General features: G+C 66.2%; 55 protein-coding genes (1 of these 55 only partly in view). 26 read left to right on the top strand and 29 right to left on the bottom strand.

The annotated features are described in order from the left end of the window. Positions 1–535, top strand: the 3' portion of a protein-coding gene (locus DKT77_RS19610) for a helix-turn-helix domain-containing protein (RefSeq protein ID WP_238548049.1). It extends 509 nt beyond the left edge of the window; 535 of the gene's 1,044 nt are visible here — the last part of the coding sequence; its start codon lies beyond the left edge, outside the window; the stop codon is at positions 533–535. Positions 536–566: 31 nt separating this feature from the next. Here the strand turns inward: DKT77_RS19610 and DKT77_RS19605 are convergent, their stop codons facing one another. From DKT77_RS19605 to DKT77_RS19580, 6 genes are all read right to left on the bottom strand, one after another. Then, positions 567–1,571, bottom strand: a complete 1,005-nt coding sequence (locus tag DKT77_RS19605; protein WP_109813332.1) for an ABC transporter ATP-binding protein — start codon at positions 1,569–1,571, stop codon at positions 567–569. Then, positions 1,568–2,602, bottom strand: coding sequence for a Gfo/Idh/MocA family protein (locus DKT77_RS19600; RefSeq protein ID WP_109813331.1), 1,035 nt, complete (start codon positions 2,600–2,602; stop codon positions 1,568–1,570). Before DKT77_RS19600 ends, DKT77_RS19605 begins: the two co-directional genes overlap by 4 nt. Further along, positions 2,599–3,438: a carbohydrate ABC transporter permease gene (locus DKT77_RS19595; RefSeq protein ID WP_109813330.1), complete on the bottom strand. Its 840-nt coding sequence runs from the start codon at positions 3,436–3,438 to the stop codon at positions 2,599–2,601. The genes DKT77_RS19600 and DKT77_RS19595 overlap by 4 nt, the downstream gene beginning before the upstream one ends. 8 nt (positions 3,439–3,446) lie before the next feature. Continuing rightward, positions 3,447–4,364, bottom strand: coding sequence for a carbohydrate ABC transporter permease (locus DKT77_RS19590; protein WP_238548048.1), 918 nt, complete (start codon positions 4,362–4,364; stop codon positions 3,447–3,449). 299 nt (positions 4,365–4,663) lie between these two features. Continuing rightward, positions 4,664–5,917 carry an ABC transporter substrate-binding protein gene (locus tag DKT77_RS19585; RefSeq protein WP_109813329.1) on the bottom strand — a complete coding sequence of 418 codons (1,254 nt, stop codon included), beginning with the start codon at positions 5,915–5,917 and terminating at the stop codon, positions 4,664–4,666. Next, positions 5,914–6,825, bottom strand: coding sequence for an N-acetylmuramic acid 6-phosphate etherase (locus tag DKT77_RS19580; RefSeq protein ID WP_109813328.1), 912 nt, complete (start codon positions 6,823–6,825; stop codon positions 5,914–5,916). The genes DKT77_RS19585 and DKT77_RS19580 overlap by 4 nt, the downstream gene beginning before the upstream one ends. A gap of 151 nt (positions 6,826–6,976) precedes the next feature. Between DKT77_RS19580 and DKT77_RS19575 the strand changes: the two genes are divergently transcribed. From DKT77_RS19575 to nagA, 4 genes are read left to right on the top strand one after another with little or no spacing between them, the layout of a single operon-like run. Then, a complete protein-coding gene (locus tag DKT77_RS19575) occupies positions 6,977–7,864 on the top strand; it encodes a glucosamine kinase nucleotide-binding domain-containing protein (RefSeq protein WP_238548047.1) in 888 nt (295 codons plus the stop codon). Then, positions 7,861–8,628, top strand: coding sequence for a GntR family transcriptional regulator (locus DKT77_RS19570; protein ID WP_109813327.1), 768 nt, complete (start codon positions 7,861–7,863; stop codon positions 8,626–8,628). The genes DKT77_RS19575 and DKT77_RS19570 overlap by 4 nt, the downstream gene beginning before the upstream one ends. Next, positions 8,625–9,656, top strand: a complete 1,032-nt coding sequence (locus DKT77_RS19565) for an SIS domain-containing protein (RefSeq protein ID WP_109813326.1) — start codon at positions 8,625–8,627, stop codon at positions 9,654–9,656. Before DKT77_RS19570 ends, DKT77_RS19565 begins: the two co-directional genes overlap by 4 nt. Next, positions 9,653–10,831, top strand: a complete 1,179-nt coding sequence (nagA, locus tag DKT77_RS19560) for an N-acetylglucosamine-6-phosphate deacetylase (protein ID WP_109813325.1) — start codon at positions 9,653–9,655, stop codon at positions 10,829–10,831. The genes DKT77_RS19565 and nagA overlap by 4 nt, the downstream gene beginning before the upstream one ends. A gap of 3 nt (positions 10,832–10,834) precedes the next feature. Here the strand turns inward: nagA and DKT77_RS19555 are convergent, their stop codons facing one another. From DKT77_RS19555 to DKT77_RS19525, 7 genes are all read right to left on the bottom strand, one after another. Next, entirely contained in the window at positions 10,835–12,046 is a 1,212-nt protein-coding gene (locus tag DKT77_RS19555) for an NAD(P)/FAD-dependent oxidoreductase (RefSeq protein ID WP_109813324.1), read from the bottom strand. Between the two features lie 119 nt (positions 12,047–12,165). After that, the gene (locus tag DKT77_RS19550) at positions 12,166–13,020 is read right to left on the bottom strand and encodes a sulfurtransferase (protein WP_109813323.1); all 855 of its coding nucleotides are present in this window, start codon (positions 13,018–13,020) and stop codon (positions 12,166–12,168) included. A 16-nt stretch (positions 13,021–13,036) separates the two neighbouring features. Continuing rightward, positions 13,037–14,143 (bottom strand): acyl-CoA dehydrogenase family protein, encoded by a 1,107-nt coding sequence (locus DKT77_RS19545; RefSeq protein ID WP_109813322.1) that lies wholly within the window; start codon positions 14,141–14,143, stop codon positions 13,037–13,039. Positions 14,144–14,207: 64 nt separating this feature from the next. Next, a complete protein-coding gene (locus DKT77_RS19540) occupies positions 14,208–14,744 on the bottom strand; it encodes an OsmC family protein (protein WP_109813321.1) in 537 nt (178 codons plus the stop codon). A gap of 33 nt (positions 14,745–14,777) precedes the next feature. Continuing rightward, positions 14,778–15,593, bottom strand: a complete 816-nt coding sequence (locus tag DKT77_RS19535) for an ABC transporter permease (protein ID WP_109813320.1) — start codon at positions 15,591–15,593, stop codon at positions 14,778–14,780. Continuing rightward, positions 15,590–16,852 (bottom strand): ABC transporter substrate-binding protein, encoded by a 1,263-nt coding sequence (locus tag DKT77_RS19530; protein ID WP_146205054.1) that lies wholly within the window; start codon positions 16,850–16,852, stop codon positions 15,590–15,592. Before DKT77_RS19530 ends, DKT77_RS19535 begins: the two co-directional genes overlap by 4 nt. A gap of 40 nt (positions 16,853–16,892) precedes the next feature. Next, positions 16,893–17,732, bottom strand: coding sequence for an ABC transporter ATP-binding protein (locus DKT77_RS19525; RefSeq protein ID WP_238548046.1), 840 nt, complete (start codon positions 17,730–17,732; stop codon positions 16,893–16,895). Positions 17,733–18,032: 300 nt separating this feature from the next. Between DKT77_RS19525 and DKT77_RS19520 the strand changes: the two genes are divergently transcribed. Further along, positions 18,033–18,683, top strand: coding sequence for a TetR/AcrR family transcriptional regulator (locus DKT77_RS19520; protein ID WP_109813319.1), 651 nt, complete (start codon positions 18,033–18,035; stop codon positions 18,681–18,683). A 131-nt stretch (positions 18,684–18,814) separates the two neighbouring features. On the opposite strand, the gene DKT77_RS21270 is transcribed toward DKT77_RS19520, so the two are convergent. After that, positions 18,815–18,958 (bottom strand): hypothetical protein, encoded by a 144-nt coding sequence (locus tag DKT77_RS21270; protein ID WP_238548045.1) that lies wholly within the window; start codon positions 18,956–18,958, stop codon positions 18,815–18,817. A gap of 469 nt (positions 18,959–19,427) precedes the next feature. On the opposite strand from DKT77_RS21270, the gene DKT77_RS19515 reads away from it, so the two are divergent. The 10 genes from DKT77_RS19515 (at position 19,428) to DKT77_RS19475 (ending at position 28,452) form a co-directional block, all read left to right on the top strand. Next, positions 19,428–20,411 (top strand): lysylphosphatidylglycerol synthase transmembrane domain-containing protein, encoded by a 984-nt coding sequence (locus DKT77_RS19515; protein ID WP_238548044.1) that lies wholly within the window; start codon positions 19,428–19,430, stop codon positions 20,409–20,411. Positions 20,412–20,675: 264 nt separating this feature from the next. Next, a complete protein-coding gene (locus tag DKT77_RS19510; protein ID WP_109813317.1) occupies positions 20,676–21,620 on the top strand; it encodes a sulfurtransferase in 945 nt (314 codons plus the stop codon). A 10-nt stretch (positions 21,621–21,630) separates the two neighbouring features. Beyond that, the gene (locus DKT77_RS19505) at positions 21,631–22,749 is read left to right on the top strand and encodes a YeeE/YedE thiosulfate transporter family protein (RefSeq protein ID WP_109813316.1); all 1,119 of its coding nucleotides are present in this window, start codon (positions 21,631–21,633) and stop codon (positions 22,747–22,749) included. Beyond that, positions 22,749–22,925, top strand: a complete 177-nt coding sequence (locus DKT77_RS21265; RefSeq protein WP_238548043.1) for a hypothetical protein — start codon at positions 22,749–22,751, stop codon at positions 22,923–22,925. The genes DKT77_RS19505 and DKT77_RS21265 overlap by 1 nt, the downstream gene beginning before the upstream one ends. A 110-nt stretch (positions 22,926–23,035) precedes the next feature. Next, positions 23,036–23,788 (top strand): SDR family oxidoreductase, encoded by a 753-nt coding sequence (locus DKT77_RS19500; protein ID WP_109813315.1) that lies wholly within the window; start codon positions 23,036–23,038, stop codon positions 23,786–23,788. Positions 23,789–23,865: 77 nt separating this feature from the next. Further along, positions 23,866–25,017 (top strand): ABC transporter substrate-binding protein, encoded by a 1,152-nt coding sequence (locus tag DKT77_RS19495; RefSeq protein ID WP_420798334.1) that lies wholly within the window; start codon positions 23,866–23,868, stop codon positions 25,015–25,017. An 86-nt stretch (positions 25,018–25,103) separates the two neighbouring features. Further along, complete coding sequence (locus tag DKT77_RS19490; protein WP_109813314.1) at positions 25,104–26,021, top strand: branched-chain amino acid ABC transporter permease; 918 nt, start codon at positions 25,104–25,106, stop codon at positions 26,019–26,021. A 1-nt stretch (position 26,022) separates the two neighbouring features. After that, a complete protein-coding gene (locus tag DKT77_RS19485; protein ID WP_109813313.1) occupies positions 26,023–27,006 on the top strand; it encodes a branched-chain amino acid ABC transporter permease in 984 nt (327 codons plus the stop codon). Continuing rightward, positions 26,999–27,748, top strand: a complete 750-nt coding sequence (locus DKT77_RS19480) for an ABC transporter ATP-binding protein (protein ID WP_109813312.1) — start codon at positions 26,999–27,001, stop codon at positions 27,746–27,748. The genes DKT77_RS19485 and DKT77_RS19480 overlap by 8 nt, the downstream gene beginning before the upstream one ends. Continuing rightward, positions 27,745–28,452, top strand: coding sequence for an ABC transporter ATP-binding protein (locus tag DKT77_RS19475; protein ID WP_109813311.1), 708 nt, complete (start codon positions 27,745–27,747; stop codon positions 28,450–28,452). Before DKT77_RS19480 ends, DKT77_RS19475 begins: the two co-directional genes overlap by 4 nt. A 4-nt stretch (positions 28,453–28,456) precedes the next feature. Here DKT77_RS19475 and pqqE read toward each other — a convergent pair whose 3' ends face one another. The 6 genes from pqqE to DKT77_RS19445 all read right to left on the bottom strand — a co-directional run bounded on the left by pqqE (position 28,457) and on the right by DKT77_RS19445 (position 32,582). Continuing rightward, entirely contained in the window at positions 28,457–29,563 is a 1,107-nt protein-coding gene (gene pqqE, locus DKT77_RS19470) for a pyrroloquinoline quinone biosynthesis protein PqqE (protein ID WP_109813310.1), read from the bottom strand. Further along, on the bottom strand, positions 29,556–29,846 hold the full coding sequence (gene pqqD / locus DKT77_RS19465) for a pyrroloquinoline quinone biosynthesis peptide chaperone PqqD (RefSeq protein WP_109813309.1): 291 nt from the start codon (positions 29,844–29,846) through the stop codon (positions 29,556–29,558). Before pqqD ends, pqqE begins: the two co-directional genes overlap by 8 nt. Continuing rightward, positions 29,843–30,601, bottom strand: a complete 759-nt coding sequence (gene pqqC / locus DKT77_RS19460) for a pyrroloquinoline-quinone synthase PqqC (RefSeq protein ID WP_109813308.1) — start codon at positions 30,599–30,601, stop codon at positions 29,843–29,845. The genes pqqD and pqqC overlap by 4 nt, the downstream gene beginning before the upstream one ends. Then, positions 30,598–31,485, bottom strand: a complete 888-nt coding sequence (gene pqqB / locus DKT77_RS19455) for a pyrroloquinoline quinone biosynthesis protein PqqB (protein WP_109813307.1) — start codon at positions 31,483–31,485, stop codon at positions 30,598–30,600. Before pqqB ends, pqqC begins: the two co-directional genes overlap by 4 nt. A 10-nt stretch (positions 31,486–31,495) precedes the next feature. Next, entirely contained in the window at positions 31,496–31,600 is a 105-nt protein-coding gene (pqqA, locus tag DKT77_RS19450) for a pyrroloquinoline quinone precursor peptide PqqA (protein WP_109813306.1), read from the bottom strand. Positions 31,601–31,667: 67 nt separating this feature from the next. Then, complete coding sequence (locus tag DKT77_RS19445) at positions 31,668–32,582, bottom strand: LysR family transcriptional regulator (RefSeq protein ID WP_109813305.1); 915 nt, start codon at positions 32,580–32,582, stop codon at positions 31,668–31,670. A 104-nt stretch (positions 32,583–32,686) separates the two neighbouring features. On the opposite strand from DKT77_RS19445, the gene DKT77_RS19440 reads away from it, so the two are divergent. Both DKT77_RS19440 and DKT77_RS19435 read left to right on the top strand, forming a co-directional pair. Beyond that, a complete protein-coding gene (locus DKT77_RS19440; protein ID WP_109813304.1) occupies positions 32,687–34,189 on the top strand; it encodes a CoA-acylating methylmalonate-semialdehyde dehydrogenase in 1,503 nt (500 codons plus the stop codon). Positions 34,190–34,443: 254 nt separating this feature from the next. Next, positions 34,444–35,892: a methyl-accepting chemotaxis protein gene (locus tag DKT77_RS19435; RefSeq protein ID WP_146205053.1), complete on the top strand. Its 1,449-nt coding sequence runs from the start codon at positions 34,444–34,446 to the stop codon at positions 35,890–35,892. 45 nt (positions 35,893–35,937) lie between these two features. Here the strand turns inward: DKT77_RS19435 and DKT77_RS19430 are convergent, their stop codons facing one another. The 8 genes from DKT77_RS19430 to DKT77_RS19395 form a co-directional block, all read right to left on the bottom strand. Beyond that, on the bottom strand, positions 35,938–36,846 hold the full coding sequence (locus DKT77_RS19430) for a 2-oxo acid dehydrogenase subunit E2 (RefSeq protein ID WP_109813302.1): 909 nt from the start codon (positions 36,844–36,846) through the stop codon (positions 35,938–35,940). A 10-nt stretch (positions 36,847–36,856) separates the two neighbouring features. Beyond that, complete coding sequence (locus DKT77_RS19425; RefSeq protein WP_109813301.1) at positions 36,857–38,287, bottom strand: NAD-dependent succinate-semialdehyde dehydrogenase; 1,431 nt, start codon at positions 38,285–38,287, stop codon at positions 36,857–36,859. Positions 38,288–38,306: 19 nt separating this feature from the next. Next, a complete protein-coding gene (locus DKT77_RS19420) occupies positions 38,307–39,671 on the bottom strand; it encodes a biotin/lipoyl-containing protein (protein ID WP_109813300.1) in 1,365 nt (454 codons plus the stop codon). Beyond that, positions 39,661–40,656, bottom strand: a complete 996-nt coding sequence (locus DKT77_RS19415) for an alpha-ketoacid dehydrogenase subunit beta (RefSeq protein WP_109813299.1) — start codon at positions 40,654–40,656, stop codon at positions 39,661–39,663. Before DKT77_RS19415 ends, DKT77_RS19420 begins: the two co-directional genes overlap by 11 nt. A gap of 10 nt (positions 40,657–40,666) precedes the next feature. Further along, on the bottom strand, positions 40,667–41,710 hold the full coding sequence (locus DKT77_RS19410; RefSeq protein WP_109813337.1) for a thiamine pyrophosphate-dependent dehydrogenase E1 component subunit alpha: 1,044 nt from the start codon (positions 41,708–41,710) through the stop codon (positions 40,667–40,669). A gap of 91 nt (positions 41,711–41,801) precedes the next feature. Next, positions 41,802–43,100: a M24 family metallopeptidase gene (locus tag DKT77_RS19405; RefSeq protein ID WP_109813298.1), complete on the bottom strand. Its 1,299-nt coding sequence runs from the start codon at positions 43,098–43,100 to the stop codon at positions 41,802–41,804. A gap of 73 nt (positions 43,101–43,173) precedes the next feature. Next, positions 43,174–43,980 carry an SDR family NAD(P)-dependent oxidoreductase gene (locus DKT77_RS19400; protein WP_109813297.1) on the bottom strand — a complete coding sequence of 269 codons (807 nt, stop codon included), beginning with the start codon at positions 43,978–43,980 and terminating at the stop codon, positions 43,174–43,176. Between the two features lie 46 nt (positions 43,981–44,026). Further along, a complete protein-coding gene (locus DKT77_RS19395) occupies positions 44,027–45,838 on the bottom strand; it encodes an ABC transporter substrate-binding protein (RefSeq protein ID WP_109813296.1) in 1,812 nt (603 codons plus the stop codon). 220 nt (positions 45,839–46,058) lie between these two features. Here DKT77_RS19395 and DKT77_RS19390 point away from each other — a divergent pair, with 220 nt between their 5' ends. From DKT77_RS19390 to DKT77_RS19355, 8 genes are all read left to right on the top strand, one after another. Continuing rightward, complete coding sequence (locus tag DKT77_RS19390; RefSeq protein ID WP_109813295.1) at positions 46,059–47,006, top strand: sugar ABC transporter substrate-binding protein; 948 nt, start codon at positions 46,059–46,061, stop codon at positions 47,004–47,006. Positions 47,007–47,101: 95 nt separating this feature from the next. Next, positions 47,102–47,896 carry an SDR family NAD(P)-dependent oxidoreductase gene (locus tag DKT77_RS19385; RefSeq protein ID WP_109813294.1) on the top strand — a complete coding sequence of 265 codons (795 nt, stop codon included), beginning with the start codon at positions 47,102–47,104 and terminating at the stop codon, positions 47,894–47,896. 64 nt (positions 47,897–47,960) lie between these two features. Then, positions 47,961–48,935 (top strand): ABC transporter permease, encoded by a 975-nt coding sequence (locus DKT77_RS19380; RefSeq protein ID WP_109813293.1) that lies wholly within the window; start codon positions 47,961–47,963, stop codon positions 48,933–48,935. An 11-nt stretch (positions 48,936–48,946) separates the two neighbouring features. Then, the gene (locus DKT77_RS19375) at positions 48,947–49,936 is read left to right on the top strand and encodes an ABC transporter permease (protein ID WP_109813292.1); all 990 of its coding nucleotides are present in this window, start codon (positions 48,947–48,949) and stop codon (positions 49,934–49,936) included. Continuing rightward, positions 49,933–51,450: a sugar ABC transporter ATP-binding protein gene (locus DKT77_RS19370; RefSeq protein WP_109813291.1), complete on the top strand. Its 1,518-nt coding sequence runs from the start codon at positions 49,933–49,935 to the stop codon at positions 51,448–51,450. Before DKT77_RS19375 ends, DKT77_RS19370 begins: the two co-directional genes overlap by 4 nt. Further along, complete coding sequence (locus tag DKT77_RS19365; RefSeq protein WP_109813290.1) at positions 51,450–52,325, top strand: NAD(P)-dependent oxidoreductase; 876 nt, start codon at positions 51,450–51,452, stop codon at positions 52,323–52,325. The genes DKT77_RS19370 and DKT77_RS19365 overlap by 1 nt, the downstream gene beginning before the upstream one ends. Next, complete coding sequence (locus tag DKT77_RS19360; RefSeq protein ID WP_109813289.1) at positions 52,322–53,053, top strand: ThuA domain-containing protein; 732 nt, start codon at positions 52,322–52,324, stop codon at positions 53,051–53,053. The genes DKT77_RS19365 and DKT77_RS19360 overlap by 4 nt, the downstream gene beginning before the upstream one ends. A gap of 145 nt (positions 53,054–53,198) precedes the next feature. Further along, positions 53,199–53,567, top strand: coding sequence for a hypothetical protein (locus DKT77_RS19355; RefSeq protein WP_146205052.1), 369 nt, complete (start codon positions 53,199–53,201; stop codon positions 53,565–53,567). A gap of 249 nt (positions 53,568–53,816) precedes the next feature. Here the strand turns inward: DKT77_RS19355 and DKT77_RS19350 are convergent, their stop codons facing one another. Then, complete coding sequence (locus DKT77_RS19350; protein WP_109809696.1) at positions 53,817–55,013, bottom strand: IS256 family transposase; 1,197 nt, start codon at positions 55,011–55,013, stop codon at positions 53,817–53,819. Between the last annotated feature and the right edge of the window lie 94 nt (positions 55,014–55,107).

The raw sequence follows: 55,107 nt of genomic DNA, 5'->3' as shown, positions 1-55,107 counted from the left end.
GCTGCCCTTGCGGGTGCGCATGAACTATCCCGATCCGGGGGACAGCGCCCGGCGCAGCGCGCTTCTGGCGTTGAATTGGTCGTTCGACGGGCCGGGCGTGTCGCTGACCTTTCCCGCCGCGCTTCTCGCAACGCCGCGGCCCTTCGCGGTCGCCCGGGAGGCGCAGTTTTCGACCAGCGTCGATCTGGCCGCACAGTTGGCCGGACGGACCACCCAGACGCTGGAAGAGGCTGTCGAGGCCATTGTGACGCTGCGCCTTCTCGACGGCCGCGCGGATATCGACGGGGTTGCACGGCTGGCGGGCACGAGCGTGAGGTCGCTGCAACGGCGGCTGTCGGAGTCGGGGACCAGTTACAGCGCGCTGCTGGACCGGGTGCGCGAGCGCAAGGCGCGCGCCCTTCTGCGCGAAACCGACCTTTCGGTGACCGGCATCGCGCTGTCGCTCGGGTACAGTGACCCGGCGAACTTCACCCGCGCCTTCGTGCGCAGGACGGGCACCGCCCCGAAGCAATTCCGCGCGTCGCAGCGCGGATGATCGGCCGGTGCGTCGTCCTGCCGTGCCGGGATCAACGGTTGGAGAGCCGACTGCCGTCCTGTGCGAAGAGGAACGCGTGCCGTTCGTCGTAGCCAAGGCGCAAAGCGGCCCCCACCGCCACGTCGTACTGTCCGAAGACCCGCACGGTCAGCGTCTCGTCGCCCTCGGTCCGCACGAGGATGTTGGTATCACCGCCCAGCTTTTCCACATGGGTGACCTCGCCTCGCAGTGGTCCGTCCGCGCCGACGGTCAGGTGTTCGGGCCGGATTCCCAGCGTGGCGCCGGGCGGCCCGCCCAGAGGTTCGGCGCGCAGGAAGTTCATCGAAGGCGCCCCGAGGAATCCGGCCACGAAGCGGTTGGCGGGATTGTTGTAAAGCTCCATCGGCGTACCGATCTGTTCCACCCGTCCGTCGCGCAGCACCACGATCCGGTCGGCCAGGGTCATCGCCTCGGTCTGGTCATGGGTGACATAGATCATCGCGGCGGACAGCGACCGGTGCAGCGCCGCGATCTCGATCCGGGTGTTCATCCGCAGGCTGGCGTCGAGATTGCTGAGCGGTTCGTCGAACAGGAACAGCCGGGGCTGGCGTACGATCGCCCGCCCGATTGCGACGCGCTGGCGCTGGCCGCCCGACAGTTCCGCCGGGCGCCGGTCGAGATAGGCCCCCAGTTCCAGCATCCGGCTGGCTTCGGCCACCCGTTCGGCGATCAGGGTCCGGGGGGCACCCTCCTGTTTCAGGCCAAGCGCCATATTGTCCCGCACGTTCAGATGCGGGTACAGCGCGTAGGACTGGAACACCATCGCGATGCCGCGTTTCGCTGGCGGCACGCCGTTCACCGGCTGCCCGCCGATGGCGATCCGGCCCGAGGTCGCGTCCTCCAGCCCGGCGATGACTCGCAACAAGGTGGACTTGCCGCAGCCCGACGGGCCGACGAAGACTACGAATTCGCCGTCCTCGACCGCGAGGTCGATGTTGCGCAGAACCTCCACCTTGCCGAAGGCCTTGCACACGTCGTCCAGCACCAACGCGGTCATTCGGCGCCCTCCTGCAGCGTGACGACCCGGCCGCTGCGGATGCTTTCGTCGGCGGCAAGACAGATGGCGAGGCTTGCGACCGCGTCCTCCATGTGCCGCGTCAGGTCCAGATCCTCGGCGATGGCGCGCAGCATGTGCGCCTGTTCCGCGTCGCACAATTGTTGGTGCCCCGGCTCGTCCGGAAGGTCGATCAGCCGGTCACCCTCAGGGCGGTGCACCAGCATCCCGCCGACCCTCGTGTGCCCGTCCACGTCGGCCGATGCGCCCTTGTTGCCGTCGGTGATGGAAACCGCGCCGTTGGGGCTGACGATGTCCTTCACGAAGAACGCGGTCTCCGACATCATTGGCCCCCAGCCCGCCTCGTACCAGCCGACCGACCCGTCGTCGAAGATCACCTGGAACTGACCGTAATTGTACATGTCAGGCGCGATCTCGTCCGACAGGCGCAGGCCCATGCCGTGCACCCGCACCGGCGCGGCGTCGGTTATCTGGCACATGACGTCCACGTAGTGAACGCCGCAATCCACGATCGGCGAGGTGGTTTCCATCAACGCCTTGTGCGTGGCCCACTCGGCGCCCCGGCTCTGCTGGTTCAGGTTCAGCCGGAAGACGAATGGCCCGCCAAGCGCGCGCGCCTCGGCGATCAGCCGCTGCCAGCTTGGGTGGTGGCGCAGGATGTAACCCACGGCCAGCTTGCGCCCCTGCTCCCGCGCGCAATCGACGACGCGGCGCGCATCAGCCACGGTGGTCGCCAGCGGCTTCTCCACGAAGACATGCGCGCCCGCCTGCATTGCGGCGATGGCGTAATCCGCGTGGCTGTCTGAATAGGTGGCGATCACCACCAGGTCGGGCCGGGTCGCCGCCAGCGCAGTTTCATAGTCGTTGAACAGCGGATAGTCCTGAAGCGCCGCGGGCAGGTCCACGGGCGAGCGGTTGACCAGCCCGACAATCTCGGCCCTGTCATGGGCATGGTGGGCCAGCGCATGGGACCGGCCCATGTTGCCGAGCCCGGCGATCAGAACGCGGGTCATTTGACGGCTCCGGATGTGATGCCGCGGATCAATTGCCGCGAGAAGATGACGTAAAGGCCCATCACCGGCAGGATCGCCATGCTGAGCGCGGACAGTACCGCGTTCCAGTCGGTGACGAACTGGCCGATGAAGACCTGGCTTCCCAGCGTGAGTGTCTTGGTTTCCTCGGCCGGAGCGAGGATCAGGGGGAACCACAGGTCGTTCCAGATCGGGATCATGTTGAACACCGCTACGGTGGCCAGCGCGGGGCGCACCAGCGGCACGACAAGCTGCGCGAAGATGCGGTATTCGGACAGCCCATCAATGCGCCCCGCGTTCTTCAGGTCGTCGGACACCTGGCGCATGAACTCCGACAGGATGAAAACCGCCAGCGGCAGGCCCTGCGCCGTGTAGACGAGGATCAGCGCCCAGAGCGTGTTCACGAGGCCGGTCGCGACCATCATCTCAAGGATCGCGACGGTGCCGATACGGATCGGGATCATGATCCCGAGCGCGAGGTAGAGCCCCATCAGCAGGTTGCCGCGAAACCGGTATTCGGCCAGGGCAAATGCGGCCATCGCCCCGAACAGCAGGATGAAGAACAGCGACGCCACGGTGACGATCATCGAGTTCTGGAAGTAAAGGAAGAAATCCCCCTGCTTCAGTACGGTCTGGTAGCCGATCAGCGAAAAGCTGTCGGCGTCGGGCAGGGCCAATGGTTCGCGAAAGATCGATCTGCGGTCCTTGAAGCTGTTGATCACGATCACGAAGACCGGGAACAGCGCCACGATCACGTAGGCGATGAGCGCCGCATGGGCGGCCAGCGAATTGAGCGGGCTGTGGCGGGCTGTTGTCATCGTGGCCCCTAGAACTGGTAGCGGCGCAGCCGCGTCTGGATGCCGAACAGGTAGATGCACACGCCGATCAGGATGATCCCGAACATCGCCGTTGCGATGGCCGACCCCATGTGCGGATCGCCCAGTTGCAACTGGAACCCGAAGAAGGTCCGGTACATGAATGTGCCGAGGATGTCGGTGGCGAAATTCGGGCCCGCCAGTGCGCCCTGTGCCGAATAGATCAGGTCGAACGCGTTAAAATTGCCCACGAAGGTCAGGATCGAGATGATCCCGATGGATGGCAGGATCAGCGGCAGCTTGATCTTCCAGAAGGCGGACAGGCCGGTGATGCCGTCGCACTCGCCCGCTTCGAGGATTTCATCCGGGATCGAGAGAAGCGCGGCGTAGATCAGCATCATCGGAATGCCGACGAACTGCCAGACCGAGATCAGCGCCAGCGTGGTCAGCGACGTGCTTTCCAGGCCGAGCCACGGGGCATAAAGCTTTTGCAGCCCGATCGCGTCGAGCATGTTCGGTGCGATGCCCCAGATCGGCGAAAGGATCAGCTTCCACGCGAAGCCGACGATCACGAAGGAGAGGATCGTCGGCACGAAGATGGCCGAGCGGTAGAGATGAGCGAAGCGCAGGCGCGGACTGGACAGGATCGCTGCCAGCGCGATCCCGATCGGGTTCTGCACAGCCATGTGGATCGCGAAGAACCAGAAATTGTTGCCAAGCGCGTTCCAGAAGCTTGCCGACCAGCGCGGATCTCCGAAAAGCGTGCGGAAATTGTCCAGCCCGACAAAGACGCGCGTCTGCTCTACCTCGGCAAAAAGAGCCAGTCGCAAAGTGGCGAAGAGCGGCAGGATCATGACGGCGGTGTAGACTATCACCGCGGGCGCAAGAAACACCACGATGTGCCATCGAACCGGGCGGCGCTCAGACAAGGCGCGCCCACCCGCGGCTGTTGCCGCCCGTTGCCGTCAGCACGGCCGACAGCGGGCCACCCGCCGTCAAGTTCAATGGCGGTTTTGCCCCTGCCGCGCTCCTTTGGCTGGCTTGTCCGTGTGCACTAAACATGAATGTCGTTCCTCTGGCCGCTTCGGGGTCCGGCAGCGAACGGCCCCGGCGAAAGGCGGCGGGGCCTCGTCCCGGCAGCTTCTGACCGCAACGTGCCGCGCCGGTGGCGTACGGCCCCTTCGCCGCGCTGCGAAGGGGCCGATCTGGCGCGGCATCACGGGCCGCTTTACTGCTGCGGCTCGTACCAGCTGGCGAGGCCGTCTTGCAGGCGCGCCGCCGCGTCTTCGGGACTTTCGGCACCGCGGATCACCTGGGCCGAGGCGTTCCAGGTCTCGTTCTCGAGGTTCGGCGTGCCGCGGGACAGGATCTGGTATGTGGACCGGATGGTGGAGGCGCATTCCTGCCGCCACGAGACAAATTCCTGTGCCAGCGGGTCTTCGAGTTGGACGTCATGGGACGACAGCGGGAAGAAGCCCGGCAGCGCGTTGGCGTAAAGGCTGGCGAACTCGGCGGAACCGACCCAGTTCAGGAAGGTGCGCGCGGCTTCCGCGTTCGGCGATGCCGCGTTCAGCCCCAGCGCGATGTCGGTATGATCCGAGATATGGCACTCCTGCCCGGCCTCGGGGACCGGCGGCGGGAAGGCGCCCATCGCGAAATCGGCCTGGGTATTGAAGCCGGAGATTTCCCATGATCCGGCGGGATAGATCGCGGCGCGGCCCAATGTGAACAGGTTCTGGCTGTCCGGGTAGGTCTGGGCTTCATAGCCGAACCCGAGATATTCGTTCCACCGGGCCAGTTGGCGGAACGGCGCGACCCAGGGCTCGTCGGTCAGCGACTGCTCACCTGCGATGAGCGCTTTGCGACCCTCCTCGCCCTTCCAGTAGTTCGGACCGATATTGTTGTAGCCCATAGTGGCTGCTTCCCACTGGTCGTTGGTGCCCATCGCCATCGGGATGTAGCCGCCATCTTCCTTGATCGCATCCAGCACGGCGAAGAATTCGTCGACCGTTTCGGGTTCTTCCAAGCCGAGTTCGGCGAAGGCGTCGGCGTTGTAGATGAAGCCGTGGATCACCGATGCCATCGGCACGCAGAAGGTCGCGCTGCCATCATCCGTCTGCCAGGCCGACTTGGCCACATCCGGGAAGTCGCCCATCGCGGACAGGTCCGAAAGGTCGGCCAGATGACCGGCCTCGTAAAGCGCCAGCGAGGCGTCGAACGGGCGGCAGGTGATCAGGTCGCCGGCAGAACCCGCGTCCAGCTTTGAATTGAGCACCGCGTTGTACTCGGCCGGAGCGGATGGCGTGAAGCGCAGCTTGATGCCGGGATTGTCCGCTTCGAAGGCCGGGATGATCTGGTCCTGCCAGATCGCAAGATCGTCGTTGCGCCAGCTTTCGATGGTCAGTGTTACGTCCTGCGCGGTCGCGCCGGTTGCTGCCAGCGTCGTGCCCAGCAGAGCTGCGCCAAGGGTGTTCGGTTTCATGTCGGTCTCCCCGTTTGTCTTTGTGGTTGTCTGTTCAACTCGGCGAGCGCGGCGCGCAGATGCCCCTGCGCGTCGGCGATGATGCGCCGCGCCGTGCCCGGATCGGGCGCGCCGGATGCCAGTGCGATCGCCGGTTTCACCTCGCCTCCGGTGGCGTCCAGCAGAGCGGCGGCGCGCTCTTCACCGACGCCGCCTATCCGTGCGACCATGGCGCGGGCGCGATCCCGCAGCTTGATGTTGTCTGCGCGCAGGTTGACCATCTGCCCGTCATGGACGTGGCCAAGCGCGACGCCCGCGAGCGTGGACATCATGTTCAGCGCCGCTTTCTGCGCCGTTCCAGCCCCCATCCGTGTGGACCCGGCCAGCGGCTCGGGCGGGGTACGCAGGCACACGGCCACATCTGCATGGGCAAAAAGTACGGCATCGGGCGGACCCGCCAGCCCGATCACCGTCGCGCCGTGCATACGCGCGGTGCGCGCGAAGGCCAGCGCGAAGGGCGTGCTGCCGCTTGCAGTGACCACGATCGCCGTGTCATGCGGGCCAAGCAGGGCGGCTTCCCTTGCCGCATCCTCTGTCTCGTCCTCGGTGCCGCCAGGCATATGGGCATCGCGTGGCAATCCGCCTGCCATGCAGATTCCGATCTGCGCCACCTGAATGCCGAACGTGCCGGGCAGTTCCATCGCATCGGCCATTGCCATCAGGCCCGACGACCCGGCCCCCGCATAGACGACCTTCCCGCCGCTACGCAGGCTGCGCGCCATCAGCGCCGCCCCGTCCTGCAATGCGGGCAGCGCGCCGCGGACCGCCGCCAGCGCGGCCTGCTGTCGGCCCAGCAGCAGATCAAGGGCCGCCGTGGGCGGCAGAGCGTCCAGCGCTTCCGAATCCGGTTCAGAGGGGGGCGAATCCATCACATCTCCTGCAATCTCGCAAAAGATACCGATAGAATACCTGTTGTCCAACGAAAACTCTATTTGGGCTGTTATTGCGGTCAAGTGGTCCGGTTTGGAGCTTTATTGATGCAAGAATCGCTTTTCGCAGCCTGAAAGGTATTATAGTGGTATGCATATGTTGCGGCATAACCCTTCCTGTCTGATCGGCGTCGACGGCGGCGGCACATCGTGCCGGATCGCGCTTTTGAAGGGCGACGAGAGGACCGAACTTCATGTCGCCTCGGCCAATGTCCATTCGGACCCTGATGGCGCAGTCGCCACGCTTCGCGCGGGGTTGCACGAGGCCGCGCGCCTTGCCGGGCTGGAGGGGGACGGGCTGGAGCGCGCCTGTGGCGTGCTGGGGCTGGCCGGGGTGACCGGCCCGCGTGTCGCCGCCGCCATAGCCGCGCGGCTGCCGCTCGGCCGGGCCAAGGTTGTCGAGGACTGCGTGCCCGCGGTCGTGGGTGCGCTCGGTGACGGGGACGGGGCAGTGGCGGGGCTGGGCACCGGATCGTTCTTCGCACGACAGGCGGGCGGCGCGGTGGACCTGCGCGGCGGATGGGGTTTCGTGCTGGGCGACGAGGCGTCGGGCGCGTGGCTGGGGCGCGGGCTGCTCGCACGGGTGCTGCATGTGGAAGACGGCTTGGTTCCCGCAACGGCGCTTAGCCGGGCCACCCGCGACGGGTATGACGGCGGTCCTGAGGGTATTCTGGCCTTCGTGGCAGGGGCGCGTCCGGCGGATTACGCCGCGCTGGCGCCGCGCGTTGTCGCGGCGGCGCGGGACGGGGACGCTGCAGGGCTGTTCCTGATGCGCGCGGGCGCGGCACATGTGCAGGCCGCGCTGGAGGCGCTGGGATGGCGTCCACCGGACCCACTTTGCCTGACCGGGGGGCTTGCGCCGCACTACGTGCCCTACCTGCCCGCGCCGACCGCCGCCGCCATCGTCCCGGCAAAGGCAACGGCGCTGGACGGGGCGCTGCGGATGGCCGCCCGGCTGGCGGACGGGGCCGCCGCATGAGCATCGGGGATTTCCTTGCACCCGAAGGTTGGGTCGATGCCGGGGGCGGGCCGCGCTATGCACGCCTGCGTCAGCGGCTGGAGGCGGCCATGGACGAGGGCTTGCTCCCTCCGGGCGCGCCGCTTCCGCCCGAGCGCGAGATCGCCGCGCTGACTGGCCTGTCACGGGTCACTGTGCGCCGGGCGATCCATGCGCTGGTGGAACGCGGGCTGGTGGAACAGAAGCAGGGGTCCGGATCTTTCGTCACCCCGCGCCCCAAGGTGCTGCAGTCGCTGACGCGGTTGACATCCTTCAGCGAGGACATGGCTCAGCGTGGGCTGGTAACCCGATCGATCTGGCTGGAACGGGGGTTGTTCCTGCCAGGGGCCGACGAGGCGCAGGCGCTGTCTCTGGCGCCCGAGGCGCAGGTGGCGCGGATCGCGCGGCTTCGGCTTTCGGGCGGGCAGCCGATGGCCCTCGAACGCGCTTCGTTGCCGCCGGACCTGCTTCCGGTGCCGACCGCCGTGACCACATCGCTTTACGAGGTGCTGGACGCCCAGGGCAACCGACCGGTGCGCGCCACGCAGAAGATCTCGGCGGTCAATCTCGGCCGGGCCGATGCCGACCGACTGGGCGTCGCCGAACATGCGGCCGGGCTTCGGATCGAACGGGTGTCCTACCTCGCGACCGGACGGGTGGTGGAATTCACCCGTTCGCTCTATCGCGGAGACGCCTACGACTTCGTCGCCGAACTCCAGATCGCCACACCGCAGGAGACGCCATGACCCCGACCCCCAGCCTGATGCGTCAGGAGATCGACGAGATCCCGCAGGCGGTCGACCGGCTGCTGACCGACGGCGCGGCGGCCATCGATGGCGCCGCAGCCGATCTGCGGGTGCTTGACCCGGCGGTTCTGGTAACAGTGGCACGGGGGTCGTCCGACCACGTCTGCAGCTTCCTGAAATACGCTGCCGAACTGGAACTGGGTGTTCCGGTCGCCTCCGTCGGCCCGTCGGTGGCGTCGGTCTACAAGCGGCGTATGAAGCTCGACCGCGCCGCCTGCCTTTCGGTGTCGCAGTCGGGGCAGAGTCCCGACATCGTAGAAATGGCGCGCGCGGCACGGCGCGATGGCGCGCTCAGCCTTGCGATCACGAATGACCCGGACTCGCCGCTTGCCGCGGCATGTGACCGGACGCTGGCGCTGCATGCCGGGCCCGAACGCAGCGTGGCGGCCACAAAGACCTTTGTTTGCTCCGCCGTGGCCGGGCTTCGGATGCTGGCGGCCTGGCGCGGGGACGCGGCGCTGCTGAACGCGGTCCATGCGCTGCCCGAGGCGCTGGCGGATGCCGTCGCGCTTGACTGGCCGGAACTGCGCGCCGCCATCGGCCCGCGCACGTCGCTTTATACGCTTGGTCGCGGCCCGTCCTGGGCGATGTCGAACGAGGCGGCGCTGAAGTTCAAGGAAACCTGCCTGCTGCACGCGGAAAGCTATTCCTCGGCCGAGGTGCTGCATGGCCCGGTGTCCATCGTGGACGCGGGGTTCCCGGTGCTGTGCCTTGCGGCGGCCGATGCGGCCGAACCCATGGTCGCCGACATCGCTGCGCAGATCGCGGCCAAGGGCGCAGCGGCCTTCATCACCGGGCCTGCGCGGGGCGGGGCGGCGTCGCTGGCGCACGTGCGCACCGGGCATCCGCTGACCGACCCTCTGGCGCTGATTGCAACCTTCTACGCGGTGGTAGAACGGCTTGCGGTGGAACGCGGAATCGACCCCGACACGCCGCGCCACCTGAAGAAAGTGACCCAGACGGTATGACCGGCCCGCTGTCCGCCCTGCGCGCGCCGCTGATCCACGACGGCGCGGAATGGCACCGCGACGCGGCAGTGGTGATGCAGGGTGGCACGATCCGTGCGGTTGCCAGCCCTTCCGATATCCCCGCCGGAACCGCGGTGCAGGATCTTGGCGGCGGGATGCTCGTGCCGGGTTATGTGGACTTGCAGGTCAATGGCGGGGACGGGCTGATGCTGAACGACGCGCCGGAGCCCAAAACCCTGCGGCGCATGGCGCAGGCGCACGCCCGGCTTGGCGCGACCAGCATCCTGCCGACGCTGATCACCGATACGCCCGAGGTAACGGCCGCGGCAGTCGCAGCGGTGTGCGCAGCGGTGGCGGAAAGTGTTCCTGGCATCATCGGCTTGCATCTCGAAGGTCCGCATCTCGACCCGCGGCGCAAGGGCGCGCATGATCCGGCCCTTATCCGCCCGATGCAGAGGCAGGATCTCGACGCCCTGCTGGCGGCAGCTCATGCGCTGCCGGTACTGATGGTCACGCTGGCCCCCGAAGCGGCTGACCACGGCCAGATCGCCGCGCTGACGCGGGCCGGAGCGGTGGTGTCTCTGGGCCACACCGATGCCGATTTCGCCACCTGCCGCGCGGCCTTTGATGCGGGCGCGCGCTGTGTGACGCATCTGTTCAACGCAATGCGCCAGCTGGGCAATCGCGAGCCGGGCGTGGTCGGCGCCGCGCTGGCGGACGGGCGGGTCAGCGCCGGTCTGATTGCGGACGGCATCCACGTGCATCCGGCCGCGATGGGTGCCGGGCTGCGCGCAAAGGCCGGTCCGGGCGACGTGTTCCTAGTCAGCGACGCGATGGCGGTCGCCGGCACGGATCTGGACGGCTTCACGTTGAACGGCCGCCGAATCGGGCGCCGCGACGGGCGGTTGACGCTGGCGGATGGGACCCTTGCCGGGGCCGATCTGGACCTGACAACGGCGCTGCGTGTGCTGTGCCGGGATGTGGGGCTTCCGCTGGGCCACGCGCTGCGCATGGCGACAGCCGTGCCCGCGCGGGTCGCAGGGCGGGGCGGGCATATCGGCGCGCTTGTGCCGGGGGCGCGCGCCGATCTTGTGCACCTTGTCGACGCAGCCGATGGTGCAGGGCCGGTTCTGGCAGGGGTCTGGCGCGGGGGGGCGCCGGTCCGGCGGGACTGACCGTCAGGCGGCCAGCAGGTCCTTCAGCGTCAGCGCCGGATCCGTCACGCGTGCGGGTGCTGGGGACTGGCCAGCCTCGATCATTCGCTTGGCGACCATGTAGGCGCGCGGATTGTTCATTGCGTCCACCGACAACAGCGTGTCGCCGCCGTAGTACCAGTGCGAGCGTGCCCCTGCATCGTCGCGCACAACCACGCGGTCATAGCCGGTGTTCAGACCCGCGATCTGCAGCTTCACGTCATACTGGTCGGACCAGAACCACGGTTTGGCGACATAGGGATCGGTGCCGCCCAGCATGGCGGCTGCGGTCGCTTCCGAGTGCTCGATGGCGTTGGGCACGCTTTCCAGCCGGAGTCGTCCGCCACGATGCGGAAAGGATGCGCAATCGCCCGCCGCCCAGATCCCCGGTGCGGAGGTTCGGCCGAGTTCGTCCACCGCTATCCCGTTGTTGATGGCGATTCCCGCCGCTTCTGCCAGCGCAGTGGCGGGGCGTATGCCGATGCCGACCACTGCGAAGTCGGCGTCAATGCGCCGCCCGTCCGTCAGCTCCGCCCCGTTGAAACGGCCCTCCGTTTCGGTCAGTTGCGCCACGCCCGTCCCTTCGATGATGCGCACGCCGTGGGCCGCGTGCAGGGCGCGGAACCAGTCTGCAGTCTCGGGTGCAGCGACGCGCGCGAGGATGCGGGGGGCCTGTTCCACCAAGGTCACCGACAGGCCGCGCCCGGCGGCGACCGCCGCCGCCTCCAGCCCGATATAGCCGCCGCCGATCACCAGCATGTGGCGCCCCGGTGTGCATTCGCGCGCCAGAGCGTCGGCATCGTCAAGGGTCCGCATCGTGTGAACGCCGCGCAGCGCCCCCCCTATCGCGGCGGGCAGGCGCATCGCCGGTGCGCCCGTGGTGAGCGCCAGCGCGTCGTAGGCCAGCGTGGTGCCGTCCGACAGCGTGACGCGCCGCGCGACCGTGTCCAGCGCATCCGCGCGCGTGCCCAGCCGCAAGGCGATGTCACGGTCGGCATAGAAGGCTTCCGGGCGCAGGAACATCCGGTCCAGCGCCATGTCGCCCAACATGTATTTCTTCGAAAGTGGCGGTCGCTGGTAGGGTGGGACTGGTTCTTCACCTACCAGAGTGAGCGCGCCGCCGAAGCCCAGCTCTCTCAGTTTCGCACAAAGGGCAGACCCGGCCTGCCCGGCTCCGATCACGACGATGTTGTCCATGCGCTCCCGCAACTGGTTAGTGTTGCGCGGGCAGCCCTTTCAAGCCGCCCGCGATCCTGCATGCTATTTGGCGCAGCAGCGGCGCGCGGCGCAACCCGTTCCGCGCCGCGATGCTCGGCTCAGGGGTGGTAGGGCAGGCCTTCGTCGATGGGCAGCGACGGATCGCGGGACCATTCGTTCCACGACCCGAAATACATCCGGACGTCCTTGATTCCGGCTTCTTTCAGCGCGAGGAACGTGTTGGACGCGCGTGCGCCCTTGAAACAGTAAAGCCGCACCGGCGTATCTGGCGTTATACCCACCGTGGCGCACTCGGCCAGGATTTCGACCGCGGATTTCATCACCGGCCCGTCTGCCGACGGCTTCATCATCCGGTACCATTCGATCCAGACAGCGCCAGGGATGCGGCCCTTGCGCGGGCAGAAGTCCTTGCCGTAGGGCGAGGAGCTTTCACCGGTCCATTCGTCCACATCGCGCACGTCGAGGATCGCGGCCTCCGCGTCGTCCAGCGCGGCCTTCATCGCGTCCACGTCCATCATGATCTCGGCCGCCGCCGGGTCGATCTCGAACCCGCCGGGCTCCGGCGTGACCGGATCTGTGGACAGGGGCATGCCCGCCGCGGTCCAGGCCGCCAGTCCGCCATGCAGGACCTTTATCGAAGGGTAGCCCAGATAGGCGAGCAGGAAGTAGCCACGACAGGACTGCCCGAAGCCAGTGTTCATCGATTGTTCATAGATCACCGCGGTTTTCTTGCCATCAAGACCCGCCGCTCCGAAATCGGCCGCGAACTTCTGTGCAAGATCGGCCATGCCCGCGCTGTCGGACGTGGCGAGGTAGGTGAAGATGTCATGCAGGTTCACCGCGCCTTCGATATGCCCTGCGGCATAACTTTCCGGGTCACGGGTGTCGATGATGACGGTGCTGCCCGCAGGCATGGCGGCTAGGTCGGCCGGAGTGATCAACGTGTTCGACATGGTACTCTCCTGTTGGTCAGGCTGGCAGGTCGGCCAGCATCTTGCGCAACTGTTTGGTCGCGGGTGTCACGATGGCGACGAAATACGCTTCGCGAAGGCGCCGCTGTGCTGCGCCCTGGCTGACATAGCCGCGCGCGCCGCAATGCAGCATTGCGTAATGCGCCGCCTCTACCGCCATCTCGCCGCCCTTCAGGCGTGCTGTCAGCACGCGGCGGAAATAGGCGTTCGACGGATCGTAGGGCGTGCGCGCCAGCTCGGTGATCTCGGCCACGAGTGCAGCAAGTTCGGTGCGGAAGTCGTCGGGCTGCTTTTCGAGGTAGCGGTTCACATGGCCCAGCGGGGTCTGCACCTGATCCATCAGGTCGATGCAGCTTTGCACCATGCCGCTGGCCATGCCGCACTGCATGAGCACGAAGCCGCCGCGGATACGCTTGATGAAGGCCTCAGCCGGATCGGCGAGGATATGATCGTCCGGAATGAAGGCGTCACGGAACTGCACCTGGCAAGTCGCTGTGCCGCCCATCGCCACGAAGTCGTGGTCCAGCACCAGTTTCACGCCATCCCAGCCGCCGAAGGCCACCGCCATGACCTTTTTCGGGGTCTCGCTGCCTTCGACGGGCGCGTCGAAGATGATCCCGAAATAGCTGTCCTCGGTCACGTTCGACACCCAGGGCAGCACGCCCTTGACGCGGTAGCCGCCCGGCACGCGCTGCGCCCTCAGGCGCATCGGTTCGATCCCGTTCACCGCCTTCATGGGGTTCGACAGGCCGGTGCCGCCGAGCACCTCGCCGCTGGCGACGCGTGGGCCGAGCGTCGTCTTAAGATGCTCGTTGTCCGACGAATATATGTACCAGGCCAGCGCGTCCTGGCACCACATGCAAAAGGCGGTGGAGGTGCAGACCTCGCCCGCCCGCGACATTGCCGCGATCGCGCGCATCACGTCGATACTGTCATCGGGGGCGTCGACATGGCTGCCATAGGCGCCCGCGCCGCCGAAGGCACGCATGACGGCTTCGGGGTATGCGCCGGCGTCGATCTCGCGGACCATCGGGGCCAGCGTCTGGGTCGTGATGCGGTCGACCTCTGCGGTGTCCACAGGGTCGATGGGCAGGGCGATGTTCATGGCTCTCTCCTGATGGGTATGGTGCCGGGCGGCGGTCCGCCCGGCACCTGGGGTCGGGTTCGGATCAGACGGCGATGGCTTCCATGTTCACCGGCCGCGAGAAGGTGTTGAACACCGGCGACCACTGGATGACATGGGCGACCAACTCGTCGATCTCGGATTTCGGGCAGTCGCCTTCCATGTGAACCTTGATGCGCACATCGGTGAAGCCAACGGGCTTTTCTGACGTGTCGCCGGTGCCCCAGACCGCGGTGATGTTCAGGTCGCCCTCGAGTTCCAGTTCCAGCTTGTGCACGGTGATGCCGCGCGCCACGGCGTTGGCATGCAGCCCGACCGCCACGCAGGATCCGAGTGCTGCCAGCGAGGCCTCGGACGGGTTGGGCGCGGTGTCGTCGCCCAGCAGCCCCGGCGGCTCGTCCACGATGTAGGGGTCGAGATCGCGGATGTAGTTGGCGTGGCGAAACTTGCCTTCGGCGACCGTCTTGCATTTCAGCGTCTTGACCGCCGTCGGGTCGGCCTTGCCCTTTTCGATCAGGCCTTGCAGCCCGGTCTTGTCGATCGGCGCAAGACAGCCGGTCAGCACGGTTGCGGGTTCAGACATGGGATCCTCCTTCTTTTTGGATCTTGCGGATGCTCAGGCGTCGCTGCGCACCCAGTTGAATTTCTTGATCGCCATCATCAGCGCGAAATCGAGGAAGAACCCGATGACGCCGATGATGACCACGGTCGCGCCGAGGCTGGCGTAGTCCAGCGTGTCGCGCGCATCGTTGATCGCGTATCCGAGCCCGGACGTGACCCCTAGGTATTCGGCCGGAACCAACACTACCCAGGCCACGCCAAGCGCGAGCCGGATGCCGGTCAAAATGTCGACCGAGATGGCCGGCAGGATCACCACGAACAGCATGTGGAAGGGGTTGGCGCCAAGGTTTCGCGCAACCTTCAGCCAGGCAGGGTCGATCCGGCGTAGCCCGGCTGCAGTGGCGAACAGGATCGGCCACACGGCGGCAACGAAGATCAGGAAGATGATCGCCCCGTCCCAGGTGTCGTAGGCCATCACCGCGATGGGCATCCACGACAGTGGCGATATCATCCGCAGGAACTGAAACGGAACGTTGGTGATCTCGCGCAGGATCGCCACGCGTCCGATCAGGATACCAACGGGCACGCCGATCGCGGCCGCCAGCGCCAGTCCCATGCCGACCCGATAGAGCGACGGCACCGACATGTCGATCACCGCGCCCGAGGCGACCAGTTCGGCCAGCCGTGACAGCGTGGGGCCGGGCGCGAAACTGGCGAAGGCGAACAGATCGTCGTTGCGCGCGATCATTTCGCCGCCGATCCACCACAAGCCAAGCAGCAGGCCGATCCCCAGAACGGCGTTCACGAGGCCCCGCGCGCGGCCGAGCCCCGGCGCGGCGCGGCCTTGCGGAATGTCGGCGACCGCGCTCATAGCTTGAGCACCTCTTCGCGGTTGTACGGGTCGCCGGGATTGACCGAGGGATCGTTCTTCCACTCGGGGAATTTTTCCAGCGCGGCCTTTACGAAGGCGTAATCCACGAGGTCGTCTGCCACGAACTGCGGATCGAGCCCCTGCAGGAAAGTCGTCTCGCCGCTGACTACTGTTTCGGTCATCGCCTCGACGATCATCCGGGTGGCCGACGGGTAGGGCCAGGGCTGGAAGTCGATCCGGCCGTTCTGATATTCGGCAACGTTCTTGATCGCGCCGGTTTCCATGTACTCGGCATTGTCGTCATAGACCGTCATCGCGCGCTTAACGACAGGCGCGGGGGCGGGCAGGTAGCCCATGCCGTCCTTGGACAGCAGTTCGGCCACCTCTTCCTTGTTCTGGCTGGCGTAGATCGACCCGCGGACCACGGCGTTCATTACCGCCTGAGTCCATTCCGGCTTGGCCTGGGTCACCTGCTCGTTCATGCAGACCACGCAGCAAGGATGGTTCTTCCAGATGTCGCCGGTGAAGCGCAGCATCCTTGCGCCAGCCATCAGCTCGCCAAGCGCGTTGAACGGTTCGGCCACGATATAGGCGTCGATCTTGCGAGCGGCGAGCGCGGGAGGCATCTCGGGCGGCGGCAGGACCTGAAGGTTGCATTCATTGGGGGCCAGCGGTTCGCCCTGCGCCTTGATCACCGGCGTGATCCCGGCCGATCGCAGCGCGTATTGCAGGACGATGTTGTGCATCGAATACCAGAACGGCACTGCGACCTGCTTGCCGCCAAGTCCCGAGAAATCAGTGATTTCGGTATGCCGCCCGACCACAAGTGCGGAGCCGTTGGTGTGTGCCCAGGCCATGATCTTGACCGGGAAGTCGTTGTTGTAGCGCATCCAGACGGGGATCGGCTTGAGGAAATGCACGAGGTTGAACTTGTTCGCGGCAAAGCCTTCGATCAGCGGCGACCAGCCCCGGATCAGTGTTGGCTGTTCCGCCTCCAGCCCCTCGTCTGCGTAGAATCCCTTGGCATGTGCCACCAGCAGCGGGGTTGCGTCGGTGATCGGCAGGTAGCCGATGCGCACGATGTCGTCGTCCTGTGCCCGCGCCGGGCCGGGCAGGCCGCCCATCAGCGTCGCCAGTGCCGCCGCCAGACCGCCCTGCGCCAGCATGTCGAGCGTCTGCCGCTTGGCGTGGTCCACGCCGTCATGGCCGCAGCAGGCCGCGTGCAGGTCGATCGGGCGGGTGTGGGGGTCATGGGTCATCGGCGTCTCGCTTTGTGTCGGGTGAAGTCGGATTGCAGGGTTAGGTCAGGTTGCCGCCGGGCACCTGCGCGATGTCGGAATAGGTTTGCATCAGGCGGGTGTGTTCGCGTTGGAACGCGTCGTTTCCGCCGTTGCGGTCGGCATCGGTCAGGGTGATACGCGTGTCGCTGGCCACACGTCCGGGATGGGCGTCCAGCACCAGCACGCGGTCGGCCATGCGGACCGCCTCACCGACGTCATGGGTCACGATCAGCAGCGTCAGGCCAAGCCCGCGTGCGATCTTCCGTACGTCCTGTTGCAGATTGCGCCTTGTGAAGGCATCCAGCGCCGAGAACGGTTCGTCCAGCAGCAGCACCTCGGGTTTCGGGGCCAGCGACCGAGCCAGCGCCACGCGCTGTTGCTGCCCGCCGGACAGTTCCTGCGCGTTGCGGTCGGCGAAACCGCCAAGATCCACAAGGTCCAGCACTTCGGGAATACGCGCCCGCGCTTCGTGCATTCGACGGGCGAAGCGTAACCCCAGCGCCGCGTTCTGCGCGACGGTCATCCAGGGATAAAGCGACGGCGCCTGGAACATCATCACCCAGCGGGGCGACGGGCCGCGCACGGCATTACCGTTGATCACCACCTCGCCGGCGGTCGGCATGCTCAGCCCAGACACCATATGGAGCAGCGTGGACTTGCCGCAGCCGGACCGGCCTAGCAGCGCCACGATCTCGCCTGGTTCTGCGGTGAAGCCGATATCGCTCAGCACCGGGCCGTCGCTTCGCCGATAGACATGTGACAGGCCGCGCACCGCGACATGCGCCCCGCTGGGCCGCCCGGCGACGTGGGGCATTGCGGTCCGGCCTGCGTTGTCCCGTGTGATCGGCTCTACCATCATGTGTTCTGCACCCTTGCGGCGTCATCTGGACTGTTCTGTCTTATCTGACCGGGTATGGTTTTCCCGGGTCAAGTGAACAGACCTGTCTTTCCATCAGGATTCGGAACTGGCTAAAATTCAGACGGAAAAAGCCCATTATTGGCGCATTATTCCGCCAAGTTGAGGGCAATCGAATGGTCCGATGGTGTGTTCAGCGGGCCGCTGATTCCGAAAAAGAAAAGACAGAACGGTCCAGCCCGATTGCCTGTTCCGTCCATTTATGCCAGACAGATTTCACGGCTTCTTGACCAAGGCGCAGCCATGACCGCTTTCGACGCCCGCGACCCCGCACCGGCGATTTCCGACACCGAGTCGGCCCCAGACTGGAATTTCGCCCGCCACGCGCCCGCCACGGCCCGCGACAAGATCCTGTCGGCGGCGTCGCATCTTTTCTGTCACAATGGCTTCTCGGCCACGGGGATCGACACGATCATTGCGCGCGCGGGTACCGCCAAGGCGACACTCTATAACCACTTTGCCTCCAAGGACGCGCTGATCGAAGCCGTGCTGGAGGCCGAAGGCGCGGCATGGCGGCGCTGGTTCTTCGGGCGACTGGGGCAGGTGCGCGGTCGTCCGGAGGACCGTGTTCTGGCGGTATTCGATGTTTTGCGCGACTGGTTCGCCGATGAGAACTATTTCGGGTGTCCGTTCATCAACGCGGTGGCCGAGTTCGAAACCGGCAATCCCGCGATCCGTGCGGCGGCCGACGTGCACAAAGCGCATCTGTTTACCTGGCTGAAGGCTGCCGCGATCGAGATGCAGGTCGACCGGCCCGAAGACGTGGCGCGGGGCATCGTCGTTCTGGTGGATGGGGCCATCGTGGCCGCGCAACATGCGCGCAATCCGGAATTCGCATTGGATGCGAAAGGCGTCGCGGCTGTCTATCTGGCCGGTCTGCGCCCGGCGCGGTAACCAGACGTGCCGAAGCCGACCGGCGCGCGACGAAAGCCGCGCCCCGGGGGCTGGGCGAAAAAGTGCTGCTGGAAATAAAACTGGGTGGCGGCGAGGTATCCGGCGGCATGCCTGTCCCCCCGGCGGCGCGATCACATCTCGGTGATCAGGCGCAGGATGACGATGAAGCCAAGTGTCAGGAACAGCGCGAAGGCCCCGCCGCCAAGGATCGCGGTCACCACGGTCGATCCACTGGCATAAAGCAGCCAGGCCGCAAGCGGCGAGGCTCCGATCACAATGCCACCTATAACCATTGCTGGACTCAAAAGATTGCGTCGCCGTCTTGTCGTCTTGACCATGGGGTCTGTTCTCCTCGAGAAACCGTTAACCATCGAACTACCGTCACACGTGTATGCCCGCTGAAGCCCGGTTCGGTCCACGAACCAGCCGGGTAGAAGGCGGGACGATTGGGATAGTCGGTTTGACTTTGGAAGAGGGGACCTGTGCGTCTGGTAAACGCGGGGATGAACGGATGGGCCGCCGCACGCCGCCCCGGAGGAGCTAAAACAGCAGCCGCGGACTTGGCTTGCGGGTCACGCTCGCGTAAGCCGTTCCTGCCGGGTCCGGCGCGCACCCCCGCGCGATACCGGTTTCGATCGAGGTGGCGCTGATGGCACGGGCCCTGGCCTGCGGAACATGCTGGACCGCGCGCGGCGCGCGAGAATCGGGGCGGTGCCTGCCGCACTGGAACCTGCGGGGCCGCGTATGACGGCGCTTGCACGGCTGCGCGGCTGGCGCCCCGGCAAGGCCAGTATAAGGATTGCGTTCACGCTTGGCCTTGTCGTGCTGCTGGCCTTCATCGTCGATCTGCGCTCCGCGGCGCGGCTGCTGTGGTCCGCTGACTCGGCCTGGCTCGGGGCTGCCTATCTTGCCCTGACGTTGCAGACCGTGGTTTCTGCCGCGCGCTGGCGGATCACCGCGGCGCGGCTGGATCACGGGTTCAGCTTGCTGGTCGCCGTCAGGGAATACTACCTAGCGCAGTTTCTGAACCAGACCCTGCCGGGCGGCATGGTCGGCGATGCCGGACGTGCGTTCCGCGCGCGCGGAGGCGCCGGGCTGGTACGTGCGGGTCAGGCGGTGCTGTTTGAACGGATGTCGGGACAGATCGCGCTGGTGCTGCTCGCCGCGCCAGGCCTTGCACTCTCTGCACTGCTGCCCGGCGGTATCAGATGGCCCGCGGTGATCGGCACCGCTGCGCTGGTGGTGGCCGGCCTTCTGGTGCTGCTGCCGCTACTGGTTCTTGGCGGCGCACGGGCTCCGGGCGCGGTCGGGCGCGCCTCGCGGGACTTCCTCGACGCGGCGCGGTTCGCCCTGTTCGACCGCGACATTCGTTATCGGCAGATCGTCCTGAGTCTCGGCACCGCGCTGTGCACGCTGGTCGCCTTCACCTGCTGCGCGGTGGCGACCGGCACCGTGATCGGCCCGTTCGCCATGCTGACCGTCGTGCCGCTGATCCTGCTGGCGATGATCGTTCCGCTGTCGGTGGCGGGCTGGGGCGTGCGCGAAAGCGCGGCGGCGATGCTGTTCCCGGTTGTCGGAGCGAGTGCCGAGGCCGGGCTGGCCGCATCGGTGGCCTTCGGGCTGGTGTTTCTGTCGGTCACGCTGCCGGGTGGCGCGATCCTGCTGTGGGACATGCGCCGCCGCGTGGGTCCTGGGGCGGCCTCGGGCGGCAACGACGAGGTTACCTGAGCGGATGCTGGCCCGCTCACCTTGCCGGTCCGGGGCGATGCGGGTGAAAAAGCACGGTTTCCGGGCCTTGAGCACGCCCGCTGGAACAGCTTTCGTGTGTGGGCTGGATTGGCGGGACAATCGCCCGGTTCGGCGCGGTGAGGCGCAAAAAGCGGCGACACTGTTCCGATCGCAGAGCCGCGAGATGCCCGCAACGTGACTTGATTTCGCCCCTCGAAGCCGCGACATGAGCTTCAAAGCACACATCCCCCACAGGAGGATTCCATGAGACTTCTCGTTGCTGCCACCGCCGCGGCGCTGACCCTGCAGGGCGCCGCCTTCGCGCAGGACCAGGCCGATTTTGGGCCACTGATCTCGGTGGAGCGTCTGAGCGCGGTGCAATCCACGCTCGACCCGCTGGTGATCGACATTCGCGCTCCCGGTGAAAACGGGTTTGGCGGTGGCCATATAGAAGGCGCCGTCAACGCCCCTTACGGACTGTTCCGTGGCCCATCGGACAACCCCGGCCAACTCGTGCCGGAGGAAGTTCTGACCGAGGTTCTGAGCGGGATCGGCGTGACCGCAGACCGTCCGACCGTGGTCGTCTACCAAGGCGCGAACGAAACTGATTTCGGGGCTGCCGCTCGCGTCTACTGGACGCTGAAATCCAGTGGTGTCAGCACGCTGGCGATCCTGAACGGCGGCGTGAATGCATGGACTGCGGCAGGCGAACCGCTCACCACACAGGCTGCGCAGCCGGTGCCGTCTGATTTCACAGTGACCTTCTCGGAGCAATGGCTCGCCACCACCGATGATGTGCGCGCGGTCGTTGCGGGCGACGAAGAAGCACTGCTTCTCGACGCGCGGCCCGAGGAATTCTGGTCGGGCAAGACCGCCCATGCCGCCGCCGCCAAGCCGGGCACCCTGCCGCAGTCACAGTATTTCACACATTCCGGCTGGTTCGACGGCGGTCCCGCGATCGTCGATGCCGACGCTGCGCGCGCGCTGGCCGCCGAGAAGGGCTATACTTCGGAAACCGAGATCGTGTCCTTTTGCAATACCGGTCACTGGGCCGCGACCAACTGGTTCGCCCTGAGCGAGCTGGCCGGGATCGAGAACGTGAAGCTGTATCCCGAATCGATGGTCGGCTGGTCCAACGCGGGTTATGACATGGCCAATGTTCCGGGGCTGCTGCAGAACCTCTGGAGCCAGATCAAGGGCGTTTTCTGAGGAACCGGTAATGACCGATACAACGGCACCGGCCCCCGCCGGAACCGTATCGCGGCGCGCCGCCCTGATCGGGGCGGCGATGCTGTTTGTGGCGCTGGTCGGCGTCCTGGCAGGGGCCCGCTACGGTCTTCTGCTGGCCATCGGCCTTGGCTTCGGGATCACGCTCGAAGGGTTGCGGTTCGGCTTTGCCGGGCCGTGGCGCGCGATGATCCTGCGCCGCGATCCCGCCGGGATCATCGCGCAGCTCTGCGCGATAGCGATCGTCGCCGTCGTGGCGATCCCGCTGCTGGCCGCGAACCCGGGCGAGCTTGCTGGTGCCCATGCGCCGGTCGGGCTGGCGATGGTCGGCGGTGCCTTCGTGTTCGGGATCTGCATGCAAATCGTGTTGGGCTGCGGGTCAGGCACACTGGTGAACGCTGGCAGCGGCAACCCGGTCAGCCTCGTGGCGCTGCCGTTCTTCGCCATCGGCAGTTTCGCAGGGGCGTATCATCTGTTCTGGTGGACGGATCTCGGTTCCGCGCCACTGGTCGTGCTGTCGGGGACGGGCGGACTGGCGGTGACGCTGGCCGCGCTGGCTGCAGTCGCCGCCTTCGTGTGGTGGCGCGCCGCGCCGGAAAACCGCCGCGTGGCCCCGCGCCTGTGGCTGGCCGCGGCTCTGGTCGCCGCGCTGGCGATTGGCAACCTCGTCGTCGCCGGTCAGCCCTGGGGCGTGGTTTACGGTCTCGGGCTGTGGGCGGCCAAGGGCGCCAGCCTGATGGGCGCGGACCTTGCCGGGTCGGCATTCTGGTCGGCGGCGGGTAACCAGGATAGGCTGGCGGCCAGCGTCCTGACCGACGTCACCTCGCTCACGAATATCGGGATTATCGCCGGTGCGGCTCTTGTCGCAAGCTGGCGGGCGGGATTGGGTCAGGGCCTGCCACGGTTGCCTGCGCGGGCCTGGGCCGCCGCGGTCGTGGCGGGGTTCCTTCTGGGATACTCGTCGCGGCTGGCTTTCGGGTGTAACGTGGGCGCGTTCTTCAGCGGTATCTCTACCGGCAGCCTGCACGGCTGGGTCTGGTTTCTCGCTGCCTTCGCCGGAGCGGTTCTTGGTGTGCGCCTGCGCCCGCATCTTGGGCTGGAGGCACGCTGATGGCCCCGACGCGCAGGCTGACCGCCGGACTGGCACTGGCGCTTGTCGCCACTGTGCTGCTGCTGGATCTTGCCGCGGGCAGCGTGCCGAACCCGTATCGTGCCCCGGCGCTGCTCGCGCTTGGATCAGGGCAGGTCGCCAGTGGCGGGCATTGCGCCGCGCTGCCGGGGAACTGACCGCAGCCCAACCATCTCAGGCCGTCCGGCGCCACGCGCGGCGCGAAGCGTTTGCCCGACCGCCGCCTGCCGGTTACACCTTCGGAATATGCCGCAAGGGGGAACGGCCCATGGAAATCGTCGATTTGCCGGTAATCGTGACCGGCGCGGCCTCTGGCCTTGGGGCCGCCACGGCGCGGCACCTGGCCGAACGCGGGGCCCGCGTGGTGCTGATGGACCGGGATATCGCGGGTGCGCGTGTCGCGGCCGAGATCGTGGGCCAGTTGCAACTGATAGATGTCACCGACGAGGCAAGCGTGCTCTCGGCGGTGGCGGCGGCGGTGGACTGGTTCGGTCCGCCGCGCGCGCTGGTGCATTGCGCGGGCGTGGTGCATGCGGAAACGACGCTGGGTCGGGGCCGCCGCCACGGAAGCGCAGCCTTCGCGCAGGTCTGCGACGTCAACCTGACCGGCAGCTTCACCATGGCCGCCGCGGTAGCCGAGGCCATGGCGAAGGGCGCGCCGGATGCCGATGGCGGTCGCGGCGCAATCGTGCTGACCGCGTCGGTGGCGGGCTTCGAAGGCCAGCGCGGGCAGGCTGCGTATGCCGCGTCCAAGGCCGGGGTGGCGGGCCTCGTGCTGCCGCTCGCGCGCGATCTGGCCCGCGACGGGATCCGGGTGAACGCCATCGCCCCCGGCCTATTCCGTACACCGATGCTTGAAAGCCTGGGCGAGGAAACCTGCGCAACCCTGGCGCGGGACGTCGTTTTCCCGCCCCGTCTGGGTGAGCCGACGGAGTTCGCGCATGCCGCCGCCTTCCTGATCGAAAACCGCTACGTCAACGGCACAACCCTAAGGTTGGATGGCGGTATACGGCTGCCCTGATTGGGGCCCAAGCCTTGCGGTGGCGGGCCGGGTGGCATAGCGTCTCGCCAAACAAACGTACCGAGGGGACGACAGGGATGACACGCACGGGATGGCGCATTTTGGGGGCCGCCGCACTGGCTTTGGGGCTGATGCAGCCCGTCGGCGCGGCTGGGGAAAACCTGAAGGTCGGCATGATCACCACCTTGTCCGGCGGTGGCGCCGGACTTGGGATCGACGTGCGTGACGGGTTTCTGCTGGCGGTCAAGCAGGCCGAAGCCCCGATCGAGGTCGTTATCGAGGACGACCAGCGCAAGCCGGACATCGCCGTGCAACTGGCTGACAAGCTGATCCAGTCCGACAAGGTCGACGTGATGACCGGGATCATCTTCTCGAACCTCGCGATGGCGGTGATCCCGTCGGCGGTGGCGCAGGGCAAGATTTACCTGTCGCCCAATGCGGGGCCGTCGCAACTGGCCGGTGCGGGCTGCCATCCGAACTATTTCAACGTCGCGTGGCAGAACGACAACTTGCACGAGGCGGCAGGCGCCTATGCCAACAGCGCAGGCCACACCAACACCTTCATCCTTGCGCCGAACTACCCTGCAGGACAGGACGCGTTGACCGGGTTCAAGCGGTTCTACGAAGGCGAGTTGGCGGGCGAGCTTTACACCGCTCTCGGTCAGACCGACTACGCGGCCGAAATCGCGCAGATCCGGGCCAGCGGCGCGGACAGCGTGTTCTTCTTCCTGCCGGGAGGCATGGGCATCTCTTTCCTGAAGCAATACGCCGACAGCGGCGTGGACATGCCGGTGATCGGACCGGCCTTCAGCTTCGACCAGGGCATCCTGCAGGCGGTGGGCGACGCGGCGCTTGGCGTGCGCAACACCTCGCAATGGTCGGGGGACCTGGACAACCCGGTGAACGCGGCCTTCGTCGAAAGCTTCGAGGCAGAGTATGGGCGGCTGCCGTCGCTTTACGCCAGCCAGGGCTTCGACACCGCGAACCTTCTGATCAGCGCGATGGGCAAGGCCGACATCGCCGATCTGGACGCATTCCGCGCGGCGCTGAAGGAGGCCGATTTCGACAGCACGCGCGGTGCGTTCCGGTTCAACACGAACCAGCACCCGGTGCAGGACATCTATGTTCGCGAAGTGATCCGGGACGGTGACGTGTTCACCAACCGCATCGTCGCCACCGCCCTGCGGGAACGCGGCGACGCCTATGCTGCCGAGTGCCCGATGGAATGAGGGGCACGCCCCTCGTTACCCGCCCTGAACCAGACCGGCTGGAGGCATAGACACGTGGCGCGACCCGCCCGATGCAGGTTCCGCCCATGAGCGGTGTTCTGCTACTTGAACAGCTGCTCAACGGCGTGCAGTTCGGTGTGATGCTGTTCCTGATGGCCGCCGGCCTGACGCTGGTCTTCGGCGTAATGGGGCTGATCAACCTTGCGCACGGCTCTCTTTACATGGTGGGAGCTTTCGCTGCGGCGGCGGTGTCGGCGGCCACCGGATCGTTCCTGCTTGGGCTTGGGGCTGCGCTGGCGGCGGCTGCGGCGGCGGGCGCGCTGATCGAGGTGGCCGTGATCCGGCGACTTTATGCGCGCGATCACCTCGACCAGGTGCTGGCGACATTCGCGTTGATCCTGATCTTCTCGGAAGGCACGCGCTGGCTGTTCGGGTCGTTTCCGCTGTTCCTTGACGTTCCGGGCTGGCTGGCTGGGCCGGTCGCGCTTCCGCTTGGGATCGATTATCCCAAGTACCGCCTTGCGGTCATCGCGGTCGGGCTTGCGGTTGCGGCGGGCCTGTTCTGGCTGATCGCGGGCACCCGCCTGGGAGTTCAGATCCGGGCCGGAGAAGCGGACCGCGAGATGATCGCGGCGCTTGGCGTGGACATCACCCGGCTCTACACGCTTGTCTTTGCGCTTGGTGCGGCGCTGGCCGGACTGGCGGGCGCTCTGGTCGGCGCGATCCAGTCGGTTCAGGTCGGCATGGGAGAGCCTGTGCTGATCCTGGCTTTCGTCGTCATCGTCATTGGCGGCATCGGGTCGATCCGCGGCGCGTTCGTCGGCGCGCTTCTTGTCGGGCTGACCGATACGCTGGGTCGGGTGCTGCTGCCGCTTGCGATGGTCCACGTGGTCGGCCCGCAGGCGGCGGCCACGGCGGGCAGCGCGGTCGCCTCCATGGCGATCTACATCCTGATGGCACTGGTGCTGGTGTTCCGGCCCGCAGGTTTGTTCGGAAAGGTCTGAGATGCGGCGCGAGACGATCGTGAACGCCGCACTGGCGCTGGGGCTGCTGGCGTTTCCGCTTTGGGCGCACTGGGCTGGAGAGCCGTTCTACATCACACTCGCAACGCGGGCGGCGATCCTTGCGCTGGCCGGGGTCGGGCTGAACCTTGCGCTTGGCACCGGCGGCCTCGTGAGCCTAGGTCATGCCGCGTTCTTCGGCCTTGGCGGTTATGCGATGGGAGTTCTGGCGTGGCACGCGCAGATGTACACGCCGATGCAGGTCTTCGGGATGACCGTGCCGGGCACGAAATCCATGCCCGTGATCTGGCTGGTGGCGATGTCGGGCGGGGCGCTGCTGGCCGCGCTGATCGGGGCGCTGAGCCTGCGGTCTTCTGGGGTCTACTTCATTATGCTCACGCTCGCCTTCGGGCAGATGGTCTATTACTTTGCCATCAGCTGGCCCGCCTATGGCGGCGAGGACGGGCTTTCGATCTATCTGCGAAACGGCTTTCCGGGTCTGAATACGCTGGATCCGCTGCAGTTCTTCGCGCTGACCTACGCGGTACTGATGGCGGTGATCTGGGGCATGGCGCGGCTGCGGGCCTCGCCCTTCGGGCTCGCGCTGGCCGCGGCCCGGCAAAGCCCGGCGCGGGTGCAGGCTGTGGGCATCGGCGTCTTCCCGCTGCGGCTGGCAGCCTTCGTGCTCTCGGGTGCGGTGACGGCGCTGGCCGGGGCGCTTTTCGCCGATCTGAACCGCTTCGTCAGTCCGTCGATGCTCAGCTGGCATACCAGTGGCGAGTTGATCGTGATCGTCGTGCTTGGCGGGGTGGCGCGGCTCTATGGCCCTGTCGCGGGAGCGGTGCTGCTGGTGACGCTGGAACATGTGCTGGGCGGCGTCAGCGACTATTGGCAGATCTTTCTCGGGCTCGGCCTGCTGGCGGTTGTGCTGTTCGCGCGCGGTGGACTCATCGGCGCGCTGGCCGGGCGGGCGGTGGCGCATGACTGAACCGGCGCTCGAGGTGCGCGGCCTGCGCAAGTCGTTCGGCGCTATCGTGGCCAGCGACGACGTCAGCCTCGATCTGCGCGGCGGCGAGGTGCACGCGCTGATCGGACCGAACGGCGCCGGGAAATCCACACTGATTGCGCAGATCGCGGGCGCGCTGCGCCCGGACGCGGGCAGCGTGCGGCTGGCGGGACGCGACGTGACCGGGCTTGGCACGGCGGCGCGTGCGCGGCTGGGACTTGCCCGCACCTTTCAGGTTTCCGCGCTGGCGATGGAGTTGACCGTGCTGCAGAACGTTGTGCTTGGCGTTGCAGGCCGGGCCGGTGGGGCGTGGCGGTTCCGCGGCGCGGCCCTGCGCGACCCGGCGCTCGTGCGACCTGCGCGCGAGGCACTGGCGCGGGTCGGACTGACAGGCGAGGCGACGAGCGTGGTCGCAGACCTGTCGCACGGACAGCGGCGGCGGCTGGAACTGGCGGTCGCACTCGCGCTCAAACCACGCTGTTTCGTGATGGACGAACCGCTGGCCGGGCTCGGCGCCGATGGCAGTGCCGAGATGACGGCATTGCTTGCCGGGCTGAAGGCACAGGCGCCGATCCTTCTGGTGGAGCACGACATGGACGCGGTCTTTGCGCTGGCCGACCGGATCAGTGTGCTGGTCTACGGGCGCATCATCTCCACCGGCCCGCCCGACGCCATCCGCGCGGATGCTGCCGTGCGCGAGGCCTATCTCGGGGATGCGTCATGACCGCCGCCGCCCCGCCTCCGCTTTTGGACCTGCGCGGCGTCACGGCGCTTTACGGTCATTCGCAAGCGCTGTTCGGCGTGGACCTGACCGTGCGGGCGGGGCAGGTGACTGCGCTGATGGGGCGCAACGGGATGGGCAAGACGACCACGATCCGCACCATCTGCCGCCTGCTGCCGAACCGTGCGGGAGAGATGTTTCTGGACGGGCACGACCTGTCGGGCCTTCCGCCGCACCGGGTGGCGCGCATGGGGGTCGGGCTGGTGCCCGAGGGGCGCCGCGTGTTCGCTCCGCTCAGCGTGCGCGATAATCTTGTCGCTGCCGCGCGGCCCGGCGCTTGGGACATCAAAGGTGTCGTGGCGCTGTTCCCGCGTCTCGGGGAACGGATGGGGCAAGGCGCGGGCACACTTTCGGGCGGCGAGCAGCAGATGCTGGCCATCGGCCGGGCGCTGATGACCAACCCGCGCCTGCTGATCCTCGACGAGGCGACCGAAGGGCTGGCCCCAACCGTGCGCTCCGAGATCTGGCAGGCGATCGGCCGACTGAAACAGGACGCGGGGCTTGGCATCTTGCTGGTCGACAAGTCCCTGCGCGAGCTTACGGCCGTTGCGGACAGCGCCGTCGTTCTGGACAAGGGCCGGTCGGTCTGGGCCGGGCCGATGACCGGCCTGACCGCGGAGCACGCCGCGCGCTGGCTGGGCGTTTGAACGGCTATTCAGCCGGGGCGGTGTCCTTGGCAAAGCGGCGATAGGACCAGTCCGCGCCGACCGATTCCTCGGCGAGCAGCGCATCGACGCGGCCCCGGTCCGGCGACTTGCGGCAGACCGGGTCCACCGCGCGGGCATCGCCAACCAGTGCCATCGCCTGGCAGCGACAGCCGCCAAGGTCAATTTCGCGTCGGTCGCAGCTTCGGCACGTTTCGGGCATCCAGTCGGTGCCCCGGAAGGCGTTGAAGGCATCGCCGCCATACCAGATGTCAGCCAGCGGTACCTCGCGTGCGTTCTGGAAGACCATGCCGGGAATGATCTCGGCCGCGTGGCAGGGCAGCACTTTTCCGTCCGGTGCGATATTGAGCCCGGTGGATCCCCAACCGCCCATGCAGGCCTTTGGGTAGTCGGCGTAGTAATCTGGCGGAACGAAATCGATGGCCAGCACGCCGCGCAGCCGGGTGCGTGCCTCCGCCACGACGCGCTTTGCGGCATCAACCTGCGCCCGCGTGGGTTGCAGCGCCGCGCGGTTCTTCAGGGCCCAGCCAGCGAACTGAACGCAGGCGACTTCGATCCGTCGCGCGCCGAGCTGACAGGCCAGTTCAAGCGTTTCGGGAAGATCGTCAAGGTTGTGGCGGTGCATCACGGCGTTCAGTGTCAGCGGGATGCCTCGGTCCGCGATCATGTCCGCGACCTGCATCTTCTTGTCGAACCCGCCCGCATAGCCGCCCACGCGGTCCGCGATTTCGGCCCGGACGCCCTGCATCGACAGTTGCACGTGATCCAGTCCGGCGGCATCGAGTGCGGCAAGCCGGTCGGCGGTGATGCCGATACCCGACGTGATCAGGTTGGTATAAAGCCCGGCATCGCGCGCGGCGCCCACAAGGTCCACGAGGTCGCGCCGCGATGCGGGCTCCCCGCCGGACAGGTGCACGTGCAGCACACCCATCGCGGCGGCCTGCCGGAAGATGTCCACCCAGATTTCTGTCGGCAACTCGCCCGACGCGCGGGTCAGTTCCACGGGGTTCGAACAATAGGGACAGGCGAGCGGGCAGCGATGGGTCAGTTCGGCCAGCAGCGCCAGCGGCGGGCGGATCGCGGGCTCAGCCATCGTGCATGTCCACCAGCCGCTTGTCCGCAAGGTCCTGCAGGAAGGCCACGACATCCCCGGTCACCTGTTCGGGCGGCGCGCCGAAGCGCGCGGCAAGGTCGGCGGCGATTGCGCCCGTGCTGCGCTGCCCGTCCAGTTCGGACAGGATGGCATGGCCGATCCCGTCCAGCATCAGTGTCCGCTCCGGGCCCAGCAGCACCTCCATGCCACGCACGCGGTCGTGGTGCAGGCGCACACCGCGGGGAAGCGCGGGAATCCGCGCCAGATCGACTTGTGTGCTCATGCCTTTGCCCCGGCGGCCTGCCCCTCGCCGGGCCGCCATGCCCCGGGCGGGATGCGTCCCGGCTCCACATAGGCCGACCACAGCGCATCGAGTTGCGCCCAGAGAACCTCGGTCTTGAAGATCAGCGCGTTCGCCGCCGCGTCCTGATCGGCCTGCGTGACGGCATGATCCAGCACCCATTGCAGCCCGAAGGCGACATCCTTCGGGGCCTCGGTCAGACGGTGCTGGAAGTAGGCGATCGTGTCCGGGTTCGCGAAATCGTAATGCTCAAGCAGCCCGGCAATCCGTTCGCTGTGGATCTTCGGCGCAAAAAGCTCTGTCAGCGACGAAGCCACGGCCGGCAGCAGCGGCTGGTCCCGCACGAAGCGCACATACGCATCCACGGCGAAGCGCGTGGCGGGCAGGATGCCTACGCCCGAGGCCACGTAATCCGGGTCCAGCCCCACACCTTCGGCAAGCCGCAGCCAGCGGGCTATGCCGCCCTCGCGCGTGTCGGTGCCGTCGTGATCCTCTATACGCGATCGCCAGATTCGCCGCATCTTCGGGTCGTCCAGCCGCGACAGGAAGGCCGCGTCCTTCATCGGAATGCGGCTCTGGTAATAGTAACGGTTGATGACCCAGGCCTGCACCTGGTCCATGGTGCAGCCGCCCGAATGGAGCAGGTGATGGAACGGGTGCTTGTCGTGGTATCGTTCGTCGCCGATGCGGCGCAGGCGCGCCTCGAAATGGGCGGCGGTCGGGCTCTGGTCGGTCATGGGGTGATCTCCATCCCGTCGGCGGCGATCTGCCAGCCTGCCGCGGAAAGCGCCGCGCGCTCGGGTCCGTCGGGCTGCAGCGCCGGATTTGTGTTGTTGATGTGCACGAAGACCTTGCGGCAGGTCAGACCGGCAAGCCGCGCGATGCTACCGTCCGGCCCGTCCATCGCCACATGCCCCATGCGCGCGCCGGTCTTGGCGCCTGTGCCGGTGCTGGGCATTTCGTCGTTGCGCCAGACGGTGCCGTCGAACAGCACGAGGTCCGCATCGGCGAGGCGCGCAAGAAGATCGTCCGTCACCTTCGCGCAGCCGGGAATGTAGTAGACGGTGTGCCCGTCGGCCGAAAGTCGCAGACCGACCGTCTGCTCACCCATGGCGTTGGTATCCACCTCGTCCCCTTCGAGATACAGCGCGACCTTGCCCGGCACCGCGAAGGCGGTCACTTCAAGCCCGTCAAGCGGCGCGAAGGGCGAGTCCAGTGCGATGCGGCTTTTTTCCACGAGTGCGGGGTCGAGCACGGCGAAGACCGCGTTCGCGTCGAGAATGTCGAGCGTTTGCGATGTGGCGAAGACCGTGAAGCGTGTCTTCTCGCGCAGAGTCAGAAGCCCGGCAACGTGGTCTATGTCGCCGTTGGTCAGAACGACGGCCCGAAGCGGGCTGTCTCGCAGTCCGGTCGGTGCAAGTTGCGGCGTCACGGCGAATTGCTGGCGAATGTCGGGAGAGGCATTGAGTACGGCCCAGCCTTGCCCGTCTACGGAAACTGCCAGCGATGACTGACTCATCGCTGGCAGACGTCCTGACCGGGCATCGGCGCAGTTGCGGCAGCCGCAGTTCCATTGCGGCAGTCCGCCCCCGGCTCCGGCGCCCAGAACCTTTATGTGCACGGGGCCGCGATCAGAACAGATCGTGATCGGGGCGACGCTCGTCCTCGGCCGGGCCGTACATGTTGATTTCCATGCCGCAGTTGATTTCGACGGCGATCGGGGTCTTCCAAGCCATAACTGATCCTCCTCTGTCAGCTCAGTAGCCGGACGGTAGCTTAGCCTCCCGCGCACTGAAATAAGACTTAAGGATTGGGTTGACGAAACGTGTCGGCGGCCCGGACGAACAGCCTGCGGTTCTCGCGCGCCAGTGTATCCAGAAGGTCGACAGCCGCCCGCACCGGCCGGGCGCTGCGCTGGTTCTCGTGCCAGACGGTCCAGTAGCTGCGGGAGAGGCTGCGGGTCGGAAACAACGGAACGAGGCCCGGCACGCCCGCTGCCATGAAGTCGTGCAGGATGCCGATACCCGCCCCGGCCTTGACCGCCTCGAACTGGCCGAGCGCGGTGGAAATCTCGATCGACGAATGCCAGCCGGGCAGGAATTCCCCGGTGTAGTTCAGCGCTTGGGTGAAGATAAGATCGTCCACGTAGCCGATCAGGCGATGCGCTGCGAGGTCGGCCAGTTCCGTTGGCGTGCCCGCCCGGTCGAGATAGGCTTGCGCCGCGTAGAGTCCGAGCGTGTAGTCGGTCAGCTTCCGCGCACGCAGGCGCCCGCGCGCCGGGCGGTCGATCATGATCGCGATGTCCGCCTCGCGCTGGGACAGCGAAAACGTGCGCGGCACCGGCACCAGTTGCAAGTCGAGTGAGGGATAGGCCTGCGTGAACCGATCGAGCCGCGCGGCGAGAAATCCTGCGCCGAATCCATCGGGCGCGCCGATCCGCACGCTGCCCGCGATGTCGCCCGCGCGGTCGCTCAGACGGGCTTCGGCTTCCAGCATGGCGGCCTCGGCCCGTTCGGCCAGCGGCAGCATCGCGGTGCCGGGTCCGGTCAGCGCGCAGCCTTGCGGGCCGCGGTCCAGAAGCGTGGTGCCGAGTGCGGTTTCCAGCGCGGCAATGCGGCGGCTCAGCCTTGCCTGGCTGACGCCAAGCCTGCGTGCGGCGCCGAGCATCTGCCCCTCGCGGGCGACGGCAAGGAAGTACTTTGCATCGTTCCAGTTCATCTTGCGTCTTTCGATCTAACGTTTTCGCATAACAGATTGCCATAAACGTCCATACAGAAATTCAAACATGCATAGCATAACCGGCGCAACAGAGGAGAGTCCCCATGACCGAGATCGCACATTACATTTCCGGTGCCCGCGTCGCCGGAACGTCGGGCCGCAGCCAGCCGGTCTTCAACCCCGCCACCGGCGCGTCCGAACGGACCGTCGCGGTGGCCGATGTGGCCGAGGTGGACGCCGCCGTCGCTGCCGCCAAGGCAGCATGGCCCGCGTGGTCCCGCACCCCGGCGCTGCGCCGTGCACGCATCCTCGACCGGTTCAAGACGATCCTGTGGGACCGGGCGGATGACCTTGCGCGGGCGATCTCGGCTGAACATGGCAAGACCCATGACGACGCGCTTGGCGAGGTCACGCGCGGGCTTGAGGTGGTGGAATTCGCCGTCGGCGCGCCCAGCCACCTGAAGGGTGAATTTTCCGAGAATGTCGGCACCGGCGTCGACACCCACGCGATCCGTCAAAGCCTTGGCGTGGTGGCGGGCATCACCCCGTTCAATTTCCCGGCCATGGTGCCGATGTGGATGTTCCCGGTTGCGCTGGCCTGCGGCAATACCTTCATCCTCAAGCCGTCCGAACGCGACCCGTCCGCGAGCCTGCTGATTGCGGAATGGCTGACCGAGGCCGGCCTGCCCGAGGGCGTGTTCAACGTGGTTCAGGGGGACAAGGTCGCAGTGGACGCGCTGCTGCACCACCCTGACGTCAAAGCCATCAGCTTCGTCGGCTCGACCCCGATCGCGCAGTATATCCACGCCACCGGAACCGCGCAGGGCAAACGGGTGCAGGCCCTTGGCGGGGCGAAGAATCACATGGTTATCATGCCCGACGCCGATCTTGACATGGCGGCCAGCGCGCTGATGGGCGCGGCCTTCGGCTCGGCCGGAGAACGGTGCATGGCGATCTCGGTCGCGGTGCCGGTGACCGATGCTGTTGCCGATGCGCTGATCGAACGGCTGGTGCCGCAGATCGCTGCGCTGAAGGTCGGCCCTGCCAGCGACCCGGACAGCGACATGGGACCGCTCGTGACCGCGCAGCATCTTGCGAAGGTGCGCGGCTATATCGACGGGGCCGAGGCGCAGGGCGCCACCATCGTCGCCGATGGGCGCGGTTTCCGGCAGGACCGGCAGGGCTGCAAGAACGGGTACTTCATCGGCGGCACGCTGATCGACAACGTCACCGAAGACATGACCTGCTACCGCGATGAGATCTTCGGCCCGGTCCTGTCGGTAGTGCGCAAGCCCGACTACCAGTCCGCCGTCGACCTGATCCACGGCCATGAATACGCCAATGGCACGGCCGTGTTCACCCGCGACGGCGATGTGGCGCGCAGCTTCAGTCAGGACATAGAGGTCGGGATGGTTGGCATCAACGTGCCGATTCCGGTGCCGATGGCGTTCCACAGCTTCGGCGGCTGGAAGGCGTCGATCTTCGGGGATCACGCGATGCACGGGATGGAAGGCATTCGCTTCTACACCCGCATCAAGACAACGACGACGCGTTGGCCCACTGGCATGCGGAGCGACCCGCAGTTCACGATGCCGACCCTCGGTTGATTCGTCGCGTTTGCGCACAAGGCCCCCGGACAGAGGACGCTGTCCGGGGCAGGGCACGGAAAGGTTTCGCCAGACGCTTGCAGGTGTCGCGTTGCCGCATGCAAATGGATGGCCGGTCAGCCGAATGACAGGCCTTGCTCGCCGAAAGCGTGTGCCGGTCCGACGATTGCTTGGATGGTGAACTGATTAACAGTCTGTCACTTTGCTGCCTGAACTGGATATCGCCACTGGCGTTTTACACCGGGAGCACCGACTTGGACGGATCAGGATTCAGTGCCCAGCATGACCAGGCGAGCCATCTGGAACACTGCGCGCATGAAAGTATCGAACGCGACCAGGCCATCACCGACATCGCCCGCAGGATCGGCGATCTGAGCATCGCCATAGCCGGTGTCGCAGGAGAGGTGACCGACACCTCGGCTCGCGTGTCGCGCCAGGCAGGGGTTCTGCGGTCGATCGCCGCTCAAAGCGTCGAGATGGCCGACCAGGGCACCAAGGTCGAGTCCGCCGCGCAGGACGCGATGGCGATTTCCGACCGGGTGACCGGCGACGTGACCTCCACCAGCCGCCAGGTTCAGGCGATGGTGGATGACGTGAACGGCCTTGTGGAGCGGATCAACACCGTTTTCGAACGGCTGGCAGTGATCGAGAAAAGCATGATCCAAGTCGGCAAGGTTTCGCGCGAGGTCGAGATGGTGTCGCGCAAGACCAACCTCGTCGCGCTGAACGCTGCGATCGAAGCGGCGCGCGCCGGGCGGCATGGCAAAGGCTTCATGGTGGTCGCCACCGAAGTGAAGGAATTGTCCTCGCTTGCCGGTGTTGCGGCTGAGGAAATCAGCGCAACGGTCGGAACGCTGTCTGCGGACCTGCGCAAGCTGGGGTCGGACGTGTCCGGGGCCGTCGAACTGGCGTCGCACCTGCGCGAGCAGACCGACAGTGTCGGCTCCCGGATCGACGACATCCCCACCGCGCTCGGCGAGGTGCGCGACGCGCAAGCCGACATATGCACTGCCGCAAGCGAGATTGGCGGGTCGGTCAAGTCCGTGCGCGAGAACATCGGCAACCTGTCCGAAGGCGTCGCCTTGTCATCGCAATCGCTGGAAAAGGCCGGTGAACGGCTGTCCGAAGTGATCGCCAACTCCGAGGCGCTGACAGGCGTGACGGCGCGTCTTGGCGTTGAAACGGTGGACACGCCGTTCATCCACGCGGCGCAGGAAACCGCCGCACGTATCGCGCAGGCCTTCGAAGACGCGGTGGACAGTGGCCGCATCTCCATGCACGATTTGTTCGATAAGGACTACGAACCGATCGCCGGGTCCGATCCGCAGCAGGTCACCACGCGCTACCTGCAACTTGCGGACAGCCTCTTGCCCGCGTTTCAGGAACCGATGCTGCAACTTTCGGACCGCGTGGTGTTCTGCGCAGCGGTTGACACGAACGGCTACCTGCCGACCCACAACCGCCGCTTCAGCCGCCCGCAACTGCCCGGCCAGGTGGCATGGAATACGGCCCATTCCCGCAACCGACGCGTCTTCGACGACCGGGTCGGTCTGGCCGCCGGTCGCAACACGGAACCATTCCTGCTGCAGGCCTACCGGCGCGATATGGGCGACGGTGAATTCGCTCTGATGAAGGATCTGTCCGCGCCGATCTTCGTGCGCGGCAAGCACTGGGGCGGGTTGCGCCTCGCCTATCGCTGCTGAACTGAACGGTTGCGGACCGGCGCGCGCGCCGGTCCGCAACCTCGGTCAAACCATGATCCGGCGCGGGTCCGCGATCAGCGCGGCGTAGCGCGACAGGAACCGTGCGGCATCGGCGCCGTTGATCACACGATGATCGTAGGTCAGATCCAGCGGCACCATCGGCACAGGCTCCCATGCCTCGCCGGTCCAGTGCGGCACGGTTTCGGTGCGCGTCAGACCAAGGATCGCCAGTTCCGGCGGGTTCACGATCGGCGTGAAGGCAGTGCCACCCAGCCCGCCAAGGTTCGAGATTGTCATGGACGCGCCGCCCATCTCGTCGCCGCGCACCTTGCGGTCCTGAGCGCGCCCTGCAAGGTCCGTGATCTCGGCCGCGATGGCCCACAGGCCCTTGCGATCCGCGTCGCGGATCACCGGCACCATCAGCCCGTGCGGCGTGTCCACCGCGATGCCGACATGCACATAGTCTTTCAGTGTCAGCGTCGTGCCGTCCGGCGACAGTGAAGCGTTGAAGCGCGGATAGTCGCGCAGGCAGCGCGCCAGCGCCTTCACGTGAAAAGCGAGCGCGGTCAGCTTCACGCCGCGCTCCATGGCCTCTGCCTTGAGGCGCGCGCGGGCTGCCTCGACGCCGCGCATGTCGGCGCGGTCATGGTGCGTGACGCTGGGGATCAGGCTGTGTGCCGCGCCAAGATTTGCCGCCGCGACCTGCGCAAGACGTGGCATCGCCTCGTCCCGGACCGGGCCGTGCGCGGCATGGTCGACCGCCCAGTAGCGCTGCGGGTCGGGCGCGCCCGGTGCAGACTGAGTCGCAGGGGCTGCGGTGCCCCCGCCGCCAAGGTGCCGGTCCACGTCCTCGCGGGCGATGTTCGCGCGGCCACTGGCCTTGGCGACCTCCTCGATGTCCACGCCCTGCCGCGCCGCATGGGCGCGGGTCGCAGGACTTGCGATGATGTCCATGTCGTCCCCCTTACCAGTCGGCCGAGATGTATTGCGTTTCCATGAATTCGTGCATGCCCTCGTGGCCCCCCTCGCGGCCGAGCCCGGACTGCTTGACGCCGCCGAACGGCGCCGCCGGGTCAGACACCAGCCCGCGGTTCAGCCCGACCATGCCGTATTCCAGCCGTTCGCAAACCTGCATCGCACGCTTCATGTCGCGGCCGAAGACATAGGCGACCAGCCCGTATTCGGTGTCATTGGCGCGCGCGATCACGTCTTCCTGGTCGGTGAAGGACTGGATTGCGGCGACCGGGCCGAAGATCTCGTCATCGACGCAGTCGGCGTCGCGCGGCACGTCGGTCAGCACGGTCGGCGGATAGTAGAACCCCGGCCCGTTCGGAACGGTGCCGCCGAGGCGCAGCTTCGCGCCCTTGGCCACCGCGTCGGACACGAAATGCGCCACCTTGTCCCGCGTCGCGGCATTGACCAGCGGGCCGACATCCACAGACGGATCGGTGCCGTTGCCAACCTTCAGCGCCGCCATGCGAGCGGTGAACTTGTCCACGAAGGGTTCCATCACCGCGTCGTGGATGTAGAACCGGTTGGCGGCAGTGCATGCCTCGCCGAGGTTGCGCATCTTCGCAAGCATCGCGCCCTCGACCGCGACATCGATATCTGCATCGTCGAACACGATCAGCGGGGCGTTGCCGCCCAGCTCCATCGCCGGTTTCAGAACCTGGTCGGCGGCGGCGCGCAGCAGCTTGCGGCCGACCCCGGTAGAGCCGGTGAAGCTGACCACCCGCACACGCGGATCGTGCAGCAGGTGGTCCACCACCTCGGCCGATTTCGTGGTCGGAAGGACGTTCACCAGCCCCTTCGGCACGCCGGCTTCCTCAAGCAGGGGCATCAGCGCGAGCATCGTCAGCGGCGTCTCCGCGGCGGGCTTGATGATCACCGGGCAGCCGGCGGCCAGCGCCGGAGCGATCTTGCGCGTGCCCATCGCCGCCGGGTAGTTCCACGGCGTGACCAGAACGGCGATGCCCGCTGGCTTGTGCTGTACGACGATCCGCGCGCCGCTGGCGGGAGCGTGAGTGATCAGGCCATCCGCGCGCACGGCTTCCTCGGAAAACCAGCGGAAGAACTCGGCGGCATAGGCTGCCTCGCCACGCGCGTCATTGCCGGCCTTGCCGTTTTCCAGCGTGATCAGGTGTGCGAAATGGTCGAGACGGGCGGTCATCAGTTCCCAGGCGCGGCGCAGCACCTCGGCCCGCTCGCGCGGCTTGCGACCCGCCCAGTCCGCGAAGGCGGCCTGCGCAGCGTCAAGCGCCGCATCCGCATCGGCGATCTCGGCCGAGGCGACGGAGGCCAGCACGCTTTCGTCCGCCGGGTTGATGACGTCGAAGCGCGCGCCGCCCTGTCCGGGGCGCCAGCTGCCGTCTATGAAAAGGTCGGTGTAATCCATGATCTTTTTCCGTTTCCGGTCAGAGAATGTGGCGCAGCGGGTCGGCAAGACGCGCCGCAAACGCATTCAGAAAAGTGATGGCCTGAGGCGGCGGCATCCGGCCCTCCAGCGTCACGCGCATCAGGTCGCCCTGCCGCGTCAGGCTCAGAACCGGGACCGCCTCGGACCCAAGCTGCACGCCAGTGATGGCGGTTCGTGCGAGGTCGCGCAAGATCACCGCGGGGGTTGCGTCACCCGGTGCAAGCGCCGCCAGCGGCGTGCCGGGTGCGACATCGAAGGCGCGTGCCGGGCCGACGCCTGGCACCTCGACGCTCACTGCGCCTGAAGTGCCGCCCGCTTCATGCCAGGCGGCGGCGGCGAAAGCGGCCAGGGCGGCGGCGCGCGGGGCCGAATGGCCGGTCTCGCGGGCCAGCCAGTCGGTGAACCCGGCAAGGGCCGCACCGTCGATCTCTGCGGTCAGGCACTGCGCTCCGCCGGAGGCAGTGGCGGCTGCCGGGGTCTCTGCCGCTGCCGGAGGCATGGCGCGCAATGTGTCCAGGTCGGCCACGTGGAACGGCTGCGGAACGCCCTCGGCCACGAGCCGAGCAAGGTCCAGGCCTTCCTGCGCTGCCAGCCTGCGCGCCTTCGGGGATGCCAGGATGCGCCCTCCGGTGTCCGGTGCGATCCTGCGAGCAGGTGCCGGTCCGGCCTCTTGCGCCTGGGCTTCGCGAGTGGCTTGGGGCGCGGGAGCCGCGGTAGGCGCCTCGGGGGCCTTTGCCGCGGGTGCCGCTGCTGCTGGGGCATCTGCACGGCTGCGCTGGACCGGGGCGTCCGGCTTGTCCGCGCTGATGACAGCGATCACCTCGCCGACCGGCACGTCCTCGCCCTCGGCAGCGAGCACCGCGGCAAGATACCCGTCATGGCCTGCGGGCACCTCCATCGTGGACTTGTCTGTTTCGACCTCCAGCAGAACGTCGTCGGCGCCGACTTTCGTCCCGGGCTGCACCGACCAGCCGACGATCAATCCGGTGTCCTGCGCCATGCCGAGTGCGGGCATGATGACCTGCCGCCCTTCGGGCAGCGCGGCGCCCGCCCCGGAACCTTCCGAAGCCTCCGCAGGGCCGTCCGCCGGTTCGGCCTTCGGCTCGGGCGTGCCCGAGCCTTCGGGCGTTTCGCTGATCAGCGCGACCACGTCGCCTACCGGCACGGCTTCGCCTTCGGACGCGCGCAGGTCCGTCAGAAACCCGTCATGGGCCGCCTCGACCTCCATCGTGGCCTTGTCGGTCTCCACCTCCATCAATGCGTCGCCCGCCTTTACGGGATCGCCCGGCGCCTTGAGCCACGCTACAAGCACGCCGCTGTCCTGCGCCATGCCGAGAGCGGGCATGATCACCTCATGCGGCATCGAACAACTCCCCCCGGACCGATTGGCGGGCACGCTCGGCGACGGCCTCGGGCGTCGGTACGGTCAGGTCCTCCAGCGCGGGCGAGAACGGCACCGGAACGTCCATGGCGCCCATCCGCAGCACCGGCGCGTCGAGATGGTAGAACGCCTTTTCGCTGATCCGCGACGCGATCTCGCCGGTGACGCCGTAGCTCTGGTGCCCCTCGTCGATGACGATGGCGCGCGAGGTCTTGCGCACCGACGCGAGAATAGTCTCCTCGTCCAGTGGCACGATCGTGCGCGGGTCGATCACCTCGGCCGAAATGCCGTCCTTCTCCAGCAGCGCCGCCGCCTTCTCGGCCACCTGCACCATCGAAGAGGTGCCGATCAGTGTGATGTCCGTGCCCTCTCGCTTGATGTTGGCCTTGCCGAAGGGGATCAGGTATTCTTCTTCCGGGACCGGGGCCTTGTCCTGGTACATCAGCTTGTCCTCGAAGATCACGACCGGGTTGTTGTCCCGGATCGCGGTCTTCATCAGGCCCTTCGCCTCGTAGGCCGAGGACGGCATCGCCACCTTCAGACCCGGAATATGCGCCACGAGTGCGTGCAGCGACTGGCTGTGCTGTGCGGCGGACCGGCGTGTTGCGCCCAGGTTCGTGCGCAGAACAAGCGGCACGTTGAGCTTGCCGCCGGACATGTAACAGGCCTTCGCGGCCTGGTTGCAGAGCTGGTCCATGATCAGGAAGATGAAGTCGCCGAACATCAGGTCCACGATGGGGCGCGAGCCTGTCAGCGCCGCGCCCACGGCCATGCCTGTGAAGCCCGGTTCGGAAATCGGCGTGTCGATGACGCGCTTGGTGCCGAATTCTTCCACCAGCCCGGCCAGGACCTTGAACGGGGTACCGGCCTCGGCCACGTCCTCGCCGATCAGGAACACGGTCGGGTCGCGCCGCATCTCTTCGGCGATGGCCTCGTTCACAGCCTTGGAAAGTGTAATCTCTCGCATTCTTCTCTCCTCAGGCCGATTGTTTGCTCAGTGCGGCGTCAAGCTCGGGACTGTCCACGTAAACGTGCATGTCCACCTCGCTTGCGTCGGGGTAGCGCGCGGCTTCGGCATAGGCGACGGCCGCCTCCGCGTCGGCGCGGATCTCGTCGTTGATCGCAACCAGGTCGTCTTCGCTGACGACGCCCTGTTCCGTGAGCCACTTGCCGAAATTCAGGATGGGATCGCGGGTGGACTTCCACTCCGACTCCTCGTCCTTCGCACGGTAATACTCGCGATTGATATCGCCGACGTGGTGGCCGTGGTAGCGGTAGGTATCGAGTTCGATGAAGAACGGTCCCTCGCCCTTGCGCGCCCGGGCCACGAGTTTCTGGGTCAACTCGTTCACCGCCAGAACGTCCTGTCCGTCGACCTTGTGCGCCTCGATCCCGAAGGCCTCGGCCCGTGCGGTCAGGCTGCCCGCCGCGATCTCCTCGGTCTTGGTGTACTCGGAATAGCCGTTGTTCTCGCAAGCGTAGATCACTGGCAGCTTCCACAGAGCGGCCATGTTCATGACCTCGTACCACAGTCCTTGTGCGGTCGCGCCGTCGCCGAAGAAACACACCGTGACCTCGTCCGTGCCGCGCAGCTGTGCCGACAGGGCGGCGCCGGTGGCGATGCCCATGGACCCGCCCACGATGGCGTTGGCGCCGAGATTGCCGTGGCTTTGATCGGCGATGTGCATCGATCCGCCCTTGCCCCGGCAGTAGCCTTCTTCCTTGCCCAGAAGTTCGCAGAACATGGCCTTGAAGTCGGCGCCCTTGGCGACGCAATGCCCGTGCCCGCGATGGGTGGAGGTGATCTTGTCATCGTCGGTCAGCGCTTCGCATATGCCGACCGCGACCGCTTCCTGGCCGGAATACATGTGGGTCAGGCCGGGCATCTTGGCCGACAGGTAAAGCTGGTTCGCGTTGTCCTCGAAGGCGCGGATGCGCACCATCTGGCGGTACATCCGCAGGTAGTCCTCGGCATTGCCCTTGGGCGCTGTGCCCTTCTTGGCTGCGGCTTTGGCGGCCATCATGTCCTCCTGGCCGGGCGCTGGGGGCCCGGTGCATTTTCTGTCCTGGAATATCCCCGCCGGGGGTCGCGCCCACGGCGGGGAGTGGCGGTCAGTACCTGTTGGCGATCGGCAGTTCCTCGGCCGGGAACAGGCTGATTACCTCGCACCCGTTCTCGGTCACCACGACTTCCTCTTCGATCCGGGCGGCCGAATAGCCATCCGTTGCCGGGCAATACGTCTCCAGCGCGAAGACCATGCCGGTCTGGATCTCCATCGGGTGATCGAGGCTGACCGCGCGGCTGATGATCGGTCGCTCGTGCAACGCAAGGCCCAGACCGTGCCCGAACTGCAACCCGAAGGCCGCGTCCTCGTTCGGGAACCCGAGGCTTTCGGCGGTCGGCCAGACCTCGGCGACCTTGTCGGTGGTCACGCCGGGCTTGATCATCGCGATGGACGCGTCGATCCATTCGCGCGCCTTCACGTAGGCGTCGTTCTGCGCGGGCGTCGCGCGGCCCACATTGAACGTGCGATAGTAACACGTCCGGTACCCCTGGTAGGATTGCAGGATGTCGAAGAACGCCTGGTCGCCCGGTCGGATCAGCCGGTCGGTGAAGTTGTGCGGGTGCGGGTTGCACCGCTCGCCCGAGATGGCGTTGATCGCCTCCACGTCGTCGGAGCCCATTTCGTAGAGCAGCTTGTTGGACAGCGCGACGATGTCGGATTCCCGCACACCGGGTTTCAGTTCCTCGTAGATCATGTGGTAGACGCCATCGACCATGCTGGCCGCCTGCGTCAGAAGCTGGATTTCGTCCCAGTTCTTGATCTCGCGTGCCGCCAGCATGATCTGCTGGCCGTCCACGACCTTGATGCCTTCTTCCAGCAGCGCATGGAACATCGCCGTTTCGGCATAGTCCACGCCAACCGGCATGTCGGCCATGCCCGCGTCCTTGATCAACTGGGCGATCATCTTGGCATACTTGCGCATGAGCCCGAATTCGGGCGGGATCGTGCCGCGCATGCCGACGACGCCGGCAAGGCAATGGTCGGGTTCCAGCCAGTCGGAATACTTCTGGTGGTGCACCGCCGCGCTGCCGAAGTCCCACACGTAGGGGGAGTCATCGCCGGTCAACAGGCAGAAGCGGCACATCTTGTCCCGCTCCCATTCGCCGATCTTGGTGGACGACACGTAGCGGATATTGTTCACGTCGAACAGCAGCAGCGAACCGGCGTTCGAGGCTTGCAGGGATTGCCGGGTGCGCGCCAGGCGGTAGCGGCGCAGGCGATCATGGTCGATGCGGCGTTCGAAATCCACCGACATGTGGCCGGGGGAAGGCAGCTTGGCTTCCCACTGCCAGTTTGGTTGCAGGTCCTGCGGGGTGAGCAGGTTCGGCATCAGGGCACGAGACATCGGTGTATCCTCCGAGCGGCCCCGCAGGGCCACTATTTTCCATGAATGATTTGTCTTGGTTGGGCGGGGGGCGCTACTGGATGCACCAACCGCCGTCGATATGGATCATCTGCCCGGTCATGTAGTCGCTGTCGGGCGAACACAGGAACGCGGCGGTGCCCATCACGTCCTTGGGGTAGGACACGCGCTTGATCTGCAGTTCGTTGTTCACGATGTCCTCGTAGGCTTGGCCTTCGCGTTCCTTGAACCCGATGTCGATCAGGTCCTTGTCGAGCTGTTCCCACAGCGGCGTGACCACCACGCCGGGCGCATAGCCGTTCACCGTGATCCCGTGTTCCGCCAGCGCCAGCGCGCCGCAATGGGTCAGCGCGAGGCAGCCGTACTTGGATGTGCAGTAGACCGTCACATCGATCAGCGGCTTGCGCGACGCGATCGAGCCTACGCAGATCAGCTTGTAGGGATAGTCCTGCTTGCCCTGCGCGATCATCTGCTTTGCCACCGTCTGCATGCCCAGCCACATGCCCTTGGTGTTCACGTCCATGATCATGTCCCAGTTGTCTTCATCGATATCCATGAAGAACCGGGGCTTGTTCAGACCGGCGTTGAACACGCCGACATTGATCGATCCGAACGCCTCCACGCAGGCGGCCACGGCAGCCTCGTTGTCGGCGCGGCTGGTCACGTTCATCTTCACTGCAACGGCCTTGCCGTTGCCCTTCGCGTTGATGCGATCGGCCACTTCCTGCGCGAGGTCGAGATCAAGGTCCCCAAGGCACACATTCGCGCCCTGCTCGGCGAAATGCTCGGCGTTGCACGCCCCCATGCCCTGGGCCGCGCCGGTGATCAGTATGTTCTTGCCCTTGAGGCGTTCGCTGTCCATTGGGTCCTCCCTGTCGGTTGTCCTGTCGTGTCGTTCGACGGCCGCGTCAGCCGTCTGCCTGCCCGAGCGCGCGTTCGGCCCGGTGTTGCGCGCGCTTGAGCGCGATCCGCGGCGGCGTCAGCCCGCGCAGCATGTCGTGAAGTTCCTCGCCGACGATCGTGATGACCTCGGAAATGCGGGGGATCGGCGGGCGTGGCCAAAACTGCAGCTCGTCGCGCCATGACATCGCGTCCACCGCCTCGAACACCGGCGACAGGCGCCGGACGTCCGGGTCCGCGCCCACGGAATAGCGCGGCGTTGTGCGCGCCCCGTGCTGTACGTAGAGTTTCTGCGCCTCGGGCGAGGTGAACGCGATCAGCGCCTCCACCGCAGCGGCACGCCGCTCGGGCGCGAGGTTGCTGGGGATGCCCAGCACGTAGCCTCCCACCGGCGCAATCGGACTGCCGAGCGGCCCGGCCGGATGCGGCAGGAAGCCGGTATTGCCTTGCGCCGGGCTTTTCGGATCCAGTTCAAAATACGGCGCCAGCAGTGTGTAGCCATAAGCCATAGCCACGTCGCCCGCGGCGTAGGGGCGGATGCGTTCATACCAGGACATCGACAGGATATTCGGCGGCGAGACATCCATAAGCGAGAGCAGGTATTCAGCGGCATCGAGCGCGCGGTCGCTGTCGATCCGCAGTTCGAAATCGCCGCGATCCAGGCGGCTCGCGTCGAAACCGCCCGCGATGCGCGGCATCGACACGATGGGCTGCCCGAAATCGCCGCAGGTCATGATGAAGGTGTGCCCCAGCGCCGTGCCGCGTGCCGCATTCCAGGCAATCCCGTAGCGCCCGCGCGCCGGGCGGTGCAGCCGCCGGGCCACGTCAAGCACTTCGGCCGTGCTGCTCGGCGGAACCAGCCCTTCCTCGGCAAACAGGTCGGTTCGGTAAAACAGCAATTCCGGCGTGGTCTGGGATGGCACACCGTAAGGCCGCCCGCCCCAATGCGCGCCCTGCCAGCCCGCGGTGTGGAAGTCCGACGGATCGAGCCGGGTCACATCCATGATCGCGTCCAGCGGCGCAAGAATGCCCTTCTGGGCAAACTCGCCGATCCAGGGAAGGTCCACCGCGATGATGTCGTAACGCGACTGGCGCCGTGCCGCGTTGCGCAGCGCCTCGTCGCGGAGCCGGTCGATGGAAAAGGCGCGCTGGTGGATGTCGGTTCCCAAGACCTGTTCAAATTGGCGCTTGAGGTCCTTCATCACCATGAAGGTCGGATCGCCGTGCACCAGCCCGCGCAACCCGCCGGGCAGGGCCAGCGGTTCGGGCAGCACGGCGGGCGGCTGGATCGCCTGCCCGTTCATGTAGCTGTCGCCGTAATAATAGTCCTGCGGCCCGTCCTCGGGCTGGTTGCCGCCGAAGCGTTCGATGCTCAGGCGGCGCACCCGGTCGGCGAGTTGGTCGAACTGTTCCAGCATCGCCGGCGAAGGGTGCAGCGAAAAGGTCTTGCCCGACTTGGTGCGCGGGCGCTGTTCGATCAGCCCGGCTTCCAGCATGTCGCGCAGCTTGCGCATCCCGGTGGCGTAGGGCACACCTGAGGCCGCGACCAGGGAAGAGCCGGTCACGAGCCGCCCCTGCACGTGGTGGCGCACGAGATGCGTTGCCATGTTGAGATAGGGATTGGCGACGGACAGGTCGAACGCGGTGTCGATTTCCAGAGCAAGCGAGTCAAGATACTCTGTCACATCGACCAGCGACGCCGGGCGCGGCCGCGGCGTAGACGGCTTGCGCTGTGCCGCTTGCGGCGCGCTGGTGCGATGTTCGAGCGTATCTTTCACAATGGACCTTTTCGAACTGTCCGTTCTGGATGTTTCGGTCATGCCAGCATCCTTTGCCGCATAAATGATCAATTCGAGACTTTTTCGTAATCACCAATATATCCAAAATGATTAAAAAAATGTCCAAAACGGAGGTTTTCACGGTGCCTGAAAATCTGGCGTTCGGGAATTGTCGTACGTGTCGCGCTTGGACGATTCCCGGCGGCCTGACCGGCCCCGGCGCCAAGTTGCGCTGACACATTCCTTGGGAGGAAGACAAAAGATGACAAGCAAGCTGAAGGCGATCATCGCCGGGACCACGGCCGTCGCGGCGCTCTCGCTGGCGGGGGCTGCGGCCGCTCAGGAGTACAAGATCGGCATCACCCAGAACAATGTGGGTGTGGACAGCTATCAGACCACCTATGAACAGGCCTTCATCTCGGCCGCGGAAGCGAACGAGAACGTGGAGGCCGTCGTGCTGGATGCGGGCGGCGACGTGGCGCGCCAGATCGCGCAGATCCAGGACCTGATCCAGCAGAATGTGGATGCGATCATCATCTGGCCGACCAACGGGCAGGCCGTCGTGCCGGCCGTCCGCCAGGCGAAGAACGCGGGCATCCCGGTGATTGTGACCAATTCGAACATCGCCGAGGAAGGTTTCGACTTCATCGCGTCCTTTTCGGGGCCGAACAACATCCAGCAGGGCGCGTCCTCGGCCGAGCTGATGTGCGAAGCGCTGGATGGGTCCGGCAACATCGTGCAGATCAGCGGCCAGCCCGGCTACACCACCGCGATCGAGCGCCAGAAGGGCTTTGAGGATCGACTGGCCGAGGCCTGCCCTGACGTGACCATCATGGAAACCCAGCCGGGCGACTGGAACCGCGAGAAGTCGCAGCGCGTGATGGAAGCGTTCCTCGTGAAGTATGACAACATCGACGGCGTCTATGCCGGTGATGACAACATGGGCGTCGGCGCACTGAACGCCGCCAAGGCCGCTGGCCGCGAGGGCATCGCCTTCATCGGTGCCACGAACTTCGCCGTGGGCTACGAGGCGATGGGCCGTGGCGAATACTACGGGTCGATCTACCAGTCGCCGGTGGACGATGCCGAAGCCGCGCTGCAGACCGCGATCGACGTTCTGGACGGAAAGGACGTGCCTTTCCTGAACTACTTCGAGACGCCGAAGATCACCCAGGAGAACATGGGCGAGTTTTCCAAGCCGGTCTTCTGATCCGGCCCGCGAGGGGCGGCGCCTGCCCGGCAGCGACCGGGACCGGCGCCGCCCTTCGTGTCTGCACGACACCAAGAAACGAGGGAGGGGCCGTCATGGGACGAGTCTCGGGCCGGGTATGCTGCGTCACCGGCGCCGCGCGGGGAATAGGCCGCGCGATCGGCGAGGCGCTGTTGGACGAAGGTGCGGATGTCTGTTTCGCGGACATCAGCGAGGAAGGCGTCGCAGACGTCGCGCGTCAGAATGAGGACCGTGCCGCCGTCGGCGGCGGACAGGTCATGTCGGCGAAGGTGGATGTCACCGACCGCGAACAAGTCGCCGCGATGGTGGACGCCGTCGTCGCTCGCTTCGGCAGATTGGACGTGATGTTCAACAATGCCGGCGTCAACAAGCCCATGAACTTCATGGACGTGACCGAGGCGAACTGGAATTTCATCATGGGGGTCAATGGCCTTGGCTGCTTGATCGGCATGCAGGAGGCCGCGCGCGTGATGATCCCGCAGGGTGGAGGCAAGATCGTCAACACCGCGTCCATCGCCAGCCGCCAGGGCTTCGACAACGTGGCCCCCTATTGCGCGAGCAAATGGGCCGTCGTATCCCTGACCCAATCGGGCGCGCGCGACCTGGCGCAGCACAACATCACCGTAACCGGCTTCGCGCCCGGCGTTGTTGCCACCGAGATGTGGCAGGAAGTGGACCGCGACCTGATGGAGATCGGCGCAGCCAGCCGCCCGGGTGAGGCGATGGAGGCGTTTTCCGAAGGCATCCTGCGCGGCCGCGTGGCGCGGCCCGGCGACATCACCGGCACCACGACTTTCCTTGCGGCGCCGGACAGCGACTACATGACGGGCCAGATCATCATGATCGACGGGGGCATGACCCTTGTCTGACACGGCGGGGCAGGCCCCTGCCGCCGGTACGGCGGCAGACCACAAACACGGGGGGAACGGAAAGATGGCGGAGACGCGCCTCAAGCAGCTTGGCGGGATCGTGGCGCGGCAGGGCATCCTGATCGCCTTTGCGCTGTTCCTTGTCGGCTTCGCGGTGTTTTCGGAAAGTTTCAGTTCGACCGAGAACCTGACCTCGGTCGTGCGGCAGTCGGCAATCATCGGCGTGATGGCGATCGGCGTGACCGTCGTCGTCATCAGCGGCAACCTCGATCTTTCTGTCGGCTCAATGCTGTCCTTCGCCACGGTCATGGTGGTGGATTTGCACGACAAGATCGGACCCGGGCCCGCAATGCTGGTGATGCTGGTCGCCGTGCTGTGCCTTGGCTGCCTGAACGGTTTCCTGGTCGGGATGCTGCGGCTGAATTCGCTGATCGTCACGCTAGGTATGCTGTCGGCCATCCAGGGCCTGACGCTGATTTACTCGGGCGGCCAGAACGTGGACATCGCCGACCAGGAGGGCACGTGGTTCGCACTGTTCGGGCGGGGCGAGATCCTTGGTATCGCAGCGCCGATCGTGATGTTCGCGGTGCTTGCGGTGGTGATGCAGGTGGTAATGTCCTCCACCGCCTATGGAAGACGGGTCTATGCGGTGGGCGGCAACCCGACGGCGTCGGTCTTTTCGGGCATCCGCCGCAGCCGGGTGGTGTTTTCCACCTATGTTATCTCGGCCTTTTGCGTCGGGCTGGCGGCGATCATCCTTGGCAGCCGGGTGATGGGGTCGCAGAACAATGTCGGGCAAGGCTACGAACTTCTGGTGCTGGCCGGCGTGATCCTTGGGGGCACGTCGCTTCTGGGCGGGTCGGGGACGATCCTGAAGACGGTGATCGGAGTGCTGATCCTCGGGTTTATCCAGAACGGCCTGCTTCTGCTTGGGTTTGCCTACTACGTGCAGTGGCTGGTGACGTGGGTGGTGATCATCCTTGCCGTCTGGCTTGACGTGGCCGCGAAACGTGGCCGCCTGTTTTCCCCCATCGCGTGACGGAGACCTCAATGGAACGTCTGAAAAGCAACCGTGCGGGCAAGTGGCTGGTGCAGAATCCGATCTGGGGGTTCATCGTCATCATCTTCGTCTTCTTCAGCCTGTCGAACGAATACTTCTTCGATATGCGCAACTTCCAGAACATCCTCGTGCAGACCTCGACCATCGGTCTGATCGCGCTTGGCATGACGCTGGTGATGATCAACGGCAACATCGACCTGAGTGTCGGGGCCGTGGTCGCGCTGGCCGCCTCTCTCATGGTGGATATCCAGAGCTGGGAGGCCTTCTCGGGTTGGGGCAACTGGCAGATGCTGCCCGCCCTGCTGGCCGCGCTGGCGGCGGGAACCGCGCTGGGGGCGCTGAACGGGATCATAGTGTGGAAGACCGGCGTCGATGCCTTCATCGTCACGCTGGGCGCCATGCTGGGCGTGCGCGGGCTGGTGTTCATCTACACCGAAGAACAGTCGTTCTTCGCCATGAACTTCACTTTTTCGGACATCGGCATGTCGTCGGTCGGTCCAGTTCCGTCGTTGGCGGTTCTGTTCCTGATCGCCACGGTGGCGGTGCATATCCTGCTGTCGCGCACCGTGCACGGGCGCAATACCTATGCTGTCGGCGGCAATCGCGAGGCGGCGGTGAACGCGGGCATCCGCGTCGGCCCGCACATGGTGGTCAACTTCATGATCGTGGGCTTCTTCGCAGCGCTGGCCGGGGTCACGCTGTCCTCGCAGATGGGTGCATCGACGCCGAACCTGGGGCGTGAGTACGAGTTGTGGGTGATTACCGCCGTCGTTCTGGGTGGCACCAAGCTGACTGGCGGTGCGGGCAGCATCATCGGCACCTTCGGCGGCGTGCTGGCCATCGGCATCTTGCGCAACGGGATGAACCTGATGCAGGTGCCGGCCTTCTACGTGCTGGTGATCCTCGGTTCCATCCTGATCGCCGTGCTGTTCCTCGACAAGCAACTGACCCGCAAGGGCGCGGAGGCGCTGAAGACATGACCGAGCAAACCCAAACCCCCGCGCTGCGGCTGGACGGCATCGTCAAGACATTTCCCGGTGTGCGTGCGCTTGATGGTGTCTCCTTCGAGGTGCGCGCAGGCGAGGTCCATGCCTTGCTGGGCGAGAACGGCGCAGGCAAGTCCACCCTGATGAAGGTTCTGGCCGGTATGCACCAGCCAAACGAGGGCCGCATCTTCATCGAGGAGCGGGAAGTGACGATGGAAAGCCCGCTGCACGCCAAGGCGCAGGGGGTGGTCTTGATCCATCAGGAACTGAGCCTGGCCGAGGAACTGACTGTCGCCGAGAATGTCTATCTTGGCGAATTGCCGCGCAAGCGCTGGGGCTTCGTGGACTGGACGACGCTGAACGCGAAGACCAACGAGATCCTGAAGCGGCTGAACTGCAATTTCGATGCAACGACGCGGGTATCGGATCTCTCCATTGCCAAGAAGCAGATGGTGGAGATCGCCCGTGCGCTAACGGTGGACGCGAAGGCAGTGGTGTTCGATGAACCCACCGCTTCGCTGACCGATGCCGAAAAGGTCGTACTGTTCGACGTGATCCGTGACCTGCGGGCACGGGGAGTCGGCATCGTCTACATCTCGCACCGAATGGACGAGATATTCACCCTGTCGGACCGCCTTTCGGTGCTGCGCGACGGCAATTATCGCGGGACGCTGGTCACCGCCGAGACGGACGAGGACGAGGTGACGCGCCTGATGATCGGCAGGTCGCTGAGCTACGAGCGCAACCACGAGCATGTGGAGTTGGGCGAAGTCGCGCTAGAGGTCCGGGGCTTGTCCTGCGGGTCGCTCTATCACGATGTCAGCTTCGAGGTGCGGCGCGGCGAGGTGGTGGGCTTCTACGGGCTTGTCGGCGCCGGGCGCACCGAGATCGCCGAGACTCTTTTCGGGCTACGCACTCCGTCAGCCGGCACGATCCTGCTGGAGGGCGAGGAGGTGCGCATCGACAGCCCGGTGGACGCCATCGCGCAGGGGATCTCGCTGGTGCCGGAATCGCGCAAGGAACAGGGCTTGGTGCTGGGCATGTCCTGCCGCGACAACATCACTCTGCCGCAGATCGGCGACCTGACCACCGGGCCGTTCGTGTCCAACGGGGCCGAGGTTGCGATCTACGACATGTACCGCGACCGGCTCGACATCCGCTCGCCGTCATGGCGGCAGGCTGTGGGCAATCTGTCGGGTGGCAACCAGCAGAAGATCGTGATCGGCAAGTGGCTGGCGATGAAGCCGCGCGTGCTGATCGTGGACGAGCCGACGCGCGGCATCGACGTGGGCGCCAAGGGCGAAATCCACAATCTGATCCGTGAACTGGCCAAGTCTGGCTATGCGGTGATCGTTATCTCGTCCGAGATGCCCGAGGTGCTGCACGTTGCCGACCGGGTTATCGGAATGTACCAGGGCGAGATTATCCGTACCTTCGACGCTGGCGAAGTGACGGAGGACAGCCTTGTGCAGGCGATCTCCGGCATCCGGGCCGACAAGGCGGCCTGATGCGTCTGGGCTTCGCCGGGCTGGGCCGAATGGGCGCGCACATGGCCGCGAACCTGGTGCGCGCGGGCCATGACGTCACGGTCTGGAACCGCTCGCCTCGCGCGGCGGCCGAGGTGTCGTCGGACCTTGGCGCAGCGGTGGCCCGCAGCCCCCGCGCACTGGCCGAGGGGGCCGAGGTCGTGATCACCATGCTCGCCGATGATCCGGCGTCGGATGCGGTGCATCGCGGCGCGGACGGGCTCTTCGCTGCAGTCGGACCGCGCGTGTTGCTGGAGATGGGCACCATGAGCCCGGAGCATATTCGCGCGCTGGCCTCCGACGCGCCGCAGGGCGTGCAAGTCATCGATGCGCCGGTGTCGGGCGCCACGCAGGCCGCGGCCGACGCTGCGCTCATGATCATGCTGGGCGCCGACCGCGCGACCGCCGACCGGCTGGCGCCGGTGCTGGGCGCGATGGGCCGCGAGGTGATCCCGCTCGGGTCGGTTGGGGCGGGGTCGGTGATGAAGCTGGCGATCAATTCGATGATCCACAGTCTGAACCAGACCGTGTCCGAGGCCTTGATGCTGACAGATGCAGCGGGCATCCCGACCGCTGGCGCGTTCGATGCGATCGAGGCGTCGGCCGCCTGCGCGCCGATGCTGCGCTACCGGCGCGATCTCTATCTCGACGAGGCCGGGCAGGCGGTGACCTTCACCCTTGACCTTGCCGCGAAGGATATGCGCGTGACCTGCGCGCTGGCAGACAGCCTTGGCGTCGCCATGCCGCAGGCTGCGCTGAACCTACAACGCCTGCAACGGGCCAGCGCGGACGGATTTGGCGCGCGGGACATGGCATCGCTTCTGAACCACATGCGCGGGGAGGCGCAGGAAACATGAAAGCCGTTCTTTTCGCCGGTGGTTGGGAAGGCCACGACCCCACTGCCTTCGCCGACTGGTGCCGTGAGTTGCTGCAGGCCAACGGCTTCGACGTGACAGTGCATGACACGCTGGAACCGCTTGCCGATCCCGACAGCATGGCCGACACCGATCTGATCGTGCCGATCTGGTCCTCTGCGCGGTCCGGCCACCGCGAGGAATTCGGCAACATGACCAAACCGCAGGAGGACGGGCTGCTGAAGCTGGTCGGCGCGGGCTGCGGTCTGGCGGGCTGGCACGGGCACATGGGCGACGCGTTCAGGGACCGGCCGACCTATCATTTCCTGATCGGCGGGCAGTTCGTCGCGCATCCGCCGGGCTGGCCCGACAACCTGCAACCGCGCGAGGACTACATCGACTACGACGTGACGATCACGCGCCCCGCCGATCCGCTCGTTGCCGGGATCAAGAGCTTCCGGTTGAAGACCGAACAGTATTTCATGCTGACCGATGCCAGCAACGAGGTGCTGGCGACGACGACCTTCTCCGGCGATCACCTTTGGTGGATCGAAGGCACAGTGGTGCCGGTGGTCTGGAAGCGTCGCTGGGACAAGGGGCGCGTCTTCTACTGTTCCATCGGGCACGAACTGGATGACCTGAAAGTGCCTCAGGTGACCGAGATCCTTCGCCGTGGCATGATCTGGGCTGCCGAAGGGCGCGCTGCCGCCAGCGCGCGCCCGGCGGCCTGACAAGTGAAAGGGGCCGTACGCGAGGCCCATTTACGGGTCCACATCAAGAACCACTCCCGTCGACGCAACTCGGCGACGAACTAGCCGAAGCGCGCCGACACAGCCTACCAGTAGCAGCGCGGGTGCCGGCACAAGGATGGACGCGGTGTCAATCATCAGGTGCTGCGTGCAGCCGCAGCCGCAATTGCCGGGCTCATCACAAGAAATGCCGAAGCTGGAAACGCTGGGCGACGGCGACAGCAGTGAGGCGCCGATGGAAAAAGCCGTAATTCGATGCATTCAACGCGACGACGGCATCTTGGTTCGGCGCGAAGCTGAGCACGTCGGTCTAGCTACCACCGTAGGCAAAAAAGGCGCCGCAAACCTTCGTTCCGTCGCCGGGATCCGCGAAGATGCGCGTGCAAGCAATAACCGCGCCGTGCATTTTTCGTGGGCGACGTCAGCATATTCCAGAACCGAAGCGCTGCATCCGCGGTTTGAACATAGCGGCGCAGTTCGACCGTCAATCGCGTGATGGTCTGACGGCCATGCCCCGAAAGACCGAAGAAAAACACCTTCGGAGGATATCGTTCCGAGGATGCCCGGTGAGCTCGTCGTCGCGGTTCGGATCAACGGTCACAAGTGTAGCTGACCATCATCCCCGATTGTCGCGGCATTGGCTGGCCAGCCCTTGGTCCGTCCCGGCGGTAACTTGGGAAGCGTGCGCCGGTAGTGCCCCGCGGCGTGGTGTAAGAGGGCCGGCCTTCGGAGAGGCTCGAGTTGGTCAGGTCGCCACGGCGGGCAGTCTGACGTTGTGAGTATCGGTGATGCGGGCCAGCGACTCCAGCCCCATGTAACGGCGCGCGACGGCCCACTCGTCGTTGGTTTCGATCATCAGCGCGCCGACCAGACGGATGATGGCCGCGTCGTTCGGAAAGATCCCGACGACATTGGAACGGCGCTTGATCTCCTTGTTGACGCGCTCAAGCGGGTTGGTCGAGCTGATCTGCGCCCAGTGCTCCCTGGGGAAGTCCATGTAGGCGAGCACGTCGTCGCGGGAGGCGTCCATCATGGCGCCGAGCCGGTCATTCTTCTCACGGAGGGCGTCGGCGATGGCGTCCCACTGGGTCTCCGCCTCGGCCTTGGTCTCCTGGGCGAAGATCGTCTTGAGCATTGCGGCCACGGCGGTGCGGCTCTTGGCCGGGGCATGGGCGAGCGCGTTTCTGAGCCAGTGCACGCGACACCGTTGGTGGGTCGCATCGAACACTCGGCGGGCTGCGGCCCTGAGCCCCTTGTGATCGTCGGCCACGACGAGCTTCACGCCGCGCAGGCCGCGATCGGCGAGAGAGCGCAGGAAGCCAGTCCAGAACGTCTCCGCCTCGGAGGGGCCGGTGGCGACGCCGAGCACCTCGCGTCGGCCGTCCCCGTTGACCGCCACCGCGATTATTACGGCACGGCTGATGATCCGGCCGTTCTCGCGCACCCGGATGTAGGTTGCATCGAGCCAGAGATAGGGCCAGGCGCCCTCGAGAGGCCGGGTGAGGAATGCCAGCACGCGCTCGTCGATCTCGGCGCAGAGCCGACTCACCTGGCTCTTAGACACGCCACTCCCGCCCATGGCACGCACCAGATCGTCCACGGCGCGCGTCGAGACGCCGTGCACATAGGCTTCCTGGATGACGGCCACGAGGGCCTTCTCCGCCGTCCTGCGCGGTTCGAGAAAGCTCGGGAAGTAGCTGCCCTTGCGCAGCTTCGGGATCGCCAGGTCGATCCGGCCGGCGCGGGTCTCCCAGCCTCTCTCGCGGTATCCATTGCGCTGCGTGGTGCGCGCCGGTGTGCGCGTTCCTTTTGGCGCGCCCGTCGCAGCCTCGACCTCCATCTCCATCAGCCGCTCGGCGGCATAGGCGAGCATGTCGCGGACGAGATCCTCGTCGGCGGACTTCTCCACCAGCTCCATCAGGGTCATTCTATCGTCGGTCATCGTCGTCTCCGGTTCGGTTCCAGGTTTCGCAACCCGAACCTTCTCCGAAGACCGGCGATGGCCGCCAGCGTCACCGCCGGCCGCGCGCTGCGCT

The sequence above is a fragment of the Meridianimarinicoccus roseus genome (assembly GCF_003172915.1).
In the GTDB taxonomy this organism is placed as follows: Bacteria; Pseudomonadota; Alphaproteobacteria; order Rhodobacterales; family Rhodobacteraceae; genus Meridianimarinicoccus; species Meridianimarinicoccus roseus.
The sequence above is the reverse complement of the archived record's forward strand: the minus strand, read 5'-3'. Positions and strand labels throughout refer to the sequence as shown.

Excerpts from the sequence above, each read along its gene's own strand:
- DKT77_RS19605 (WP_109813332.1), bottom strand. The coding sequence starts at position 1,571 with ATGACCGCGTTGGTGCTGGACGACGTGTGCAAGGCCTTCGGCAAGGTG.
- DKT77_RS19600 (WP_109813331.1), bottom strand. The coding sequence starts at position 2,602 with ATGACCCGCGTTCTGATCGCCGGGCTCGGCAACATGGGCCGGTCCCAT.
- DKT77_RS19595 (WP_109813330.1), bottom strand. The coding sequence starts at position 3,438 with ATGACAACAGCCCGCCACAGCCCGCTCAATTCGCTGGCCGCCCATGCG.
- DKT77_RS19585 (WP_109813329.1), bottom strand. The coding sequence starts at position 5,917 with ATGAAACCGAACACCCTTGGCGCAGCTCTGCTGGGCACGACGCTGGCA.
- DKT77_RS19580 (WP_109813328.1), bottom strand. The coding sequence starts at position 6,825 with ATGGATTCGCCCCCCTCTGAACCGGATTCGGAAGCGCTGGACGCTCTG.
- DKT77_RS19575 (WP_238548047.1), top strand. The coding sequence starts at position 6,977 with ATGCATATGTTGCGGCATAACCCTTCCTGTCTGATCGGCGTCGACGGC.
- DKT77_RS19570 (WP_109813327.1), top strand. The coding sequence starts at position 7,861 with ATGAGCATCGGGGATTTCCTTGCACCCGAAGGTTGGGTCGATGCCGGG.
- DKT77_RS19565 (WP_109813326.1), top strand. The coding sequence starts at position 8,625 with ATGACCCCGACCCCCAGCCTGATGCGTCAGGAGATCGACGAGATCCCG.
- nagA (WP_109813325.1), top strand. The coding sequence starts at position 9,653 with ATGACCGGCCCGCTGTCCGCCCTGCGCGCGCCGCTGATCCACGACGGC.
- DKT77_RS19555 (WP_109813324.1), bottom strand. The coding sequence starts at position 12,046 with ATGGACAACATCGTCGTGATCGGAGCCGGGCAGGCCGGGTCTGCCCTT.
- DKT77_RS19550 (WP_109813323.1), bottom strand. The coding sequence starts at position 13,020 with ATGTCGAACACGTTGATCACTCCGGCCGACCTAGCCGCCATGCCTGCG.
- DKT77_RS19545 (WP_109813322.1), bottom strand. The coding sequence starts at position 14,143 with ATGAACATCGCCCTGCCCATCGACCCTGTGGACACCGCAGAGGTCGAC.
- DKT77_RS19540 (WP_109813321.1), bottom strand. The coding sequence starts at position 14,744 with ATGTCTGAACCCGCAACCGTGCTGACCGGCTGTCTTGCGCCGATCGAC.
- DKT77_RS19535 (WP_109813320.1), bottom strand. The coding sequence starts at position 15,593 with ATGAGCGCGGTCGCCGACATTCCGCAAGGCCGCGCCGCGCCGGGGCTC.
- DKT77_RS19530 (WP_146205054.1), bottom strand. The coding sequence starts at position 16,852 with ATGACCCATGACCCCCACACCCGCCCGATCGACCTGCACGCGGCCTGC.
- DKT77_RS19525 (WP_238548046.1), bottom strand. The coding sequence starts at position 17,732 with ATGATGGTAGAGCCGATCACACGGGACAACGCAGGCCGGACCGCAATG.
- DKT77_RS19520 (WP_109813319.1), top strand. The coding sequence starts at position 18,033 with ATGACCGCTTTCGACGCCCGCGACCCCGCACCGGCGATTTCCGACACC.
- DKT77_RS19515 (WP_238548044.1), top strand. The coding sequence starts at position 19,428 with ATGACGGCGCTTGCACGGCTGCGCGGCTGGCGCCCCGGCAAGGCCAGT.
- DKT77_RS19510 (WP_109813317.1), top strand. The coding sequence starts at position 20,676 with ATGAGACTTCTCGTTGCTGCCACCGCCGCGGCGCTGACCCTGCAGGGC.
- DKT77_RS19505 (WP_109813316.1), top strand. The coding sequence starts at position 21,631 with ATGACCGATACAACGGCACCGGCCCCCGCCGGAACCGTATCGCGGCGC.
- DKT77_RS21265 (WP_238548043.1), top strand. The coding sequence starts at position 22,749 with ATGGCCCCGACGCGCAGGCTGACCGCCGGACTGGCACTGGCGCTTGTC.
- DKT77_RS19500 (WP_109813315.1), top strand. The coding sequence starts at position 23,036 with ATGGAAATCGTCGATTTGCCGGTAATCGTGACCGGCGCGGCCTCTGGC.
- DKT77_RS19495 (WP_420798334.1), top strand. The coding sequence starts at position 23,866 with ATGACACGCACGGGATGGCGCATTTTGGGGGCCGCCGCACTGGCTTTG.
- DKT77_RS19490 (WP_109813314.1), top strand. The coding sequence starts at position 25,104 with ATGAGCGGTGTTCTGCTACTTGAACAGCTGCTCAACGGCGTGCAGTTC.
- DKT77_RS19485 (WP_109813313.1), top strand. The coding sequence starts at position 26,023 with ATGCGGCGCGAGACGATCGTGAACGCCGCACTGGCGCTGGGGCTGCTG.
- DKT77_RS19480 (WP_109813312.1), top strand. The coding sequence starts at position 26,999 with ATGACTGAACCGGCGCTCGAGGTGCGCGGCCTGCGCAAGTCGTTCGGC.
- DKT77_RS19475 (WP_109813311.1), top strand. The coding sequence starts at position 27,745 with ATGACCGCCGCCGCCCCGCCTCCGCTTTTGGACCTGCGCGGCGTCACG.
- pqqE (WP_109813310.1), bottom strand. The coding sequence starts at position 29,563 with ATGGCTGAGCCCGCGATCCGCCCGCCGCTGGCGCTGCTGGCCGAACTG.
- pqqD (WP_109813309.1), bottom strand. The coding sequence starts at position 29,846 with ATGAGCACACAAGTCGATCTGGCGCGGATTCCCGCGCTTCCCCGCGGT.
- pqqC (WP_109813308.1), bottom strand. The coding sequence starts at position 30,601 with ATGACCGACCAGAGCCCGACCGCCGCCCATTTCGAGGCGCGCCTGCGC.
- pqqA (WP_109813306.1), bottom strand. The coding sequence starts at position 31,600 with ATGGCTTGGAAGACCCCGATCGCCGTCGAAATCAACTGCGGCATGGAA.
- DKT77_RS19445 (WP_109813305.1), bottom strand. The coding sequence starts at position 32,582 with ATGAACTGGAACGATGCAAAGTACTTCCTTGCCGTCGCCCGCGAGGGG.
- DKT77_RS19440 (WP_109813304.1), top strand. The coding sequence starts at position 32,687 with ATGACCGAGATCGCACATTACATTTCCGGTGCCCGCGTCGCCGGAACG.
- DKT77_RS19430 (WP_109813302.1), bottom strand. The coding sequence starts at position 36,846 with ATGGACATCATCGCAAGTCCTGCGACCCGCGCCCATGCGGCGCGGCAG.
- DKT77_RS19425 (WP_109813301.1), bottom strand. The coding sequence starts at position 38,287 with ATGGATTACACCGACCTTTTCATAGACGGCAGCTGGCGCCCCGGACAG.
- DKT77_RS19420 (WP_109813300.1), bottom strand. The coding sequence starts at position 39,671 with ATGCCGCATGAGGTGATCATGCCCGCTCTCGGCATGGCGCAGGACAGC.
- DKT77_RS19415 (WP_109813299.1), bottom strand. The coding sequence starts at position 40,656 with ATGCGAGAGATTACACTTTCCAAGGCTGTGAACGAGGCCATCGCCGAA.
- DKT77_RS19410 (WP_109813337.1), bottom strand. The coding sequence starts at position 41,710 with ATGGCCGCCAAAGCCGCAGCCAAGAAGGGCACAGCGCCCAAGGGCAAT.
- DKT77_RS19405 (WP_109813298.1), bottom strand. The coding sequence starts at position 43,100 with ATGTCTCGTGCCCTGATGCCGAACCTGCTCACCCCGCAGGACCTGCAA.
- DKT77_RS19400 (WP_109813297.1), bottom strand. The coding sequence starts at position 43,980 with ATGGACAGCGAACGCCTCAAGGGCAAGAACATACTGATCACCGGCGCG.
- DKT77_RS19395 (WP_109813296.1), bottom strand. The coding sequence starts at position 45,838 with ATGACCGAAACATCCAGAACGGACAGTTCGAAAAGGTCCATTGTGAAA.
- DKT77_RS19390 (WP_109813295.1), top strand. The coding sequence starts at position 46,059 with ATGACAAGCAAGCTGAAGGCGATCATCGCCGGGACCACGGCCGTCGCG.
- DKT77_RS19385 (WP_109813294.1), top strand. The coding sequence starts at position 47,102 with ATGGGACGAGTCTCGGGCCGGGTATGCTGCGTCACCGGCGCCGCGCGG.
- DKT77_RS19380 (WP_109813293.1), top strand. The coding sequence starts at position 47,961 with ATGGCGGAGACGCGCCTCAAGCAGCTTGGCGGGATCGTGGCGCGGCAG.
- DKT77_RS19375 (WP_109813292.1), top strand. The coding sequence starts at position 48,947 with ATGGAACGTCTGAAAAGCAACCGTGCGGGCAAGTGGCTGGTGCAGAAT.
- DKT77_RS19370 (WP_109813291.1), top strand. The coding sequence starts at position 49,933 with ATGACCGAGCAAACCCAAACCCCCGCGCTGCGGCTGGACGGCATCGTC.
- DKT77_RS19365 (WP_109813290.1), top strand. The coding sequence starts at position 51,450 with ATGCGTCTGGGCTTCGCCGGGCTGGGCCGAATGGGCGCGCACATGGCC.
- DKT77_RS19360 (WP_109813289.1), top strand. The coding sequence starts at position 52,322 with ATGAAAGCCGTTCTTTTCGCCGGTGGTTGGGAAGGCCACGACCCCACT.
- DKT77_RS19350 (WP_109809696.1), bottom strand. The coding sequence starts at position 55,013 with ATGACCGACGATAGAATGACCCTGATGGAGCTGGTGGAGAAGTCCGCC.